This is a genomic window from Dysgonomonadaceae bacterium zrk40 (assembly GCA_016916535.1).
GTDB lineage: Bacteria > Bacteroidota > Bacteroidia > Bacteroidales > Dysgonomonadaceae > Proteiniphilum.
This window is the reverse complement of the sequence record CP070278.1, coordinates 115,343-172,685: the sequence shown is the minus strand read 5'-3', so window position 1 is coordinate 172,685 and position 57,343 is coordinate 115,343. Positions and strand designations below refer to the sequence as shown.

At 60.5% G+C, this 57,343-nt stretch carries 53 protein-coding genes and 2 pseudogenes (1 of these 55 only partly in view); 27 read left to right on the top strand and 28 right to left on the bottom strand.

The annotated features are described in order from the left end of the window. Nucleotides 1-256: 256 nt before the first annotated feature. From JS578_14380 to JS578_14345, 8 genes and pseudogenes are all read right to left on the bottom strand, one after another. Nucleotides 257-1,603: a c-type cytochrome gene (locus tag JS578_14380; protein ID QRX65224.1), complete on the bottom strand. Its 1,347-nt coding sequence runs from the start codon at nucleotides 1,601-1,603 to the stop codon at nucleotides 257-259. A gap of 28 nt (nucleotides 1,604-1,631) precedes the next feature. Further along, nucleotides 1,632-2,009 (bottom strand): hypothetical protein, encoded by a 378-nt coding sequence (locus JS578_14375; GenBank protein ID QRX65223.1) that lies wholly within the window; start codon nucleotides 2,007-2,009, stop codon nucleotides 1,632-1,634. A gap of 9 nt (nucleotides 2,010-2,018) precedes the next feature. Continuing rightward, nucleotides 2,019-4,565 (bottom strand): cytochrome c oxidase subunit I, encoded by a 2,547-nt coding sequence (gene ctaD / locus JS578_14370; GenBank protein QRX65222.1) that lies wholly within the window; start codon nucleotides 4,563-4,565, stop codon nucleotides 2,019-2,021. Continuing rightward, entirely contained in the window at nucleotides 4,562-5,557 is a 996-nt protein-coding gene (gene coxB, locus JS578_14365; GenBank protein QRX65221.1) for a cytochrome c oxidase subunit II, read from the bottom strand. The genes ctaD and coxB overlap by 4 nt, the downstream gene beginning before the upstream one ends. After that, nucleotides 5,554-6,447, bottom strand: coding sequence for a cytochrome c oxidase assembly protein (locus JS578_14360; GenBank protein ID QRX65220.1), 894 nt, complete (start codon nucleotides 6,445-6,447; stop codon nucleotides 5,554-5,556). The genes coxB and JS578_14360 overlap by 4 nt, the downstream gene beginning before the upstream one ends. A 155-nt stretch (nucleotides 6,448-6,602) precedes the next feature. Beyond that, nucleotides 6,603-6,965 (bottom strand): STAS/SEC14 domain-containing protein, encoded by a 363-nt coding sequence (locus tag JS578_14355; GenBank protein QRX65219.1) that lies wholly within the window; start codon nucleotides 6,963-6,965, stop codon nucleotides 6,603-6,605. Then, the gene (locus tag JS578_14350; GenBank protein QRX65394.1) at nucleotides 6,937-7,902 is read right to left on the bottom strand and encodes a cation transporter; all 966 of its coding nucleotides are present in this window, start codon (nucleotides 7,900-7,902) and stop codon (nucleotides 6,937-6,939) included. The genes JS578_14355 and JS578_14350 overlap by 29 nt, the downstream gene beginning before the upstream one ends. Nucleotides 7,903-7,960: 58 nt before the next feature. Further along, a pseudogene (locus JS578_14345) lies at nucleotides 7,961-8,704 on the bottom strand (hypothetical protein). A 475-nt stretch (nucleotides 8,705-9,179) separates the two neighbouring features. Between JS578_14345 and JS578_14340 the strand changes: the two are divergent. The 4 genes from JS578_14340 (at nucleotide 9,180) to JS578_14325 (ending at nucleotide 11,953) form a co-directional block, all read left to right on the top strand. Then, complete coding sequence (locus tag JS578_14340; protein ID QRX65218.1) at nucleotides 9,180-9,491, top strand: hypothetical protein; 312 nt, start codon at nucleotides 9,180-9,182, stop codon at nucleotides 9,489-9,491. Nucleotides 9,492-9,547: 56 nt separating this feature from the next. Further along, on the top strand, nucleotides 9,548-10,108 hold the full coding sequence (locus JS578_14335) for a L,D-transpeptidase (GenBank protein QRX65217.1): 561 nt from the start codon (nucleotides 9,548-9,550) through the stop codon (nucleotides 10,106-10,108). Nucleotides 10,109-10,351: 243 nt separating this feature from the next. Beyond that, nucleotides 10,352-10,885, top strand: coding sequence for a L,D-transpeptidase (locus tag JS578_14330; GenBank protein QRX65393.1), 534 nt, complete (start codon nucleotides 10,352-10,354; stop codon nucleotides 10,883-10,885). Between the two features lie 45 nt (nucleotides 10,886-10,930). Then, nucleotides 10,931-11,953: a murein L,D-transpeptidase gene (locus JS578_14325; protein QRX65392.1), complete on the top strand. Its 1,023-nt coding sequence runs from the start codon at nucleotides 10,931-10,933 to the stop codon at nucleotides 11,951-11,953. Here the strand turns inward: JS578_14325 and JS578_14320 are convergent. Together JS578_14320 and JS578_14315 are read right to left on the bottom strand one after the other, a co-directional pair. Beyond that, nucleotides 11,950-12,663, bottom strand: coding sequence for a DUF1624 domain-containing protein (locus tag JS578_14320; protein QRX65216.1), 714 nt, complete (start codon nucleotides 12,661-12,663; stop codon nucleotides 11,950-11,952). The two genes, JS578_14325 and JS578_14320, sit on opposite strands and share 4 nt — an antisense overlap. A 255-nt stretch (nucleotides 12,664-12,918) precedes the next feature. Further along, nucleotides 12,919-13,359 carry a helix-turn-helix domain-containing protein gene (locus JS578_14315; protein QRX65215.1) on the bottom strand — a complete coding sequence of 147 codons (441 nt, stop codon included), beginning with the start codon at nucleotides 13,357-13,359 and terminating at the stop codon, nucleotides 12,919-12,921. Between the two features lie 148 nt (nucleotides 13,360-13,507). Between JS578_14315 and cadA the strand changes: the two genes are divergently transcribed. The 5 genes from cadA to JS578_14290 are packed head-to-tail and all read left to right on the top strand — an operon-like array spanning nucleotide 13,508 to nucleotide 17,881. Then, nucleotides 13,508-15,697: a cadmium-translocating P-type ATPase gene (cadA, locus tag JS578_14310; protein ID QRX65391.1), complete on the top strand. Its 2,190-nt coding sequence runs from the start codon at nucleotides 13,508-13,510 to the stop codon at nucleotides 15,695-15,697. Between the two features lie 4 nt (nucleotides 15,698-15,701). Next, nucleotides 15,702-16,325, top strand: coding sequence for an isoprenylcysteine carboxylmethyltransferase family protein (locus JS578_14305; GenBank protein ID QRX65214.1), 624 nt, complete (start codon nucleotides 15,702-15,704; stop codon nucleotides 16,323-16,325). Next, complete coding sequence (gene lspA / locus JS578_14300) at nucleotides 16,322-16,807, top strand: signal peptidase II (protein ID QRX65213.1); 486 nt, start codon at nucleotides 16,322-16,324, stop codon at nucleotides 16,805-16,807. Before JS578_14305 ends, lspA begins: the two co-directional genes overlap by 4 nt. A gap of 25 nt (nucleotides 16,808-16,832) precedes the next feature. Next, complete coding sequence (locus JS578_14295; GenBank protein ID QRX65390.1) at nucleotides 16,833-17,231, top strand: disulfide bond formation protein B; 399 nt, start codon at nucleotides 16,833-16,835, stop codon at nucleotides 17,229-17,231. Beyond that, on the top strand, nucleotides 17,228-17,881 hold the full coding sequence (locus JS578_14290; GenBank protein ID QRX65389.1) for a thioredoxin domain-containing protein: 654 nt from the start codon (nucleotides 17,228-17,230) through the stop codon (nucleotides 17,879-17,881). Before JS578_14295 ends, JS578_14290 begins: the two co-directional genes overlap by 4 nt. A 7-nt stretch (nucleotides 17,882-17,888) precedes the next feature. On the opposite strand, the gene mntR is transcribed toward JS578_14290, so the two are convergent. Then, on the bottom strand, nucleotides 17,889-18,347 hold the full coding sequence (gene mntR, locus JS578_14285) for a manganese-binding transcriptional regulator MntR (GenBank protein QRX65212.1): 459 nt from the start codon (nucleotides 18,345-18,347) through the stop codon (nucleotides 17,889-17,891). Nucleotides 18,348-18,427: 80 nt separating this feature from the next. On the opposite strand from mntR, the gene JS578_14280 reads away from it, so the two are divergent. The 9 genes from JS578_14280 (at nucleotide 18,428) to JS578_14240 (ending at nucleotide 27,513) form a co-directional block, all read left to right on the top strand. Further along, nucleotides 18,428-20,320, top strand: coding sequence for a hypothetical protein (locus JS578_14280; protein ID QRX65211.1), 1,893 nt, complete (start codon nucleotides 18,428-18,430; stop codon nucleotides 20,318-20,320). Further along, nucleotides 20,320-21,195: a phosphate/phosphite/phosphonate ABC transporter substrate-binding protein gene (locus JS578_14275; GenBank protein QRX65210.1), complete on the top strand. Its 876-nt coding sequence runs from the start codon at nucleotides 20,320-20,322 to the stop codon at nucleotides 21,193-21,195. The genes JS578_14280 and JS578_14275 overlap by 1 nt, the downstream gene beginning before the upstream one ends. Further along, nucleotides 21,192-21,974 (top strand): ATP-binding cassette domain-containing protein, encoded by a 783-nt coding sequence (locus JS578_14270; GenBank protein ID QRX65209.1) that lies wholly within the window; start codon nucleotides 21,192-21,194, stop codon nucleotides 21,972-21,974. Before JS578_14275 ends, JS578_14270 begins: the two co-directional genes overlap by 4 nt. Then, entirely contained in the window at nucleotides 21,974-22,732 is a 759-nt protein-coding gene (phnE, locus tag JS578_14265; GenBank protein QRX65208.1) for a phosphonate ABC transporter, permease protein PhnE, read from the top strand. The genes JS578_14270 and phnE overlap by 1 nt, the downstream gene beginning before the upstream one ends. A 144-nt stretch (nucleotides 22,733-22,876) precedes the next feature. Continuing rightward, nucleotides 22,877-23,470 carry an SCO family protein gene (locus JS578_14260; protein QRX65207.1) on the top strand — a complete coding sequence of 198 codons (594 nt, stop codon included), beginning with the start codon at nucleotides 22,877-22,879 and terminating at the stop codon, nucleotides 23,468-23,470. Nucleotides 23,471-23,475: 5 nt separating this feature from the next. Further along, a complete protein-coding gene (locus JS578_14255) occupies nucleotides 23,476-23,949 on the top strand; it encodes a copper chaperone PCu(A)C (protein ID QRX65206.1) in 474 nt (157 codons plus the stop codon). Next, nucleotides 23,946-24,554 carry an SCO family protein gene (locus JS578_14250; protein ID QRX65205.1) on the top strand — a complete coding sequence of 203 codons (609 nt, stop codon included), beginning with the start codon at nucleotides 23,946-23,948 and terminating at the stop codon, nucleotides 24,552-24,554. Before JS578_14255 ends, JS578_14250 begins: the two co-directional genes overlap by 4 nt. 449 nt (nucleotides 24,555-25,003) lie before the next feature. Beyond that, complete coding sequence (locus JS578_14245; GenBank protein ID QRX65388.1) at nucleotides 25,004-25,969, top strand: arsenic resistance protein; 966 nt, start codon at nucleotides 25,004-25,006, stop codon at nucleotides 25,967-25,969. 479 nt (nucleotides 25,970-26,448) lie between these two features. Continuing rightward, on the top strand, nucleotides 26,449-27,513 hold the full coding sequence (locus JS578_14240; protein ID QRX65204.1) for a transglutaminase-like cysteine peptidase: 1,065 nt from the start codon (nucleotides 26,449-26,451) through the stop codon (nucleotides 27,511-27,513). A 1,304-nt stretch (nucleotides 27,514-28,817) separates the two neighbouring features. Here the strand turns inward: JS578_14240 and JS578_14235 are convergent. From JS578_14235 to JS578_14220, 4 genes are all read right to left on the bottom strand, one after another. Further along, on the bottom strand, nucleotides 28,818-29,408 hold the full coding sequence (locus JS578_14235) for a transglutaminase-like cysteine peptidase (protein QRX65203.1): 591 nt from the start codon (nucleotides 29,406-29,408) through the stop codon (nucleotides 28,818-28,820). A gap of 242 nt (nucleotides 29,409-29,650) precedes the next feature. Next, entirely contained in the window at nucleotides 29,651-30,532 is an 882-nt protein-coding gene (locus JS578_14230) for a TniB family NTP-binding protein (GenBank protein QRX65202.1), read from the bottom strand. After that, a complete protein-coding gene (locus JS578_14225; GenBank protein ID QRX65201.1) occupies nucleotides 30,529-32,145 on the bottom strand; it encodes a DDE-type integrase/transposase/recombinase in 1,617 nt (538 codons plus the stop codon). Before JS578_14225 ends, JS578_14230 begins: the two co-directional genes overlap by 4 nt. A gap of 89 nt (nucleotides 32,146-32,234) precedes the next feature. Further along, complete coding sequence (locus JS578_14220) at nucleotides 32,235-32,807, bottom strand: hypothetical protein (protein ID QRX65200.1); 573 nt, start codon at nucleotides 32,805-32,807, stop codon at nucleotides 32,235-32,237. Between the two features lie 45 nt (nucleotides 32,808-32,852). On the opposite strand from JS578_14220, the gene JS578_14215 reads away from it, so the two are divergent. Beyond that, complete coding sequence (locus JS578_14215; protein QRX65199.1) at nucleotides 32,853-33,647, top strand: IclR family transcriptional regulator; 795 nt, start codon at nucleotides 32,853-32,855, stop codon at nucleotides 33,645-33,647. Here JS578_14215 and JS578_14210 read toward each other — a convergent pair. The 7 genes from JS578_14210 to JS578_14180 form a co-directional block, all read right to left on the bottom strand. Beyond that, a complete protein-coding gene (locus JS578_14210; GenBank protein ID QRX65387.1) occupies nucleotides 33,617-34,126 on the bottom strand; it encodes a RidA family protein in 510 nt (169 codons plus the stop codon). The genes JS578_14215 and JS578_14210 overlap by 31 nt on opposite strands. A gap of 4 nt (nucleotides 34,127-34,130) precedes the next feature. Next, a complete protein-coding gene (locus JS578_14205) occupies nucleotides 34,131-35,093 on the bottom strand; it encodes an ABC transporter ATP-binding protein (GenBank protein QRX65198.1) in 963 nt (320 codons plus the stop codon). After that, nucleotides 35,090-36,085 carry an ABC transporter ATP-binding protein gene (locus JS578_14200; protein QRX65197.1) on the bottom strand — a complete coding sequence of 332 codons (996 nt, stop codon included), beginning with the start codon at nucleotides 36,083-36,085 and terminating at the stop codon, nucleotides 35,090-35,092. Before JS578_14200 ends, JS578_14205 begins: the two co-directional genes overlap by 4 nt. After that, nucleotides 36,082-37,197: an amidohydrolase/deacetylase family metallohydrolase gene (locus JS578_14195; GenBank protein QRX65196.1), complete on the bottom strand. Its 1,116-nt coding sequence runs from the start codon at nucleotides 37,195-37,197 to the stop codon at nucleotides 36,082-36,084. The genes JS578_14200 and JS578_14195 overlap by 4 nt, the downstream gene beginning before the upstream one ends. Continuing rightward, nucleotides 37,198-38,091, bottom strand: a complete 894-nt coding sequence (locus JS578_14190) for an ABC transporter permease (protein ID QRX65195.1) — start codon at nucleotides 38,089-38,091, stop codon at nucleotides 37,198-37,200. It lies immediately after the preceding gene. 2 nt (nucleotides 38,092-38,093) lie between these two features. Continuing rightward, complete coding sequence (locus tag JS578_14185) at nucleotides 38,094-39,035, bottom strand: ABC transporter permease (protein QRX65194.1); 942 nt, start codon at nucleotides 39,033-39,035, stop codon at nucleotides 38,094-38,096. A 135-nt stretch (nucleotides 39,036-39,170) separates the two neighbouring features. Beyond that, nucleotides 39,171-40,682, bottom strand: a complete 1,512-nt coding sequence (locus JS578_14180) for an ABC transporter substrate-binding protein (GenBank protein QRX65193.1) — start codon at nucleotides 40,680-40,682, stop codon at nucleotides 39,171-39,173. Nucleotides 40,683-40,864: 182 nt separating this feature from the next. On the opposite strand from JS578_14180, the pseudogene JS578_14175 reads away from it, so the two are divergent. After that, nucleotides 40,865-41,072 (top strand): annotated as a pseudogene (locus tag JS578_14175) (IS1595 family transposase). Nucleotides 41,073-41,608: 536 nt separating this feature from the next. Here JS578_14175 and JS578_14170 read toward each other — a convergent pair. Further along, entirely contained in the window at nucleotides 41,609-42,613 is a 1,005-nt protein-coding gene (locus tag JS578_14170; protein ID QRX65192.1) for a LacI family DNA-binding transcriptional regulator, read from the bottom strand. Between the two features lie 305 nt (nucleotides 42,614-42,918). Between JS578_14170 and JS578_14165 the strand changes: the two genes are divergently transcribed. The 7 genes from JS578_14165 (at nucleotide 42,919) to JS578_14135 (ending at nucleotide 50,243) form a co-directional block, all read left to right on the top strand. Further along, nucleotides 42,919-44,208 (top strand): sugar ABC transporter substrate-binding protein, encoded by a 1,290-nt coding sequence (locus JS578_14165; protein ID QRX65191.1) that lies wholly within the window; start codon nucleotides 42,919-42,921, stop codon nucleotides 44,206-44,208. A 169-nt stretch (nucleotides 44,209-44,377) separates the two neighbouring features. After that, nucleotides 44,378-45,259, top strand: coding sequence for a sugar ABC transporter permease (locus JS578_14160; protein QRX65386.1), 882 nt, complete (start codon nucleotides 44,378-44,380; stop codon nucleotides 45,257-45,259). Between the two features lie 10 nt (nucleotides 45,260-45,269). Further along, a complete protein-coding gene (locus tag JS578_14155; protein ID QRX65190.1) occupies nucleotides 45,270-46,109 on the top strand; it encodes a carbohydrate ABC transporter permease in 840 nt (279 codons plus the stop codon). Between the two features lie 21 nt (nucleotides 46,110-46,130). Then, a complete protein-coding gene (ugpC, locus tag JS578_14150) occupies nucleotides 46,131-47,225 on the top strand; it encodes a sn-glycerol-3-phosphate ABC transporter ATP-binding protein UgpC (GenBank protein ID QRX65189.1) in 1,095 nt (364 codons plus the stop codon). After that, nucleotides 47,182-49,239 (top strand): heparinase II/III family protein, encoded by a 2,058-nt coding sequence (locus tag JS578_14145; protein QRX65188.1) that lies wholly within the window; start codon nucleotides 47,182-47,184, stop codon nucleotides 49,237-49,239. Before ugpC ends, JS578_14145 begins: the two co-directional genes overlap by 44 nt. 36 nt (nucleotides 49,240-49,275) lie before the next feature. Next, nucleotides 49,276-49,605, top strand: a complete 330-nt coding sequence (locus tag JS578_14140; protein QRX65374.1) for a cupin domain-containing protein — start codon at nucleotides 49,276-49,278, stop codon at nucleotides 49,603-49,605. An 86-nt stretch (nucleotides 49,606-49,691) separates the two neighbouring features. Continuing rightward, nucleotides 49,692-50,243, top strand: a complete 552-nt coding sequence (locus tag JS578_14135; protein ID QRX65373.1) for a TRAP transporter large permease subunit — start codon at nucleotides 49,692-49,694, stop codon at nucleotides 50,241-50,243. 180 nt (nucleotides 50,244-50,423) lie between these two features. On the opposite strand, the gene JS578_14130 is transcribed toward JS578_14135, so the two are convergent. From JS578_14130 to JS578_14110, 5 genes are all read right to left on the bottom strand, one after another. Beyond that, the gene (locus tag JS578_14130) at nucleotides 50,424-52,418 is read right to left on the bottom strand and encodes a CocE/NonD family hydrolase (GenBank protein QRX65372.1); all 1,995 of its coding nucleotides are present in this window, start codon (nucleotides 52,416-52,418) and stop codon (nucleotides 50,424-50,426) included. A gap of 74 nt (nucleotides 52,419-52,492) precedes the next feature. Continuing rightward, nucleotides 52,493-54,079: an ABC transporter ATP-binding protein gene (locus tag JS578_14125; GenBank protein ID QRX65385.1), complete on the bottom strand. Its 1,587-nt coding sequence runs from the start codon at nucleotides 54,077-54,079 to the stop codon at nucleotides 52,493-52,495. 58 nt (nucleotides 54,080-54,137) lie between these two features. Then, nucleotides 54,138-54,962, bottom strand: coding sequence for an ABC transporter permease (locus JS578_14120; GenBank protein ID QRX65371.1), 825 nt, complete (start codon nucleotides 54,960-54,962; stop codon nucleotides 54,138-54,140). Continuing rightward, a complete protein-coding gene (locus tag JS578_14115; protein QRX65370.1) occupies nucleotides 54,959-55,990 on the bottom strand; it encodes an ABC transporter permease in 1,032 nt (343 codons plus the stop codon). The genes JS578_14120 and JS578_14115 overlap by 4 nt, the downstream gene beginning before the upstream one ends. Nucleotides 55,991-56,040: 50 nt before the next feature. Then, nucleotides 56,041-57,343: the 3' portion of an ABC transporter substrate-binding protein gene (locus tag JS578_14110; GenBank protein ID QRX65369.1), read on the bottom strand. It continues 278 nt past the right edge of the window; only the last 1,303 of its 1,581 coding nucleotides appear in the window; the start codon falls outside the window, past its right edge; its stop codon occupies nucleotides 56,041-56,043.

The window sequence follows — 57,343 nt, the reverse complement described above, 5'->3', positions numbered from 1 at the left end:
CGTGGTTGAGGGCTCGCTGCTCCCGCCGGTTCGACTGCTTGAGAATAGGCCAATCGATCCAGTTGCGCCGGCTTTGAGCCCTGTTCAAACGAACTCGATGCCCTCGCACTTGAAGGCGCCCAACTTCTCCTCATCAGCCAGCAGATTGCCGCTGATGTCGGCGGCGTGATTTTGATGGTGCGGCACTGGCCTCGGTGGGCGAACAGAAAACGTCCGGATTGTCGAGCGGATCCTCCATCGTGGCGCCGTTGCGGTTTTATCGGCCTTCGGAGGCTTGCGTCGCGTACCAAGCGGAGACGGCCTGTATCTGTTCTTGCGTCATGTTCTCGGCGATCTCTGCCATGACGTGCGTGTATTGCGTGCCGCCGCGCGTTCCTTCTTTCCAGAGATGAAGGTGCTCCGAGAGGTACCATTCGGGCAGACCGGAGAGATAGGGATAATAGGGGTTTCGCGAACGGCCGGCGGCGCCGTGACAGCTCTGACAGGCGGGAAGCTTGCGAGAAGCGATGCCCTCCAGTGCGATGCCCCGCCCGAGCTCCAGAAGTTCATCCCGGCTGGCCGGAGGCCCCGCAGCCGCTGCCATCGGCACCGCGCTTCCCCCGGCATCGCCTTCGCCCTCGAGCACCCCCGCCTCGTCCTGTTGTGTTTCGGCGGCCGGAACCAGCGCTTCGACCGCATCCGTCGCGACCGCCGGCGGGGCGGATGCGGGCGCGTCGTCGCTCGTGTCGGAACCAGCCGGTCCGCGAGCAGCCACGGCTTCGTCGTCGGAACCAGGGGGCGCCGGCTGCGCCGCAAAGTAGTGCGCGAGTTCGGCGAGCACCTCCGTCTCGTAGCGGGTCGCGGGCGGTTCCATGAAACCGCTCTGACGGTCGCCACGCGCAAAGGCGAGCAGGGTGGCATAGAGATAGGGCGCGGGTTGGCCGGCAATTACCGGGAAGGCGTGGCGGGCCTCGTCCTCTCCGCGGCCCAGCCCGTCGCGACCGTGGCAGCGGGCGCAATCGGAGAGCGCGTTGTCGATGATGCCGGCGAGTGCGGGCATGGTTTCACCACCCGCTTCGAGATCGTCGTCAGCCAATCCGCCGCCCAGCGCGAGGTTCGCATATTCGGCCCGGGACATCTCGGGAAGCGCCCGAAGAAACGCCACCTGCGCCCAAACCTCGTCCTTGCGGTCCTGCGCCGGCCAGGCCGGCATCCCCGAGTACTTGATGCCGTTCCTGACGATCCAGAACAGCTCCTCGTCGCTCCATTCCGCGACCTTCTCCTCGAGGCGCGGCGGCGAGGGCACCATCTCCTCGACCACCGGTGATTGCGGCACGCCGGGGGCGCCGTGGCAGGATGCGCAGCCGGTCGCGTAATGCCCGGCCGCGCGACGCACCAGCATCGGGTCGCCGAGGTCGATCTCCTCGGGCTTCGAGATCAGCATCGACTGTGTTCTGACAGCATTCTCCATCGTCCAGCCGAGGAACCATTGTGTCACCGACCAATGCCCGGCCGAGGCAGCGATCGAAACCAGGCCTATCCAGCCGACCAGCAGCGCGCCTGTCAAGCCAAGCACGGCGAGGCCGGAGATCCTCTTCCAGGTGATGACGACGTTCAGGTGCATGGATCCCTCCCGGGCGATCGCGGGCGCATTACCGGCAGTCCCAGAAGACGAAGACCGGTAGCGTCTCGAAGACCACCGCGGCGAAGGAGAGCGCGGCGAGAAGCAGCGTCGAGAATTCCAGGAAGCGCTCACGCGCCTCGGGCGTGTCCTGATTGTTGCTATAGCCGCCGCCATCGGCGCGCCATTCGCGCCAGGCGCGGCGAGCAATCAGCAGGATCAGCAGCAGGCAGACGGCTGTGACTCCGGCAATCGCCATTCGCGTGCCGCCGATGTTCCTGAAGACATCATCATTCGGCGCGCATCGGTAAGCCGCCAAAAAATAGCTGAACAGGAAATGGAAGCCCCAGATGGTCGGCGCGGCCACCAGGGTCCAGAGGTTGTCTTGCGTCTTGCCGAATACCTGCATGTATCGCCCTCACATCAGGACGGGGAGATAGGCGAGCGTCCCTACTGTGACGATCACCGTGAGCCCGACGAAGTGCCAGTAGAGCGCGACATTGAAGATATCGATGTCGTGCGCTGGCGTCATCCGCCCCGCCAGCGAGCGGGCGAGGCAGTATCCAAGCATGAGACTTCCCGCGACGCCGTGCGCGGCGGTCCAGATGATGATAACCCAGACCGTCGCCGGATAGACGTGCGCCGTGGGGCGGAGCCCCGTGACATATGGTCCCCAGAGCAGCGCCGCACTTGCGGCGAGGGCAACGAGTGCGCCCGCCGCCATGAGTGCCCGGGCGCGCCCGACGCGGCCGGCCTGATTCGATAGGCGTGCGCCGAGCGCCGCCGCCCAGGCGACCGCGAAAAGGCCGAAAGCGACGCTGGGCCAGAGCACGCCGGGACCGACCGTCGCCGGCGGCGGGAAATCCGCATGGATGGTGAAGAAGTAGTAGTAGCCGAAGACCAGGCCGAGGAACGCGGTTGCGTCGCCCATCATCATGATGAACATGGCCCACCAGCCGACCGAATGCGGCCCGGACTTGTAGAGCGGCAGCTTCAGGCCGAGGCCAACGTCCTTCTCCGGTTTCTCCGGGATCACGGCGGTGCCGCGCCAGAGCCAGACCATGATCGAGATCGTCGACAGCCCCATCCCGACGATCGTCGCTGCCCACCAATGGAAGGTCGCGAAGATGAACACGGCTCCGGTGAAGACCGCGGCTATCATCGGCATGAAGCTCGGACCCGGTACGCGCAGGCATTGCAGCGGCTTGCCATCGAGGACCGACGTGATGATTGTCTCGCGCTTCATCTCCGCAGCGTCGGGGAGGTAGAACCTTCCCTTGTCGACGTCATCGATGAAATTCGGCTGCTCCCAGATCGGATAGCGCGAGGTGACGGCCGGAATGGAGCGGACGCCCCAGCTCTCGCCCGGCATCTCGACCAGCCATTCCAGCGTGCCAGCGTTCCAGGGATTGCGTTTCGCGTAGGGCTCGTTGCCGCGCGGGCGCAGCACGTCCCAGACGATGATCAGGATCCCGGTGGCAAAGACGAAGGCGCCGACGCTCGAGATCATGTTGGCGGTGCCTACGCCAAGACTTTCCGGATAGGTCCAGACGCGCCGGGGCATGCCGGCAAGGCCGGAGTAGTGCATCGGCAGGAAAGCGAGGTTGAAGCCAGCGAACATCATCCAGAACGCGATCCGGCCGAGCCTGTCGGAAAGCTTCCGGCCGCTGACCAGTGGCCAGTAGTAATAGACGCCTGCGGCGACCGGAAACAGCATGCCGCCGATCAGGACGTAGTGCAGGTGCGCCACGACGAAATAGGTGTCGTGCGCCTGCCAGTCGAACGGCGCCAGCGCCACCATGACGCCGGTAAGCCCGCCGATCACGAAATTGGCGAGCGCCCCGGACACGAACAGCATCGGCACCGAGTGGATTACCCGACCGGTCAGAAGCGTCGCGATGAACACGAAGATCTGCACGCCGGTCGGGATCGCCACCGCTTCGGACGCAGCCGAGAAGAAGCCGAGCGAGATCGAGGGCAGTCCCGTGGTGTACATGTGATGCACCCACAGGCCGAACGAGATGACGCCGGTGCCGACCGCGGCGAGCACGATCCAGGAATAGCCGAGGATCGGCCTTTGCGCGAAGGTCGGCACGATCATGGCGACAAGCGCGATCGCCGGCAGGAACACGATGTAGACCTCCGGATGGCCAAAGATCCAGAACAGGTGCTGCCACAGGACCGGATCGCCGCCGCGACTGGGGTCGAAGAACGGCCAGTCGAACAACCGTTCGAGTTCGAAGAGGATGTCGCCGGCGATCAGGGGCGGAAAGGCGAACAGGATCATGCCGGCGACGACCAGAACATACCAGGTGTAAAGCGGCATCAGGTTGAGCCGCATTCCCGGCGGCCGGCATTTCAGAGTTCCGACGATCAGTTCGACCGCCGCGGCGAGGGAGGCGATTTCGATGAACGACAGGCCGAGCAGCCAGATGTCGGGTCCGTAGCCAGGCGTGAATTCCTCCTCCGTTGTCAGCGGCGGATACATGAACCAGCCCGAGCTCGGTGCCTGGCCGAAGAAGATCGAGCCCATGACGAAAACGCCGCCGATGAGGAAGCACCAGAACCCGAACGCCGAAAGCCGCGGGAACGGCAGGTCGCGTGCGCCGAGCAACTGCGGCAGCAGGATGATCGCAACCGCCTCGAAGATCGGCACTGCGAAGAGAAACATCATCGCCGTGCCATGCAGCGTGAACGCCTGGTTGTAGAAGTCGGGCGTGACGAGGTTGTTCTCCGGCACCGCCAGTTGCGCCCGCATGATCAGCGCCAGCACGCCGGCAATCAGCATGAAGATGAAGGATAGCGCCGTGTACCAGATGCCGACTTCGGTATTGTTGACGGCCGACCAGTAGCGCCAGCCTTTCGGTGCCGCCCAGACCTCGCGCAGCCGGTCCTCCTGCGCGCGACGGACCGCATCGTCTTCCTGATCGGGCACAGTGGATGATTTGTCCGTCGTGTCGGTCATTCGAGCGTCCCCAGCCACTGCGCGATTGCGGTGATCTCCTCCTCGGGGAGCATACCGAAGGCCGGCATCTCCACGCCCGGCTTGATGTGCTCGGTCGAGCGGATGAACGCCACCAGATTTTCCACGGTTGTTGGAAGCAGGCCCGCGGCAATTGTGCGCCGGCTCGCTACATGGGTCAGGTCGGGTCCGACGGCACCGTCCGCGGCGGTGCCGCGCACGGTGTGGCAGGCGGCGCAGCCGTTCTGCAGGAACAATCCGGCACCGGGACCGTCAACCACTGCGGCGGGGAGCGCCTGCGACGTGACGTAGGCTTCGAACTCTGCCTCGGGCACAACGACGACGCGGAATCCCATATAGGTGTGAGCCGTACCGCAGTACTCGGCGCAGGCGCCATTGAAGACGCCGGGACTGGTGGGCTCCAGCACCAGACGGTTCACCCGGCCGGGTATGGCGTCCATCTTCCCCGCGAGGGGCGGCACCCAGAAGGAATGGATGACATCAGGGCTGCTCAACAGGATCTCGGTGCGCTTGCCGAGCGGAATCCAGATCTCGTTCGCGCTCGGGACGCCGCCACGCGGCAGCTTGCGGATAACGCCGGGCTCGCCCTCGACGGCATAGGCCACCCGCCACCAGAACCGTTCTGCGGAGACGGCGATGGTGGGTCCGTCAGCTGCGCGCCGCAGTTCCGGCATCATCGTCAGACCCCACCAGAGCAGCCCCGCCAGGACCACGGCCGGAAAGACGCAGCCGCCCCAGACGATCAGCCGAATGCCGGATTTGTCCGAATAGGGCCCGGACTTGCCCCTGGCGGCATAGTAGCTGACGCCGATCACGACGATCCAGATGGCGGTGCCGCCGGCCAGCATGATCCAGAACAGGTTGAGCACGCGCTCCGCCTCGACACCCGCCGGATCGAAGGCGGATTGCGCGCCCTGGCAGCCGGCGAGGGGGGCGATCATCAGCGCCGCCGCGAGGAATCCGGGTCTCGTCATCGGGAGAGGCCTTCGGTCTGCGGCGTCAACCTGGTTGCAACGCGGCTGTCGGGCGAGCGGAGCAGAAGAGCTACCCGGATGACCAGGGCCAGCAGATACATCATTGACTGGACAACCATCATCAGGACGCCCGCGAATTGCTGATCTTCCAAAAGAGTGACGCCCCAGGGGAGGCCGCGATCCAGGTAGCTTTCGTAAAAGGCACGTGAGGAGAAGGCAAGCAGCGCACCCAGGACAAGCGAGAACTTGAAGTTCACAAACAGAGCCAGGATCGCCGATCCGAACTCGTCGCTTCGCATGCGCAGAATGGCCGTCCAGAACAGAAGTCCTGCGGCGAGCATCGAGCCGTGCATCAGCCAGTGCACGAAATCATTTTCGAGCGACAGCGCGATCGCCGCCGGAATGTGCCACAAGGTGAATACGAGCAGTTGCAGAATGGTTGCGACATCAATGCGGATGAGGAATTTCCAGCACCTGCGCCACGGCTGCCAGCGGACCGCCAGCGCCAGCCCGCGTTGCCATTCTCTCGGCAGGGACCGGATCATCGTCGGCATCGGAAGACCCAGCACGAGGAGCGGGGCGGCCACACCCATCAGCACGATGTGCTGCGCCATGTGGGCGGAAAAGAGGCTCTCGCCGATGGCGTCGAGCGGCCAGACGAGGCCTGCCCAGAGTGCGGTCAGCCCGAGCGCAAACAGCCCAGCCTGCCAAACGGCTGTACCTCTGCCGATGCCGGCGCGGCTCCAGGCGAGGTGCAGGCCGCGCCCGTAAAGCAGCAGCGCCACCGCGATCGGCGCCACGACAGTGAGTTGCAGCGACCATGCGGTCCAGAAGTCGTGTGGCGATATCGGCGCGCCCTCGGTATGGGCGCGAGCGCTGGAGGCGACCATGGCCGCAACGCAGAAGCCGACAGTGAGCCACGCTCCCGGCACATGCCCGCGCGAGGAGAGCCGAAAGGCTGCGACTGCCCCGGACAGGAGAGGGGTTGGAAGCCGGCCTGCGCGGCCACGGAAGCCGTGGGCACGGCAGGAGGGTGGCGGTCGCGTCACACCCCGCCCGCCCATTCCGCGGCCACGTCCAGTGCGCTTGCGTCGAACCAGCGCATCTCGGCACGGGTCAAGGCCTTCGCGAGGGTGGTTCCCCAGTGCTGCCACGCCGCCTCGCCGACAACGGCGATGCGGGAGAAATCGTTTCGATGGGCGGTGTCCATCTTGAAGTCTTCTCGCATTGCAGCGAGGCCCGTGTACCCTTGGAAATTCGTCAGATCGACGACGAGGCCGGGCTTCTCTACAGATGTGAGCCGTTCGTGCAGCAACGCGTGCATCCGCTCAAGATCGCTTTCGCTGAGCTCGCCTTCGCAGGCGATTGCGATGACGTCGTCACGATTTGTCCGCGTCTCGGTGAACATGGTCTTCCTCCTGTTCCTCGGGATTGCCGTGACCATAGAGGTCAGCATTTTCGTGCGCTCGGTTCTCATGCTCGAATTCAAGGGTGGAATGCGCGATGCCGAACCGATCGTTCAGCCTGTCCCTGATCTCGTTCTTGATGGCCTCGAGCCGCGACCAATCGTCGGCAGTCACGACGACATGGCAGTCGAGTGCCGCCTCATGCTCCTGCATCTGCCAGAGATGCACATGGTGGACATCTCCGACGCCCTCGACGCCGCGCAGGGTTCTGACGACATCGCCGCCGTCGATCTCCGGCGGGCTGCCGAGCATCAGCGTCCGGATCGGAGTGCCGATCTCTGTTATGGCAAGATAGAGGATATAAAGTGCGATGCCGATGGTGATCGCTGGGTCGACCCAGCGCATGTCATAGAGGATGATGAGGGCGCCGCCGATGATGACCGCGACGGAAGCCAGCGCATCCGAGAGATTGTGCAGGAAAAGCGCGCGAATGTTCACGCTGCCTTTCTGCATCGAATAGGTGAGCATCGCTGTCAGCGTGTCGACCGCGAGTGCGACAGCGCCCAGTATGACGACAGTCCAGCCCTGGACCTGGGGTGGGTCGATCATCCGCATTCCTCCCTCATAGATCAGGTAGAAGCCGACAAGAACAAGCGTGGTGTAGTTGATCAGCGCCGCGACGATCTCGATGCGGCCATAGCCAAACGTCATGCGCTCGTCCGGGGGCCGTCGAGAAATCTTGCGTGCGGCAAAGGCAATGAGCAGCGACGCCATGTCGGAGAAGTTGTGCAGTGCGTCTGCGATCAGGGCAAGACTGCCGGACAGAATTCCGCCGACAATCTGTGCGGCGGTCAGGACGCCGTTGGCCCAGATCGCGATGGAGACCCGCCGGTCGCCCGATTGCGGGTCGATATGGCCATGGCTATGGTCATGAGGCATTTGCATATGTCCTGCTTTGCTCGATCCCTGAACTGCTCTGGCCGGTCGATCCGCCACCGCGGGCCATGACTGTCTCCAGACCGGCGGAAACCAGGGTAAAGAGAACGAAGCCGCCGACGAAGGCCAGTGCCGAGAGGCGGTTGTCGGTCGCGGCCTCGTGTGCTTCCTCGAGCATGTCCTCGACTGCTGCGACCGACAGGAGCCCGGCGACGAAGCTCAGCGCGGCGTATTTCGCTGCATCCGGCGCGCTTCGCAGCAGCAACCATGCAAGTACAGCCGTTCCGAGGCAATAGAGAGGGAATGACAACGAGACCGCGATCCGCCGCTTGCGCGACACGCCGTTTTCTTTGAGGTTTGCCACGACCGAGTATCCCTCCGGAAAGTCGGCCAGTACCTGCCCCGCTGCCAACACAACGGCGAGCGAGGCACCAACCGCAGTGCCGGAGCCTATCATCAAGCCATCACCGGAGAGGTCGACAGCTACGGCAACATAAATCATCCACATACCGGTGCTGCCGCCGCTCTTCTCCGACGGCTTCATCTTCCCGATCAGCGTCCCGGCGCTGATATAGGCCGCTCCCCCTGCTGCAAACGCCAGGGCAATCCACCAGCCGGCGAGATTTTCAAGTGCCTCGGGCATCAGCTCGATGGCCACCACGCCGATGACGATGCCCGACGCCGCATGCAGCGCCAAGTTAAGAAGTCGTGGCGATGTCCGGACGAATTCGGCAACCATTGCGCCGGCGAAATTTCCGAGCCCAGGCAGAAGCGCGAGGCCAATGACCAGCCACAGGTTATTCACCACCGCTCCTTCACAATGCTGCCGTTCGCATTTGCTCCGTCCCACACACCCGCTTCGCGCGCATCACACACTGAAGCGTCCTTGGGAGGCAAACTTAGCGGGACATGATTTGTTCCACCGTGTTGGTAAAAGGAACATGCCCGACTGCCGGCGCAGGTGCTGCAGTGACCACATATCGAATCCCGGAACCCTTGAGTTTCGCCGAGCCACCGGAGTGCAAGACGGGTTCCGCGGTCACTGTACCGTCCGCTGAGATAACCCTGCTCCCGGCACCGGACAGTTTTGAATCAAACATCGACGTAGGATCGACATCAACCAAAAAAAGATGATGCCGCATAGCAACGTCCGTAACACGGGGAGAGTGTAGAATGCCCGTATTCATCACAAAAAATTAATCAGCGGTCATATAGACAAACCGCGCCAATGAAGTGACAAAGGCCTGATGACTCGCGTGTTGACCTTTGTTGCAGCATTGTTGTTGGCGCTTCCAGCGCTGGCGCACCCGGCCAATGCTGTGGATGTGTTGCCTATCTGCCAAATCGCCGGTGACACGGTCGGGTGCAATTCAACCGACAGTGAAGGTGCGCTTGGTTCAGGCGAGATCCCACTGGGTGAGAAAAGCGGAAACAAAGTTTCCGCGCACTGTCAGATGCACTTTGCGATATTTGCGGTCTCAAATGTTTCGCCAATCATGCATGAGGCGCAGGAGTATGACGCCAGCTTCAAAGCCTTGCTTCTCTTCGACATAGGATACGTGGTCCCGCGACCGCCAGACGCTCACGCTTGAATGTCCAAATGCGCATTCTGCGCTAATCGGAAAATTCAACGACGTGAGTGTGAAACATGATTTCGAGAAGAGGACTGCTGTTTGGCATTGGCGCTGGCCTTGCCACCTCCTGTGGGCTTCCCGCCTACGCCCATGACGACAAGTTCAAACTGGACGAGAAATTCGAGCCACAAAGTACCAGCTTTAGCGGTTACGAGCCCGGTACGATAATTATCGACCCGAAAAACCACTTCCTATATTTGCAACTCGAGACAGACATGGCGCGCCGTTACGGGGTGGGCGTTGGGCGGTCCGGCCTGGCTTTCCGCGGACAAGCGGAGGTGGGACGAAAAGCCAAGTGGCCATCGTGGACTCCTACAGCAAACATGATCAGACGCAATCCGAAGAAGTACGGACGTTTCGCCAAGGGTGTGCCCGGTGGCCCGAAGAACCCGCTGGGCTCGCGAGCCCTTTACTTATATCGGGATGGGCGCGATACGCTTTACCGGATCCACGGCACGACAGAGCCATCGTCGATCGGGCGTTCAGTTTCGAATGGCTGCATCCGCATGATCAACGAACATGTCGAAGATCTCTTTGAGCGGGTGCCGGTCGGCGCCCGGGTTGTGGTGCTGTAGCATCAAAACCGTTCTTCACATTCAAGAACTTGCGAGCCGCAGATCAGGCCCGGATTTGCGGCTCGTTTTCCCCGATGTTTTTTGAACGAGTCCACGATGAAAGAAACTATGAACCGCCGTCAATTCATTTGTGCAGCAGCGGGCTCTTCAGTGCTGGCTTTGTCCGGATGCACAACCGCAACCAAGACCGGACAGCTGGATGAGAAGCCTTCGCCGGATCCAAGGTTGAGCAATGTCCGGGTAATGTATGGACCGATGCCAGACGAACGGTTCCCCCTCCCCGCTATCAACATAGACAAGGTGCCATCAAAATTCTGGAGGCGTCAGGTGAATTTCACCAGCCCGTATCCGGTTGGCACAGTGATCGTCAACACAAAGACATATTTCCTTCATCTGATCCAGGAAAATGGAAAAGCCATGCGTTATGGCGTTGGCCTTGGCCGGCAGGGTTTCGAGTGGTCGGGTGAAGGCGTGATCCAATGGAAGCAGGCATGGCCGAAATGGACCCCGCCCGAAGAAATGATCGCGCGACAACCTGAGTTGGCAAAATGGAGCGCGAGCAATGGCGGCATGCCGCCCGGGCTAAACAATCCTCTCGGCGCGCGAGCCCTCTACATCTTCCAGAATGGCGTGGACACGCTCTATCGCATCCATGGATCGCCGGAATACTGGACAATAGGTAAATCGGTGTCGAGCGGGTGTGTGCGCATGATCAATCAGGATGTTGTCGATCTCTATGGCCGAGTCACCAACGGAGCCCGGCTGATAGTGATCTGACGCCAAAGGCAAGAAACGGATATGAAGCTGCAGATGATCGGTTCCATGCAACACATCAAAAAAGGGTTTCGACCCAGTTTGATCAGCGTCCTTTTGGCGGGCGTGATCGCGTCCGGATGTGTGACGAAGACGTTGGAGCTTGATGACCGAGGCAACATTCCGATCCCCCAAAAGACAATGGCGCAAATGCGGGAGATGGGCATGGAGCCCGCTGATCCGGTGCTGGTTCGCATCTTCAAACAGGAGAGCGAACTGGAGGTTTGGAAGCGAGATTCATCAGGCAAGTATGCACTGATGAAAACTTATCCGATGTGCCGGTGGTCGGGCGTTTTGGGTCCGAAAAAAGTCGAGGGCGACCGCCAGGCGCCTGAAGGTTTCTACACAGTCGGTTCCGGCGGGCTGAACCCGAGGTCCCAATACTACCTTTCCTTCGATCTCGGCTACCCGAATCGGCTGGAGCGCGCAAAGGGCTATACCGGATCGGCCCTAATGGTTCATGGAGCATGTTCTTCCTCGGGTTGTTTTGCTATTTCCGACGAGCATGTCGCGGAAGTCTACGCCCTTGTCCGGGATGCCTTGCGTGGCGGGCAACAGGCTGTCCAGGTCCAGTCTTATCCGTTTCGGATGACGCCAGAAAACCTTGCCGCGCACCGCGAAAATCCCAATTTTGACTTCTGGATGGACCTAAAGACAGGTTATGATCGCTTTGAAGTGTTGCGCCAGCCTCCCCGCTTTCAATTCTGCGAGGGACGCTACAGGTTTGGCGAACCCGTCAACGGCAATATGCCCGCCGATCCGCTTGGACAATGTCCGGCCTTTGAACCGGAGATCCAGCAAGTGGTCGAGAGGTCGGTGGGGGATCTTGAGAAAATGAAAGACCTGCTCAGCGATGGCCAGAATGTCGGCCTTGCTTATTCGGATGGGGGAATGAATCCGATCTTCCGAAAAATACTGGCCAAGAAGGGCCCGCAATATTTGTCGGAAATCACTTCATCGACTTCTGTACCCGTTAGTCGGCCGACAGCAGCGCTTGCCGATCCCTTCGGCGCCGGATCGAAGGCCCGCTAAAATAGGCGCGACAGAGGAACGATGATCGCCAGCATCACGGGTTGGTGAAGCAGATAGATTGGCAGGCTGTGGCGGCCCAGCCAGCCGAGCCGTGCGAAGAAAGCGTTTTCCGCACCAGCACTGGCCATCTGGCTCTTATTGATGTCCACGACCTTGGCGAAGCTCATGCCAAGAAGTGTAATGCCTGCCCAGGGAAACACCGGAACGAAATCATTGCTGAGAGGTGGGTTGGCTGAAAGGCCGATCCAGGCTAGCCAGCGGGGATCGAAAGCAGACAGCGATAGGTACCAGGGAAGCACCATTATCGCCAGGCCGGCAAACAGGCTGGCCAAAGCCGGGAGCCTGAGAAACATCACCCCGAGGAGACTTGCGACCGCGATCGAATGCAGGATTCCAAAGTAAACAAATGCGTTGGGGAATGTGAACCATGTCACAACGCTTATCGCCAAGGCCGCGACAACAATGATGGCCAACCGGCGGAAAAACGTCCGAGCTCTCAACTCTGTGCCATGCGCCAGAACCAGACTCACTCCTGCAAGGAACATGAAGCTCCCGGCCAGCAAACGCCCGAATGCGAGCCACAGCGGATGGAAAGCCACGCCCGATACAAATCCCGTGAATTCCAGATCCCAGACGAAATGGAAAAGAACCACGCCGGCAATTGCCGTCCCTCGTGCTGCGTCAACGGCTAGCAATCTGTTTTTTCTCATGCTTTTCAACCTCACCTTGTTCGCCGACCGTCAAGCGACGGATATTTCTGAACTCTCTCGCTTCCGCAGTGCATACATGCCAGCCCCAAGAACATTGTTTTCAGCGCCTTTCAGAACGGAGTGTCCAGCCGTTGTCCTGCGGCTGCCAGCGGCCACAGGACCCTCTCCCCCCAGCGCCATCGAAGCCCAGCAGGCAATAAGCCACCCATTTCAACCAGCGGTGCCGCCGCATGGATGATAAACAATCCAAACGGATTAATGATCCTTTTCGTCCTGCAAGTGACGGTGATCGGTCGCACAAAGCGAATGATCGCTCAACACCTCAATAACTCGGCAATCTGCAATCTTGCCACCTGCGCACTGCACAACCATGCGATTGAGTTCAACTTTCAGCGAGGCGAGACGTGCGAGGCGTTTCTCTATTTCCGCCAATTGAGCTTTGGCTATCGCATCGGCTGCTGCGCACGGCTGATCAGGATGGTCAGAGAGGCTGAGCAGATCGCGGATTGCGTCAAGCGTAAAACCAAGTTCACGCGCATGTCGGACGAAGGTTAGACGGTCAAGCGCCTTACGGCTGTAGAGCCTCTGGTTGCCAGCGCTGCGCTCAGCCGCCGGCAACAAGCCGATTTGCTCATAGTAGCGGATCGTTGGCACCTTGACCCCCGCCGCCTGCCCAAGTTTTCCAATGGTCAGCATAATTTTTCTCTTGAAGCTACAGTAGCTAGAGACATTAAAAGGGGTGGCTGACGATATCAAGCCCGAGAAACCCCTGTTGAGCGAAGGAAAAAATGTGTCGGAAACGGAAGCAAAAAAGGGAATCAGTTGCGACTGGACTGTATCTGGCATGGACTGCGGGTCTTGTGCGACGAAGGTCAAGGACGCCGTGGCAAGGCTGCCAGGAGTCACCGGCGTCGAGGTCGGCATTATGTCCGAACGCCTGCGCCTGACGCTGGACGAAGGTGAAACCGGCCGCGACAAGGTTGAAAGAACTGTTCGTGCGCTCGGTTACGGTATCGAACCGCGCGTCGCGACGGCGGTGCAGGACGAAGCTGTCGATCAGAGTGCAAGCTGTACCGGCCACTCCCAGGCCGGCGGCAAGGCAAAAGATCATTCCGGTCATGGCAGTCCCGGACACGTACATGACGATCCCGCAGATCGAGGCAAGCGGTGGTACCAGACGGCCAAGGGCAGACTGGTGATTTTTACCGCCTTGCTTCTCATGATAGCCTGGGGAGTGGAACTGATTGTGCCAGAGGTGGGAAACTGGGCCTTTGTCGCCGCGTGTCTGATCGGAGTTACCCCCATTGCCCGCCGCGCGTTTGTCGCTTTGCGCGTGGGGCAGCCTTTCACCATCGAAAGCCTCATGACGGTTGCCGCTATCGGCGCACTGTTCATCAATGCGGCGGAAGAGGCGGCACTGGTTGTTTTCCTCTTTGCAGTGGGCGAAGTCCTGGAAGGCGTGGCGGCAGGCAAGGCGCGCGACGGGATACGGGCGCTTGCCAATCTCGTCCCGAAAACGGCGCTTCTGGAAATGGACGGCGTCACACGCGAAGTGCCGGCAGCAAGTCTTGCTATAGGACAGATCGTGCTCGTCCGTCCCGGCGATCGTATTCCGGCAGACGGCGAGATCACAGAAGGCACCTCCGGGGTGGACGACAGTCCGGTAACTGGTGAAAGTGTGCCGGTGAACAAAGGTCCGGGCGATCCTGTATTTGCAGGATCGATCAATACCGAAGCCGCCCTGCGGATTACCGTAACCAAAGCCGCCGAAGACAACACCATCTCACGCATCATTCGCCTCGTGGAAGAGGCCGAGGAGGCTCGCGCGCCGACCGAGCGGTTTATCGACCGCTTCAGCCGCTGGTACATGCCTGCAATCGTCACTGTCGCGGCGCTGGTCGTGCTCGTGCCGCCACTGGCTTTTGGCCAGCCTTGGGATACCTGGGTTTACCGCGGGCTGGCGCTCTTGTTGATAGGTTGCCCCTGTGCCCTCGTGATCTCGGTTCCCGCCTCCATCGCTTCGGCACTTTCCACCGGTGCGCGGCGGGGCCTTCTCTTGAAAGGCGGCGCCGTGATTGAAGCGACTGCCAAGGTGAGCCGCGTGGCCTTCGACAAGACCGGGACGTTGACCCATGGGCGACCGGTGGTGACAGACGTCGTGACTTTGGGAAAAACAACCGAGGCCGAGCTTCTCTCTGTCGCGGCGGGCGTAGAAGGCGGCTCTAGCCATCCCTTGGCTGTCGCCATTTTGCGCAAGGCCGAGGAAGAAGGCATAGTGATCCCACCGGCACGCGATGCAAAGGCGCTGATGGGCAAGGGTGTGACCGCCACTGTGGGAGGCGCTTCCGCTTGGGTGGCTTCGCCCGGATATGCCAGGGAGAACGCCGGCATTGACGAGTCTGACCTCGCCCAGACCACAACGTTTGAGGAAGAGGGCAAGACCGCTGTGGTGGTCTTCCGCGAGAAGACCCCGCTCGGCATTATCGCTGTGCGTGACGAACCGCGCTCCGATGCGCCCGAAGCGGTTCGCCAGCTGAGAGCCATCGGTATTACACCCATCATCCTGACCGGAGACAATCCGCGTACGGCAGCGGCAATAGCGCAAAACCTGGGCATGGAATATCAGGCCGACATGATGCCCGAAGACAAGCTTAAAGCCATTCGCGACATGAGCGAACATGGCGGCGTGATGATGATCGGTGACGGCATTAATGACGCCCCAGCCCTCAAGCAGGCAAGCGTTGGCGTAGCCATGGGATCGGGGACCGATGTCGCGCTCGAAACGGCCGATGCGGCCATCCTGCGTGACCGGGTGACCGACATTCCGGCGACCATCCGGCTTACCCGTGCGGCAATGGCCAACATTCGCCAGAACGTTACCATTGCGCTCGGTCTGAAAGCGGTCTTCCTCGTGACATCCGTTTTGGGGCTGACCGGTCTCTGGATCGCGATTATGGCCGATACCGGAGCGACGGTGCTCGTCACGCTGAACGCGTTGCGGCTGCTGCGGTTCAATCCAGAGCAGGAGGCCTGATATCATGATTTCCAGCTTTGGTTGGTCCGTGCTGGTCCTTCTTTTTGGCTACCTTTCCCTCTTCTTCTGGGGCAGCGCGATCGCAGCACGGGCAGCGGGAAAGCCGGTATGGCTGTTTGGCCGTGCCAGGGGACGTGACCGATGGGCCGCAATGGGGTTCCGTGCGGCCTTTGTTCTGGCTTCTGTTGCGCCGCTACTTTGGTTGGTGATGCCTGTCTTGCGCGAGATGGATCCGTTCTGGAGCCGAGGCTCTACAGCAGCGCTTGGTCTGATCGGCGTGTTCGTAGCAGGGGTCGGCGCGATGCTTGCCTTCGCGGCGCAAATGTCGATGGGGAGCTCGTGGCGCGTTGGTGTAACCGAGGGAGCGACCGGCAACCTCGTCTCGGACGGACTCTATCGGTTCAGCCGCAATCCCACCTTTGTCGGTCAATTCATGCTTCTGGCCGGTATCAGTCTAGCGGTTCCAGCAATCCCGACGATTCTTGCCCCGCTGATCTTTTTCTGGTCAGCCTCGATACAGGTTCGTTCCGAGGAGGCTATACTTAGCCAAGCGTTGGGGCGGGATTATGAGCAGTATGCCGCAACTGTGCCGCGTTGGGTTAGCATGCGTCGCGGTATAAGGCCATGAACGCTCGGTGGGTGTGGGCATTGATCGGAGCCACAACAACCACTGATCAACTGACCAAGGCGGCGGCCTTGTCGCTGCTCTTGCAGGGTAATTCAGTGGCAGTTTTGCCCGGATTGGATCTGACGCTCGGCTTTAATGTAGGGGTGAGCTTTGGTCTGTTCTCTGACCTCATGGCTGGTAAACCGCTGGTCATGGCCGCGCTGACCGGCACCTTGACCGTGGTCCTCGCCATCATGGCATTTCGGGCGCGTCACCCGGTCGAACAGATCGGATTTTCTCTGATAGTGGGTGGCGCGCTTGGCAATGTGGTTGATCGGTTGCGACAGGGCGCGGTCACTGATTTCATAGATCTCTCTTTTCAGGGCTGGCGCTGGCCAACTTTTAACACAGCCGATATTGCGATTACGTTTGGCGCTCTGTTTATCGTGTTCGCCACATTCGCTTCACACCGATCTAAGGACACCGTCGTTGACCAATCCTGACCCTCAATCATTGTCCGGCGAGGATATGCCCTTGCTGGCGGCGTTCGTTATCGCTCTGGCCGCAACACTTGGCGCTCTCTTCATTGGGGAAGTGCTCGGACAGATGCCCTGTACTCTTTGCTGGTACCAACGCATTGCCATGTTTCCCCTGGTGCCCATCGTCGGCCTTTCGATCTGGCGCGCCGACGGCATGGCCCGACCCTACGGCCTGCCGTTGGCAGCGGCCGGCCTGATGTTGGCGGGTTGGCATTCCGGCCTTTACTCCGGCTGGATCCAAGAGGCTGTCACGCCTTGTGCAAAAACCGGGCCGTCCTGCACCGATCAGGCACAGACCATCCTTGGCCTGCCCATTCCCTATCTATCCCTGATCGCCTTTGGAGCGATCCTCAGTTGCCTTGTTCTATCGAAAGGAAGACGCGCATGAACAGACGCACTCTCTTGATTGGAGCTTCGGCTCTCGGGCTAGCCGCTTTCGGTAGCGGCGCCTTCTTCCTGACCCGGCGCCAACAATTGACCGAGGCCGAGGCAGTAACCCCGGCAGTTGATGAGGCGCAGTTGATTCGAGATTATTCGCCAAGCTTCGGCCCCGATGAGGCTCCGGTCACCCTTGTTGAATTTTTTGATCCCTCCTGCGAGGCCTGCAGGGCCTTTCATCCGGCAGTTCAGGCAATACGCGAGGAGTTCCCGGAGCAGGTGCGCGTCGTCATGCGCTACACTGTGTTTCATGAAGGATCGGACGAGGCGGTGCGTATCCTGGAGACCGCACGAATGCAGGACAAGTTTGAACCTGTGCTCAATGCCATCCTGAAGCAGCAACCAGCATGGGCTGTGCACGGTGCACCGCGTATGGACTTGGCCTGGCAGATCGCGGCGGCTGCCGGTCTTGATCTGGAACGGGCCAAGAGCGACAGGTTGTTTCCCGGAATTACAGCAATTCTGAACCAGGATAAGGCAGATGTCGAAGCGGTGGGTATCCGTCAGACTCCCACCTTTTTTCTAAACGGGCGCGAACTATCGGAACCCAGTTTGGACGGCCTCATCGCTGAAGTCCGCAGCGCGGTCGAGAGTACGTGAGGTTCCGCTAGGGCCGATTGGCATAGGATTCGAACAGGGCGAGTGTCTGCTCGCTGACATGATGTTCAATCCCCTCGGCATCACGCTCCGCCGTTTCGGGGTCAAGTCCGAGACGGATCAGGAACCGCAGTACGATTTCGTGGCGACGGCGGCATTCCTGTGCCAGCGTCCGACCTGCTTCCGTCAGGAACACTGAACGGTACTTCTCGCGGGTGATCAGTCCTTCGCGCGCCAAGCGGTTCAGCGTTTTGGTCACGGTCGGCGCGCGAACGCCAAACCGCTCGGCGATATCGACCGGACGTGCCTCGCCATACTGGTGGATCAGGTCGGCGATCAGTTCGACATAATCTTCGGCCAACTCGTTACGCCGCGCCTCGCGTACGGTCGCGAACCCGTTGGCTTGTGCTTCGGGGGCGCGGCTGTCCGGCGCGAGATCGTCGCTAGACTGTGAAGTTTGGTCAATCATCAGAGGACAATGCCGGATCGCTGCCCGATTGACAATATGTTGGTCAAGGATGTATAAGTTAGCCTTAGCTAAGAATCGGGATGGAGGCGCGTGTGCGTATCAAATTACTAGCTCTCGTCTTCGGCTTTGGGCTGGGGATCGGTCTGCTCGCCGGGCCGGCCATGGCGACCCCGGCCAGAGATACCCCTTGGCTACCCGAGGCTGCCGCCTACCGGCTGACCCTGTTTCTGGGCAATCTTACTCCCGTGCCTTGGGATGAATTGGGGCGCGCCTGGGAGGAGCCCTATCGCGGATCGGAATACACGCAAGGTGCGCTCGATTGGCTCGCGGGCCAAAGCTCCCTACCGACCGAGCCGCTGACAGCTGCCATCGCGCGCGAAGATCGGGCAGCGGTTTTCGAGGCCGCGACGCGTATTATCTCCGCCCGCATCGACGAAGAGCTTGACGCGGCGTTGGCGGCCGAGAGCCCCGCTGCAGCCCAGCAGGCGGTACGCACGGCCCGAGAGCTTTATCGCGCAATCGAGGATCATCTCGCCGCCGCCGACCCTGAAGCGGCCCGCGCGCTCGGACGGGCCTGGCTGGAGCTGTCCAGTGCCACCGGCTCCACCGGGGTGCTGGGTGCTGGAGCGACCGAACCCGATCTCAACGCAATGGCGACAGCGCGGGTGGTTGTTTCCGACTATCTCGCCGCGAACTACCGCGTCGCCGATTTTGCACCGCGCACAACCCTCACCGCCGTGCCGGAAACCATCGCCCTCAGCGGCCGTGCGGTAACGCTTCCCGCGACGCTGCCTCCGGGCTCTGACATCTTCGATCAGGATCCGTTGCCCCTGCTTGTACTGGGTTTCGAGGAGCAAGGCATAGATGAGACCGACCTGCCGCTCATCGCCTATGGCGACATGCTGTTCGACTGCCCCGAAATATTCAGCGGCCCGGCGCGTGAAATTGGCATCGCCTGCTCGACCTGCCACAACCGTTCGGATATCAACCAGCGTTTCTTCATTCCCGGCGCCAGCCATCAACCCGGAGCAGTGGATGTGGACGGTGCCTTCTTCAATCCGATGTTCAACGACCGCCGCGCCGACCCGATCGACATTCCCAGCCTGCGCGGCCTGCGGTTTACGGGTCCTTATGGCCGTGACGGCCGGTTTGCCAGCATTCGCGATTTCACCCGCAACGTGATCGTCAACGAATTCGCTGGGGCCGAGCCGACGCCCTTCATGCTGGACGCCCTCGTCGCGTACATGACCGAGTTCGACTTTCTGCCGAACGCGATGCTAACCGGCGACGGCCGCCTGACCGAGGCCGCGCCTGAGGCGGCACAGCGCGGCGCGGCGATCTTCAACCAGCCTTTTGACGGGCTGAACGGCAAATCATGCGCCAGTTGTCATGTGCCAGATGGCAATTTCCTGGACCGGCAGGCACATGACATAGGATCGGTCATCCCGGCCTATGAAGGGTCGCGCGGCGGGGCGCTGGACACGCCGACCCTGCTCGGGACCGTCTATACCGCGCCCTATTTCCACGACGGCTCGATGCCGACGCTGGCCGCCGTTGTCAACTGGTTCGACACGACCAAGAGCCTTGGCCTCAGCGAGTCCGAGCGCGCCGATCTCACCGCTTACCTTGAGACCGTTGGCGCGGCGGATGAACCTTATGAGGACTTCGACACCGAGAATACGCCATTCCGGTTGGCTTTTGCGGAGCTGACAACCTTTGCCTCCACCCTCGATACCCTTCTGCCGCGCCGGGACACTCAGCACATCCTGCTCCTGACTGATACCGTCGCCGCCGATCTTGCAGCGGATGCTGGCACCATGGCGAACCTTGTCGCACGCCCGGAGATCTACTCCCTCGCAGAACACCTGGCTGCAGTTGGCGCAGAAGTCCGCGCCGACAATTGGGCCGCCGCAGAGGCAAGCTGGGCCGCATTTCAGTCCGAGGCGCAAGCCATCGAAGAAAGGGCGTTCTGATGAACTCCATGCTCTCCCGCCGTCATATGCTGGCGCTGTGCTGTGCAAGTCTCGCGGCCCTCGCGGCACCGGTTCGCGCGCAGTCTGCCCCGTTGCGGTTGGCCTTTATTCCGCAGGAGAACCCTGAAAAGCTACTGGGCGACATCAAGGCCATCACCGGTTGGCTGTCACGAGAGATCGGCGTGCCGGTCGAAGGTTTCGTGACCATCGATCACGCCGCCGCCGTCGAGGCGCTGCGCAACGGCGATGCGGACATCTCCTTCATGGGAGCGCTGCCCTTTGTTCTGGCCGAGGCGCAAATCGGTGCGGTGCCGCTCTTATCCGAGATCTATCGCGACGCCCCCACCTACACCGGACGGGTCTTCGTGCGACGCGACAGCGGCATCACCACGCTGGCCGATTTGCGCGGACGCGATATCGCCTTTGCCGATCCAATTTCGGAGTCAGGCTATCTCTACCCGCTGGTTGAATTCGAGCGCGCGGGACTGATCGCGGGACCCGCAGAGTCGGAAGCGTTCTTCGGCAGAGTGTTCTTCGCGGGCGGATATCAGCAGGCGATGCAGGCAATGGCAGAGGGACTGGTCGATGCCGCGGGCGCCAGCCAGTATGCCGATCTCCTGCTCGCGCCAGGCCAACAGTCCCAAGTCACTTGGATCGCCGAGAGCGAGCCGATCCCTAGCCACTTGGTGATTGCCCGCCCGGGACTGGACGCCGAGGTGCAGGAAAATTTCGTGAACGCTATGCTGCGGCTGAACGAGCTCGAACATCGCGCCATGTTGCGGCATCTCTACGGCCCGGACGGCTATGTCCCGGCCGATGCGGTCGCTTTCGACGGTGTTCGGGCACTCGCCCGCCGCTACGGGCTTCTGCAATGACCGAGGCCCTCCGCATCGAGGAGCTATGTTTCTCCCATGTCACCTCGGGCCTGCCGACGCTGGATCAGGTGACGCTGTCTATCCCGCCGGGTGAAGCGCTCGCGCTGATCGGGCCTTCGGGGGCGGGCAAGACGACGCTCCTGACGCTGCTCGATGGTCGCCTGAGGGCTTGGCGCGGCCGCGTCTCGGTGCTGGGCGACGCGCTCGATGCGGACCGTGCGCCGCCGCGCGCGTGCCGGGCCGATACGGGGTTCATCTTTCAGGACTTCGCTCTTGTCGAACGCGCCAGCGTGCTGCGCAACGTGCTGAACGGCAGGCTGGGCCGCATGAGGCCGCTGCGTGCCCTGCTCGGGCGGCCGTCGAAAGACGATCTTGCGGTTGCGCGCGCGGCGCTGGCCGATTGCGGCATTGTCGACCTGGCTGAGCGACGGGTGGACAGTCTGAGCGGCGGACAACGGCAGCGAGTCGCAATCGCACGCTGCCTCTCGCAGGAGCCGCGCCTGATCCTTGCCGACGAACCGGTGAGCAACCTCGACCCCGCACGCGCAGCCGAGATCCTTTCGCTTCTAACCGAAGCCGCGCGTCGACGAGGCGCGACCACAGTCTTCTCCTCTCACCAGCCCGACCTTGCGCGGCGCTTCGCGCGGAGAATCGTGGGCATGCGCAACGGTCGGATCGTTTTCGACACTCCGACGGCAGAGCTCACCGAGGGCGCGACAGCCCGGCTCTATGATGATGCGAATGCTGCCGTACAGCCCCGCCTGAAGGCGGTGCCGTGATGGAAAGCCGGGGTTGGGGCGGCTTCGCGACGGGCGGGCTCGTCGCCGGGGCCGTGCTCTGGTCGCTCGCGACGACCGACGTCGAACTTTCCCGCCTCTTCTCCGCCGGGCCGCGCATCGGTGATTTCCTTGCGCGGATGTTTCCACCGGATCCGTCAGTGATGACCGAGATCATCAACGGCAGCGCCGAGACGCTGCGCATCGCCATCCTTGGAACACTCGGTGCTGTGCTCCTGTCGGGGCCGCTCGGCGTCTTTGCATCGGAAACCATGGCCCCGCCCGTCGTTCACCGTCCGGTGCGGACAGCTCTCGCGCTGATTCGCGCCATTCCGCTGATTCTCGTCGCCATGTTGATGGTTGGCGCAGTGGGCCTCGGCCCGCTTCCGGGCATCATCGCGGTTGCCATCCATGCAACGGGCATGCTGGCGAAGTTCTATGCTGAAGCAATTGATGGGGTTGCCCGCGGACCGATCGCCGCACTGGAAAGTGCGGGCGCCGGGCCGCTTGCACGCCTACGCTATGCAATCTGGCCGCAAATGGCTCCGGTGATCGCCCGTGATACAATCTTTCGTTTCGAGCTGAACCTACGAGAATCGCTTATCCTCGGCATCGTCGGAGCCGGTGGCATCGGCTTCTACATTCAGACCTATGTTCGCTCATTTCAATACGAAAAGGCTGCCAGTGTCACGCTGGCGGTCATCGCCATGGTTCTTGCTATCGAGGCGTTCAATGTTGCATTGCGTCGCCGCTTTTCATGATTATTTGCGTCCGGCCCGCTGCGACCCTCCCAGAAGTGATTAACCAGCGGAGCGCCTCCCGACCGAGCATGTTCAGATATTCCGCTTGAAGCTCATGTCACTAGAGGCTTTATACGACTAGCCGGAACGCGAGGAACGGCAAGGATGCGATTGAAGGTTCTGCAGAAGATGCTCTGGGCGGCGGTGGCCCTTGCTATTCCGGCTTACGGCGCGTTGCATCTTCTTGATGAGCGCGCGGAAACACCGGTGGCCGAAGTGTCTTTCCGGCCGACCTTTTCCCTGCTTGATGCTGAGGGAAGAGTGCGCATGCCCTCGGACTTTGCGGGGAAGCATCTTCTGGTCTTTTTCGGCTTCACCAATTGCCCGGACGTCTGCCCGACGACGCTTGCCGAAGTGGCGCAAGTGATGGAGGGTCTGGGAGATGACGCAGGAAAGGTACAGCCCCTCTTCATCTCTATCGACCCGACACGAGACCGCAGCCTGGAACTCGCGGAATATACTGCGGCCTTTCACCCTTCAATCCTCGGTCTGGCTGGCGACGAGGCGCAGACCCGCGCCGCAGCCCGCAGTTTCCGGATTTTCTATGAGCGCGAGGACAGTTCCGGCGCGCCGGATGGTTACACAATGGCACACAGCGCAGCACTATACCTGATCGGACCTGACGGAAACTGGCTGCGCCAATTCAGCTATGGCACGCCAGCAAGTGAAATCCTTAACGACCTCAGGCAAAGATTGTGAATACGATGAAATATCTTCTGACCGCTCTCCTTCTCAGCCTATCCGCCACCCCGGTACTGGCGTGTGAAACTGTTCAACTTAGCTCACTCGAAATCTCGGAAGCCTGGTCGCGGGCTTCGATCGGAATGGCCCGGCCCAGCGCCTTCTATGTCACCATCCGCAACACTGGCGTGAAAGACGATGTGCTTGCCGGCATCGCGACGCCGGTGTCCGGAAAGCCCATGCTGCACGAAACAGTGGTGAAGGATGGCGTGGCTTCGATGCCGCACGCTACGGCGATTCCCGTGCCAGCAGATTCCACCGTGCAATTGGAGCCAGGCGGCTATCACGGCATGCTGATGGGTCTTACACAGGTGCTGAAGGAAGGCGAGACGTTCCCGCTTACACTGACGTTCCGCGAGGCAGGCGACGTGACCGTTCCCGTGGCGATCCGGGGAATGGGTGCGAAAGATGCAGGCTGCGTGGACAAAAAAGATTGAGACGCCGTACGCTGCTCGTTGCCGGGGCGTCGGGCGTCGGCGCGCTGGCCTTTACGCTCGGTCTGGGGTGGTGGCAGAGCCGGGACAGCCTGCAAACGGGCTCCGCGCTGATACCATTGCGTATCGGCAAGATGTCCTTCACCCTGACGAACCATCATGGCGTGACGGTGAGTCCATCAGAGTGGATTGGCCGCCCGACAATAGTCTTTTTCGGCTTTACCTGGTGCCCCGATGTTTGCCCGACAACGCTGAGCGATATTTCGCTCTGGCTGCAAGATCTCGGCCCTGACGCCGACCGGATGAATATCTTTCTGGTCAGTGTCGACCCGGAGCGCGACACTCCACAGGTTCTTGCCGACTACCTGTCGAACTTCGATCCAAGAATCACCGGTCTGACGGGGTCACCTGCCGAGATCAAGCGCGCCGCGGACGAATTCCGCGCAACATTCGAGAAGGTGCCGAGGGAGGATGACTATACCATGGACCACACCGCCGGCGTGTTCCTGTTTCGGGCCGACGGGCGATTTGGCGGGATCATCGATTATCACGAGGATCGGCATGTGGCTCTGCTGAAGATCCAGAGGTTGTTGAAAGCGGCTAGCTGACCGGCTCTGTTGGCTTGGTGTTGTGGTCGCAAAACAAGCCGCCTTCACGACGAACTTCATGCGGTGCTCTTGAAGAGTTCCGACGTTGACCCGGCTTGCGGCGACAGGTTGCCTTTCGATCCTGTTGGACCCCACAAGCTCTGATGTTCAGCCTGCCGTTGGGAAATCGGATACTTCCTCACTCGTCGCTAAACTGTTGTGGGTGGAAGCACTTTCGCGACATCTGCAACCAATCAATGCGGCTGCGTTGCATGCCCCACCCCTGAGGAGACCTAAGCCCCCAATCACCTGTACGCTGGATGCGCTGACTTCAAGGCGCGCATGGCATAGATTGCGTCACTCACATCCCGTTCTTGGGTCTGACAAAAAGATGGCGCCACCGGGATAGCCATTCCCGTAATTCCATATAGACCTTCCCCGAAGCCAAAATGACAAACGAAAGAGTTCGATTGACCCTCCTGCGTGAAACCCTCGAAAACCGTCAGGTCCCCATCTATTTTGGCGCTGTCGTCCTCGGCATGATTGTGGCGGTAACTCTCAACGGAATGACGGCGCTGGAAATCGGCATCAACCCCGCGCTGGCATTCATGTTATTCGTGACGTTCCTCCAGGTCCCCCTAGCCGAGTTGCGAGTGGCCTTCTCGCGCTTTCGCTTTCTTGGCGTCCTGCTGCTGACCAATTTCGTTGTGGTTCCTGTTCTGGTGGGAGCCCTTGTTCAGTTTCTGCCGCCCGATCCGATGATAAGGCTAGGCGTGCTGTTGGTGCTTCTCGCGCCATGCATCGACTATGTCGTAACCTTCTCGCATCTCGGTCGTGCCGATGCCCGTCTCCTGCTAGCTGCGACGCCCGCGCTTCTGGTCATCCAGATGATGATGCTTCCCGTCTACCTGGGTTTTTTCCTTGGCCCTGAGGCTGGGTCTCTTGTGACAGCGGGGCCATTTGTTCACGCATTCGCCTGGTTGATTGCGGTCCCGCTTGTCTTCTCCGCTCTCGTCCAGTTTTGGGCCATCAAAAGTGCCGCGGGGGCACGTGTAGCCTCGGTTCTTGGGCTGCTCCCAGTTCCCGCGACAGCGTTTGTATTATTCGTTGTCGTGGCCGCTGTGGTGCCGCAACTCGGCCCCGCACTTGATGACACGTTACGGGTCGTCCCGATTTACGTGGCATATGCGGTTATTGCACCCTTGGCGGGATGGGGCATGAGCAGGCTGTTTTGCCTTGATGCGCCAGCCGGGCGGGCCCTCGCGTTCAGTGCCGCAACGCGTAATTCTCTCGTCGTCCTTCCGCTGGCATTCGCTGTTCCCGGCGCGGTCCCACTCCTTCCTGCGATCATTGTCACGCAGACATTGATCGAACTTATAAGCGAGTTGGCGTATGTCCGTCTGGCGCCAAAGCTCGGTTCCAAAATGGCTGCATGACGGATCCAGCGGCGGAGACCGCGATACGAAACAACGGCAACAATTCCGGCATGGCGCTGATGCAGCTGACTTGAGACGGAAGGGAGCATTTTGATCTCTGCGCATGTTACTCTACCCGAGGACTGCGCGTTTACCGCTCAGCCGTGCCTTCATGAACCTATCTTCGACGAGATTGAGGAAATATCTTCGGGACAAAGCATGCGAACGCAGGATGCGATACCTGCAAGCTGATCCTGACGACATGACAGCATGAAAAGTCGCAGATTGAGAGATTAAAATCAGCCGCAACCGCGCGGCGATCCAGCGATCAATCAAGATGCTCCGCAGAAGCGGAAATGCCCAACCACGAACGATGGAGTCTCGCAATGAAATTGGATAAATTTTTAGAGAAATAAGTATAAAATCGTTAAGCATGCCCATTTGCGGGATATTATACTCTGCATTGTAGTCTTCTCCTCAACGAAGGGGAGAATAATCAGATGCAAGATAAATATAAAGCGAAATCATATTCCAAAGTATCTGCATTCGCACTCGTGTTGCTCTGCGCTTCATTCGCACAGGCTTGTGCTTACGAAACACTCGAAACAAATCCTGAAGTTCTTATAAGCTCCAGTGCCGCCGCTCCCCTCTTGCAGAACCGGAATGTCGCCCGGGGTTCAGCTTGGCTGACCACGGAATACCTCACCACGACCCTTGCCCTGACCCAAGCTGGCCTCGCTCCCCTTGATCTTGATGTCGATCCTGACTTTGACCTTGCTTCCACCAACGACCTCGCACTACCATCGGCGCTCACAAAACTTGCCGATAAGGGCCTGGCGGAAAATCCGGCTCTCAATGAAAAGATGATCGACCAGGCCCAGGTCATCACCGCCTCGATTCCTGCGATGGCGGCCCCCGCTGGGGTGTCGATCAGCCAGACCATTCGTCAGGAAGCGCCTTTGTTCGGTGCCTACAGGATCCGCTTCGGCAAGATCAAGAGTGGTGCCCGCATATCCGGCCTGATCAAGAAGGCTGTCGCTTCCGGCGCACCCGACGACATTTGCACCGAAAAGTGCGCAGACCTTGCCGATCAACTTGCGTTGAGCGGATCAACTGTCAGCGAGCAACTCCGCCACGTCTCAGCATCAGTCAACAGAATTGTCGCCTACAAGGCAGACGACCAGAACCATGAACGGGTGGACTACTGGTCGACGCCCGGTGAAATTCTGGATCGCAGCAGTGGCGATTGCGAAGACTACGCCATCCTGAAAATGGCTTTGCTGGCCCGCCTCGATGTTCCTATGAGCGCCATGGAAATAGTCGTGCTCAAGGATACCAGCCGTAATCTATTTCACGCCGTTCTGTCTGTTGCATTTGAGAATCGTAGCCTGATCCTCGACAACGTGACCGATGCTGTTGAAGCTGACACGGCGAAGGAAAGCTATGAGCCTCTGTTTTCGATTTCTGGCACCGCAAACTACGTATTCGGCTACAAGGGTGGCAAGTCCAACCTTACGGCCTCACTCAAGGAGCTCGGAGCAATTGCGCCAGGTGCAGGCTTCTGAGCGCATAAGCCTGGCACAATTCTCCAATCGAACTTGCATTTCCGGATGAAGCGGAATTTCGGTCCGCTCAAGCCGCGCCACGTTCTTCGCTTCGAGAATGATTTTTGATGTGTTCTTGACGCGCCGGACGTGGCCCGAGGACAAGATGCGTATGGTGTGCTCGAAACCTATCGACTACAGCGCCGCACATCCAATCGGATGCGCGGCGCTGTAACTCTTTGAATCAATGCATGTCGCGTTCAAATGAATCCATTTGAACGCGACATGCATTAGATATATAATTCCTGGCAAATTCACCAGCCACTCCTCTTTGGCACCATGAAGGGCTCGTTTTCCTGGCGCGTATAAGCCGGCTCACCAAAATTGGGCTCGGGGCTGGTTTAGCACCAAGAAGGGGCCATGCGATTTTGGGGGCCGGTGGGTCGGTCCTGGCTATTGAAACTGATGAGGTGCAAAACTACGTACCAGCAAGGATTTTCGAGCTCGCTATGCTGACGAAGGAGGTCTCGCTCGAATGCGAAAACGGTCCTTACCTTTGCCAAACGCGATTGGGACGTGGTGAATTGCCGCCCGTATTAGAGACGGGCATTTCCGTGCTCCGCTCCCGCTTGGGACTTTGCGCTCGGCCTAGAACATTGGCCAGGCCGTCGTGCGATCAGCCAAGACTGGAGACATATGCCAATCCAAGGCCCCGGCTCGCTCAGGACGTCTTTCTCCGCACCGAGTTCCATCCACCCGAGCTGGGAACCAGCTTCTCTTGGAAGCGCGCCGCAGTCTTTTGGGTCAGCGTGCCTTCCAGTGACGAGCAGCTTCGTGTATCCGATCTCGACAAATCGTCAAGATCAGGTAATGGACAAAAATGACCGACACTTCTCTGCGACTTTCGATCGAAGAATCGCACACGTTGGCGCGACAGCGCAAGCGCCGGAACATTTATCTGCTATTGGCGTTGTGCTGCTTCGCAGTAACCGTGTTTGGCGTGAGCATCACTCACCTGCAGTTGGAAACCCAGATGGATCCGTTGCCTTCACAGCCAATCACCGACAAGTGATTGGCTGTGTGCCGATGGTGCATCCATAATTTGGGGATGGATCACATCGGACTTTCTCACCTGCTGGCACGTATCGGCCTTTTCAGCGCGACGACCCTGGCGGCCTATTCGGGCTTTGCAGTCCTGTTTGGCCTTTTTTGTCTTGTCGGAGGCCATAACATGATGGAAGCATTGTACGGAGGGTTCGCGAGCTTTTTGCTAGCTCTTGTTGTAGGCGCTGGAGGTGTTTGGATATCGACCTCCAGCCCACGATTCAACCAGAGACGAGACTGACCCATGTGTTGGGGTCATGTTGCGATTGGCGCTTGAGGAAATAGAGTTCTGTTTCTTTCCAGAGCAGAACCCGAGGTTCAACGTTGTCCAGAACGAAATCCCCCCGATCGGTGATAACGGTCAGGACCGCATGTCCGCCTCCATTTGCATCCCGTCCAACCGTCATTGATAGTGCACCCAAGGGTATGCCCCGTTGATTTAGGCGTTTGCGCTTTTCAAGTGCGTAATCTTCGCAATCGCCAACATTTTTGGGATATTCCCACCGCTCTTCAACCCCGAATATTTCGTTGTCGGTCAGAGGTGCAACGGACGTATTCACATCATCATTGGTTTGAATGATGTCGCTCCAAAGTTCGCGTGTCAATTCGACGATCTGGCCATCTGCGGGGCGGTCACAGCGATCGGCGTAGCGCTGGCAATAGTCATAATAGCCGATAGGTATTGTCGTTCTGCCGAACGTCACCATATTCGCAACGCTAGTTGGCTGCGTCTGGTTGAGATGGAGTGCATTGGCGCCGGCGGCGCCGCATGACAAGGCGAGCGCAAGCGCCGCAATAACTGACTTTCCCATGTTGAACCTTTCCCCAAAGTTGATGGAAAGACACTACGAGGAACAGATAAAAACTGGGAAAAATCAAAGACTTGGATTTATCTCAAATGCGATTCAAATGCTGCTTTAGCAACACACGATTTAGAAACAATTGGTATCGATTTGCACTCCAAACTGAGACTCGGTCAGTTTATACCAAAACGTTACACTTCAATTGAGACTCAAGCCCGAAAAGTCTCAATTGAAGTGTAACGTTTTGTCGGCTAGGCGAATGCCGCTTCTTTTTCCAAGGAAGGCTTCCAGGATTCAATGTTTTCATCGGTGATCCGCTCTGTGCCATCCTGAATGGCTTCAATTGCGAGTTCGTTGAGTATCCCAAACACACGTGCCGTTATGCCGTCGCCGAGACGGGAGAGGTGTCGCAGACTTTGGCTCGATAAGGCGGACGGAAGTTGGAGCGGTAGACTGCGCAGAATTGCGGTGACCAGTTCCTGAAACTCCTCATTTGCATTCCATCTAGGCAGCACAAACTGATCCAGGCGCCGTGCCAGTTGAGTGTCGCCGGCAATCGCGTCGCGGGCTTCGGACACACCAAGGCAGACGAGCGAGGCTTTGGTCTCGTTACTGAGATATCGCAACAGTTGGAGGATCACACGCTGTTCTCTCGGGGTTCCCGCAAGCAGGTTGTGAACCTCATCGAATACCAGAACGCGAACGTTATTGCTTTTCAGGAGGAGAACGGTCCTTATCTCAAGTTCCATGAGCGTCAGGCGTTCGTTGATGCTCGCTCCCATGGCCATCAGCAATTGCCCATATATTCGGCGTTCCGTAGGTCGTGACGTCAGTGTGATTGCCAGCACTGGCATACTCTCAACACCGGTGCTGTGATTAATAACTGGTGGGTGATCACGTTTGAACTTTTCCACCAGCATAGTTTTGCCCATGCCGCTATGGCCATAAATTGCAAGCCCCGGCGGACGCGTTGATGGTGGATGGTCGCAAAGTCCATCAAGATGCCGCAACACACGACGGGCGCGATCAAAACCGACCCAACGATCAGATCGAATGGCACGAATCCGTGTTTCGTTTGGTGCGTTGGCAAGTGCTGCGGCGCCGGGCGCTAAATGCGTGAATTCAATCATCAATCCCAAAATTCCGTGTCGTCGCCTGAAGCAGTTGGTTTGGTCATATCTATGGTCGTGACATGGCCGCTTTCCTTTTGGTCCTGTTTAACAGGTCTTCGCGCGGTACTCCGGCGCGCTTTAGCGCTTGAGGATGCGGCAATGTCCTCAATCTGTCGCTGTTTTGCGATCGCTGCAAAAATAACGTCTTCCTGTAACTCACGCCGTCCCTGGTCTCGCAGCCTTTTCTTGGCGTGTTTCCATTCCCACCATGAGACCGGCGGATAGGCGAGATTTCGATACCGCGCCTCTACAAACCGGCCGTCCGACTGGCGAACGAATATCCGGGAAAGGTCTCGTGGATCATATTTGATCTCAAGCTCTGCACCCCGGCCGACATCCCGTGATAGGGCGTCCGACCAGTAGCGAATCTTCTCCAGGTGAATGCCGTCCTTCAGCAGGCGCCTCCGGTCGCCTGGCAGGAAGCTGGTCCAGAACGCCATTCGGTCCGGCGGCAAGTCGAAATCGACTTCACCTTGCCGTTCGCGCCATAGGGCCAGGGGAGGGCGCAACAGTGAGGCGTGAATACGTTGATGGTATTTCCCAACGATTTCCAGTGCGATCCACTTTTCCAGTTCGCGTAATGTAAAGGTCGCACGGTCCTCGGAATCGTAATCACCCCTGATTTTCACATTGCTGAACGTTGTCCCTGGCAGCAGATGAACAGCTCCCATCATCGTTCCGATCAGCCGCTCGATGTGTCCACCGAAGCGCGGTGTCGCTGGCGGTCTAAACTGCAGTTTGATGCCATATTCCTTGCAAGCGTCGGCGAGCGCGCGCGATCTGAATTCGGCGCCATTGTCGCAATGGAGAACCGTGGGTAGTCCGGCGACGGGCCAGGGAATATCAATGCCCCTCTCGTCCAGCCATGCCGTTTTGTCGTAAACCGCGTGCAGGAGGCAAAGGCCAACAGACGTTCTGGACGGGGCTTCCAATGACAAATGGAAACCGGCGACCATTCTGGTGCAAACATCAATAGCAATTGTCAGCACTGGCCGTCCGATGGGCTGACGATACTGTTCATCGACAACGATGACATCGACGATTGTGTGGTCGATCTGCCAAAGAGCGTTCGGCTTGGCAACAGATAACTGGCCAGGACTTGGCGTTGATGCAGCTTCGATCTCTCGTTCCCCGCGCTTGCGGGCCGCGGAAATCGGGATCAGTTCCGAAACTCTCCGTTGCACTGTTCTACGGGCCGGAGCAGACAGGCCCTCTGCAAGGCAGACTTCCCGGATTCGTCGTAATAGTGCAGCAAAGCTCGGCCTTTCCTTCTTGAGCCATAAGTCATCCACTTGTTCGGCAATAACCCGCTCCGTTCTCGGGTCCAGACGGGTCACGCCTTCCTGCGTCCCGCGTTTTTTGGGTTTGAGGCTTGAGGTGCGCTGCGTTTTTCTAAACCGCGCAACGAGCCGAAATAACGTCGAGCGCGGAATACCATATTCTTCACGTGCCTCTGCGACCACCTCAGCATTTACCGTTCCACCGCTACGGCGCAAAAGATCTCGCAGGAATTCTTGTGGACCGTCGTCCCCAGTGTCCTGGCCGATTTTGGGGTCTTCGAGGGGTGAAATCATACACCGACATTACGGTCGATCGACCGGTCGATCAATCCCAATTTGAGTGTAACAAAAGCCCCCTGGAGTCTCGTTTGAAGTGAAAGGCGTTACACTTCAGTCTCACGCAAATCCTTGAAAACGCTCAAGGCGCGAGTCCCGGTTTCAAAGGCAAATCGACAGTTCTCGTCGAGGACCGCGGAAAGCTGGAAGTCCTTGCACAGCGTCGCCGTGCCGGCGACGCGGACATTCGCGCCGGCAAGCGCGACCCCGGTCGCGATCGATGACCCGTATTCGCACAGATGCCCCATCTGCACCGCGACCCCCGACTTCGGGCCGGGGTTGAGAGGCAGCGCCTCCACCCGCGCCGGGTCGAGGCCGGTGATGCAGGCCGCCACCGCAAGCGATATGCCGGCCCCTGCCGAAGCCGTCAGACAGCCCGCCTCGGCGCCGGTCAGTTCCGTAATCGTCCTGCTGGCGAGCGCCTGCAATTCATGCATGTCGACGAAACGCTCGGTGGCGGCGGCCGTCTCGCCCGAAACTTCCGGGGCGGGCGCTACCGAGGCGCCGAGCCCCGTCATCGTGCCGGCGACGTTGACGATGCGCCGGAAGCCGTTTTCGTCGTGCCAGCGCCAGTCCGGCGCTGTGGAGGGTTGGTCATTGCCCATTGAAAAATACTCCATAATTATGAAATAAGATGAGGTCAATCAAGGAAGGTCGGAACTGGAATGCAAGACACCAGCAAAGCGCCGCGCTCGCGCACCAGCGGTATCGACAGGACGCTGCAGATCATGGATATCCTGCTCGACTACAGGCGTCCCATGACCGCCTACGAACTCGCCAAGAGCGCCGCCGCGCCGGTTTCCACGATCTACCGACTGATCGATGAACTGGTCGAACGCGGCATGTTGAGCCGGACGTCCGAGAGCCTTGTCTGGTTCGGACCGCGGCTGATGCATTACGGTCTTGCCTACCGCTCGCGCATGAACATGTATGTCGAGGCCGAGAAGGAAATGCTCGCGCTCAGCCGGCGAACCGGCGAGATGGTTCAGGTCTGCGCACGCGACGGCGGCATGATGGTCGTCATCGGCATGGCCGAGGGCGAGGGCCACTTTCGCGTGACCTCCGATGTCGGCACCCGCGTTCCGCTCAACTGGACCGCTTCGGGCCTGCTTCTGCTCGGCCACCTCGATCCGGCCGAACGCACCGCCGCCTTCGCGGAAAGCGCTCGTCCCTCCAACACCGGGCTTGCCGAAACCGATCCGGAAGCTCTTTCCGAGCGCAGTCGCAAGGACTTTCTCGAAGGGCTTTCGGTGCAGTCGGGCAGTTCCGAGGAGGGCGTGGTCTGCATCGCCGCCCCCATCCGCGACGCTGACGGCGCCTGCCAGCTCACCATGTCCGTGGTCATGCCGCGCCACCGGCTCGAGGAGAAGTTCGACAGCATTTCCGTGCAGGTGCGCGAGGCTGCAAGTCTTGTCGAGCGCGCCGTGGGTCATAGAACATCCGCCGTTGTTCCGGCTTGAATGCCTTCCGCATCGATTTCGAAGATTGCCTCGATCTCGACCGTGATCTGGTTGGGCAGCGAGCCCACGCCAAACGCGGAGCGCGAGTGAATGCCGGCCTGTCCGAAGATGGGGGCGAGCAGATCCGAGGCGCCGTCGATGACATAGGGGTGGCGCGAAAACTCCGGCGTCGCGTTGACGAGGCCAAGCAGCTTCACCACGCCTCTCACCCGGTCGAGCGAGCCGTCGCAAAACGCGCGCAGGGCGGTCAGGATGTTGACCGCGACGAGTTCGGCATGTTCGCGCGCTTCTTCAGCCGAAACGGTGTCGCCGACCTTCCCGGTCATGAGTGTGCCGTCGGCGAGCACGGGTCCCTGGCCGGATACGAACAGCAGATTGCCGGACCGGCGTACGTTGCAGAACGAGCCGACCGGCCGGGGCGGATCCGCCGGGAGCGCGAGGCCGGACCGGACGAGTCTCGCCTCCGGCGATTCCCGCAAATTATCAATTTTCACCAATTGCCTCTATTCTCTTGCAGTGACTGTAATGACCCGCGGAAACCTCCACGGGCGAGGGAATGCCGGAGGCGCAGATCTCGCGCGCATGCGCGCATCGGGTCCGAAAGACGCATCCGGATGGCGGCGACATCGGACTGGGGATATCGCCCTTTAGAACCTCCCGGTCGCGCGCAGCGCCAGGCCGCGGCATCGGAATTGCCGAGTTCAGCGCCAGCGTGTAGGGGTGGCGCGGACGTTCGTGGATATCGGCGGCTGGACCGATTTCCATCAGCCGGCCCAGATACATCACCGCGACCTGATCGCAGAGATAGTCGACAACCGACAGGTCGTGGGCGATGAACAGCATGGTCAGGTTGCGCCGTTCGCGCAGATCGAGCAGCAGATTGAGCACCTGCGCCTGGATCGACACATCGAGGGCGGAGACGCTCTCGTCGGCGACGATGAATTCCGGCTCCAGCGCGAGCGCGCGGGCAATGCCGATGCGCTGACGCTGGCCGCCCGAGAATTCGTGCGGATAGCGCCGCATGTGGTCGGCGCTGAGACCAACCTCTTCCAGAAGCGAAGCCACTTTATCGCGGCGGGTGCGCCGCGAACCGATGCCATGCGCGACGAGACCTTCGGCAATGATCGCCTCGACCGAAAGCCGGGGGTTAAGGGAGGAAACCGGGTCCTGAAACACCATCTGCATGCGCCGACGCATGGCCCTCAGGTCACCGGCCTTCAGGCTGTTGAGGTCGCAGCCGTCGAAAACCGTGCTGCCCGATGTCGGCTCGATCAGCCTGAGCAGGCTGCGCCCGAGCGTGGATTTTCCCGAACCGCTTTCTCCGACCAGCCCCGTTATCGACCCCTTCGGGATATCGAAGCTGACGTCGTTGACGGCATAGACCGGGTCACTCGCAGGGCCGAACGTCTTGGTCATGTTGCGAATGCTGATAAACGGTTCCGTCATGGCGCCTCAACACCTTCAAGGATGCAGGCGGCCAGATGGTCGGGCGCCTTGCGCGTCAGCGCCACCGGCTCGCGACAGCGCGGTTCGGCATAGCCGCAGCGCGGCGCGAAAGCGCATCCCGGCGGCAGGCTGGCAAGCGGCGGAACGGAACCCGGAATCGGCACCAGCCGTTCGCCGCGCGGGCGCCACGGCCCCGGGATAGAGGAGAGAAGTCCCTTCGTGTAGGGATGCCGGGTGTCGTTGAAGAGCGCGTCGACGCCGGCCTGCTCGACCACCCCGCCAGCATACATGACCGCGACATCGTCCGCCATCTCGGCCACAACGCCCATGTCATGGGTGATGAACAGGATCGACATGCCGAAATCCTTCTGCAACTGCCGCATCAGGTCGAGGATCTGCGCCTGGATCGTGACATCGAGCGCGGTCGTCGGCTCGTCGGCGATCAGAAGCGAAGGCTTGCAGATCATTGCCATGGCAATCATCACGCGCTGGCGCATGCCGCCCGAGAGTTCGTGGGGGTAGCTGTCCATCCGCCGCGCGGCTTCCGGTATCTCGACCAGTTCCAGCATTTCGATCGTGCGCCTGCGCCGCGTCGCCGCGTCCATCGTCTCGTGCAGGAACAGCATCTCGCCGATCTGGTCACCGATCGTGAACAGCGGGTTGAGCGACGACATCGGCTCCTGGAAAATCATCGACATCTGGTCGCCGCGCAGCCGCCGCCGCTCCGCTTCGCCAAGCTCCGTCAGTTCGAGCATGCGGCCGTCGCGGTGGCGATAGGCGAGCGTGCCCGCCGCGATCCTGCCGTTCGGCGGCAGCAGGCCCATCAGCGCCAGCGAGGTCACCGATTTACCGGAACCGCTCTCGCCCACCAGCGCAAGCGTGCGACCGCGGCCGATGCTGAAGCTGACGTCGCGCAGCGCCGCCACCTCGCGCCCCTGGCCGCGAAAGCGGACGTTCAGTCCCCGGACATCCAGAATGGCGTCCTCGTTCATGAGGCCCTCCGCGCGGCCGGTTGAACATCGTTGCCGATCACCGTCATGCGCGGCTCGAACAGCCGTTCCAGCGTCATGGTGTTGCCCTGACTGTCGAGGACCGGCAGCGAAGCCTCGGCGAAATCGAAAACCGTGAAATCGGCGCGTGTTCCGGCGGCAAGACCGCCGCGCCCGCTGAGGCCGAGCACGCCGCGCGGTCCGGCGCAGACCGCTTCAATACAATCGTCGAAGGGCAAACCGAGGCCGTAGAGCTTGGACATGGTGGTCGCGAGGTCGCGCACCGGGTCCTCGATGCTGTGGAGATGGAGGTCCGTCGAAATCGAGAACGGCTTCAGGCCATCGGCCATCGAGGCGCGCGCGGTCTCGAAATTGAACGAGGCCCCGCCATGTCCGATATCCATCAATATGCCCCGCGCCGCCATGTCCTGCGCCATTTTGAACAGCGCATCGGTGTCGCGGATCGAGCCGGCGGCCTTGCCGTTGAAGCAATGGGTCACGATATCGCCCGGCGTCAGAAGTTCGAAGACCTCGTCAATCAGCGGCGGCGGTTCGCCCACATGCACCATCAGCGGCAGCCTGGTCATTTCGGCGACGCGCTTGGCGATCTTGGCGGGTGTGATCCCCCAGGAGCCGACGATCACGCCCGAGGCGCGAACCTTGATGCCGCAGATGACGTCGCGATTGGCCTCGACCACGGCCAGTGTCTTGTCGATATCGATGGAGCGCCAGTCGATCAGTTCGGGCACCCGGTTGCAGGCAACCAGCCCGATGGAGCCGATGTTGAGAAACGCGCGCACGGTTTCGGACTGGCGTTCGATGACGTATTCGCGCAGGCCGTGAAAACTCGCCTCGCCGGCCGAGCCGGCATCGGCCATGGCGGTGACGCCGGTCGGCCGGCCGGCCTGCGAGGCCCGCACCGAAATGTCCGTGCCACCATGCCAGACATGGACATGCAGGTCGCACCAGCCTGGCGACAGAAAGGCGCCGTTGCAATCGATGAGCCGGGCGTCCGGCGCGGCGTTCTTCGCAAGCAGGCCGTCATCGCCGATGTGGATTTGATCGGGTGCGTCATCGAACCCGATAATGTGGAAATTGACGAGGGTGAGAGACATTCAGGCTTCCTTGGCAAGATGCGGGTCGAGAGCGTCGCGCAGCGCGTCGCCGACGATCTGGAGAGTCAGTACGGACAGCGATATGGCAACGCCCGGAAACAGGATGAGATAGATGGCCGTGTCGAGGTATTGGCGGCCTTCATTGACCATGATGCCCCAGGTCGGGGTCTCGGGGTCGACGCCGATGCCGAGGAAGGAGAGGCCGGCCTCGGCCAGCATCGCATAGGCGAAGATGAACGTTGCCTGCACCAGGATCGGCGAGACGATGTTGCGCAGCGCATGGGTGATCATGATGCGCCAGGTCCGCGTTCCCAGAGCCCGTGCGGCCTCGACATAAGGCATTTCGCGGATGACCATCGTCGAGGCTCTGACGATGCGGGCGACGCGCGGCGCATAAACGATCGAGAGCGCGACCACGACATTGGTGAGGGTGCCGCCGAAAATCGCGACGAGCGACAGCGCCATGAGGATGTCCGGAAACGCCATCATCGCGTCGATCAACCGCGAAAACGGCCAGTCGAGCCGGCTGAAGAAGCCTGCCGTCAGGCCAATCACCACGCCAATCAACGACGACAGGATCGCCACCGAAAGTCCGATGCTGAGCGAAGAGCGCCCGGCGTAAAGAAGGCGCGACAGTACATCGCGTCCGAACGCATCCGTGCCGAACCAGTGGGCAGCACTCGGTCCCTGCAGGCGCTCGCGCACCGACATCGCATCGGGATTGGCGGGCGCCACCAGCGACGCGAACAGACAGAGAATTGCGATTGCCAGGAACACGGCCAGTGAGACCTGCACCGAACGCCGCGCAAGCAGGACACGGAAGAAACCGGGTTCGCCCGTGCCTTCCGGTTCGGCCGTTTCCGGCGTGCCGGAGGAAAGTGTCGTATCGGCCATGGTCAGTACCGCACCCGCTTGTCGATGACCAGATAGAGAAGGTCGGTCAGAAGATTGATGAAGACGTAGAGGATCGCCACCACGATGAGCGTGCCCTGGATCACGGGATAATCCCGTCGCAGCACCGCATTCACCACAAGGCTGCCAAGTCCCGGCAGATTGAACACCCGTTCCGTGACCACGGCGCCGGCCACCAGCAGCGCGAAGGTGAGCCCGACGACGGTGATGATCGGAATGCCGGCGTTCTTGAGCGCGTGACGCAGCACCACGCGGCGCTCGCTCATGCCTTTGGCGCGGGCGGTGCGCACATAGTCTTCGCCGAGAATGTCCAGCATCGAAGCGCGGGTGAAACGCAGGATCAGCGCGGAGTTCACGATGCCGAGCGTGATCGAGGGCAGCACAAGATGCCACATTCGATCGAGGAAACCGGCATCGGGCCCGCCATAGCCGGAGGCGGGAAACCAGCCGAGTTCGGTGGCGAGATAGCGCTGAAAGATGAGGCCGGTCAGGAAGCTTGGAACCGATGCGGCGAGCATGGCGGTCGTCACCGCCGACTGATCCAGCACCGAGCCGCGCCGATAAGCCGCGTAGATTCCGATCGGCGTGGCGATGACGAGGGCGAAGATCAGCGAGAACAGCGACAGGAACACGGTCGGTTCGGCCCGCGCCGCGAGTACCGACGTCACGGAATTGTCAAAGAAAAGCGAGCGGCCGAGATCACCCTGTGCGGCATTGGCAACGAAGGTGAGGTATTGCACGAAGATCGGCCGATCGAGGCCGAGGCTGGCGCGCAGATCCATGACGTCCTGAGGCGTCGCGTCCGGCCCCAGCATCAGGGCCGCCGGATCTCCCGGCGCAAGCCGCACAAGCACGAAGGCGATCGTCAGCACGAGGAAGGTTACGACCAGCATGCCCACAAAACGCCTGATCAGATAATTTGTCATTCAGTTCGATCCCCTGGCATATCGACGAAGCATATCCGAGCCCCGGACGATAACCGCATTCGACGTCTCGCGACCATGAAGGACTTATCAGGAGCGGCCGGCGCAGCGATCATGGCACCGCGCCGGCATGCCTCGTTATTCGGACGTCGAGGCATTCCAGAACTGCGGCCACGGCGAAGCGCTGACGCCTTCGAGCGTCTTCGACTTGCCTTGAAGCGCATTGAAGTTGCCGATCTTGATGAAGCCGACATTCTCGTAAAGTTCGGTCTGGAGTTCCTTGAACACGGCCTTGCGGATTTCCGGATCCGTCTCGGTGGTGAAACGGGCATAGATCTCGTTCTTGACCGGATCATTCCAGCCTTCACGCGCTTCGGCCGAGAAGCTGGAGATCAGCGCCGGCTCGGGCAGGAACGGGGAGTGGGTGATGTAGATGTCCCACAGATCGGGGTTGTTGCGCCGCTCGGCGAGCGTGGCCCAGTCCACGACATCCATCTGCACCTTGAAGCCGGCGGCTTCGAGTGCGGCCTTCGCGACCAGGGCCATCTGGTAGTGGAACTCGTACTGGCGCGAGGTCAGGATGCGCAGCGGCGTGCCGTCATAGCCCGCCTTCTCCAGGTGCGCGGCGGCGGCTTTGATATCGTTCTGATTATAGAGTTCGACGCCGCCGTCATTGTTCCAGACCCAGCCTTCCGGGTACATCGCGCCTTCGACCTGATAGAATTTCTCGTCGCCAAAGGCGGCATACAGCATGTCGTCGAAGGGCAGGGCGGCCTGGACGGCTTTGCGGATTTCGATATCGGTCATCATGCCCTTCTTGTGGTTCATCGCGAACAGCGGCCAGCCGAAGGGCTCCAGCAGCAATGGCTCGGCGACGTCGCTCGACTCCAGCCTGCCATAAGATTCCGTCGACAGACTGTCGGCAAAATCGAACTGGCCGGAAAGCAAGCCCTCAACCCGCGTATTCGGGTCGGCAACGGGCACGAAGCGGATTTCATCGGGAATCTGCTTGCGTTCGGCCGCGCCTGTCGGCTGGGTATAGCCATCGAAGCGGACAAGCTGGATGTACTGGTCCGGCACATAATCGGCTATCTCGTAAGGACCGGTTCCGACCACATTGTCGATCTGGTCGGCGAGGATCTCCTCGGGATAGACCACCGCCGCCGAGTTTGAGAATGCGAGCAGGGAAAGAAGCGGCGCGTAAGGCTGGTTGAGCTTGATGGTCACCTCATAATCGCCGGTCGCCTCGACGCTGTCGACATAGGCGGCGACGCTCTTGCCGCGGGAGGCCACTTTGAGCCAACGCTCCAGCGAGCCGACAACATCAGCCGAATCCATGGTGGAACCGTCGTGGAAGGTGACGCCTTCGCGGATCGGAATGACATAGGTCAGCCCGTCATCGCTGACATCCGGCGTGGCCGCGGCAAGCAGCGGAACCGTCGCCCAATTGTCGTCGAAGGTGAACAGGGTCTCGACGAAGTGCTGGGTCACGATGCTGACCACGTCCTTGGTGGAGACCATGGGGTCGAACGTATCGGGTTCGCCGATCATGGCTACATCGACTTCGGTTTGCGCCTGGGCGTGACCGGACACGGCCATCGCGAGCGCCAGCGCCGAAGCGCATGACAATTGAGAGAGAAGACGGTTCATGATTGCTGCTCCATTATTATGTAATATAGTCCCATTTAAGAGAATATAAATAGCTCTATATGCTGTCAACGGATTTGTTTCGGGGGCCTTGACTGGTCAGTCCTCGTCCCGCCATTCGTCATCGCAACATGCTTCGAGCCGGCGACACAGGGCGGTAACAAGAGCAGTTCAAAATCCTGCGCGGTCTTAATCAATGCTCAAGCGGCGATTGCCGGTTCCAGTTCACGGTGACGACCCACACCCCGATGCATTCGACAAAACAGCCTTTGAGCGCATGGCTCAAGGCGATGTAGTGGCTGTTGCAATCCGACAAGGGTATGTCATCGATCCGTCTTGCGGAAACACTTGGGGGCCATTCAGCCTACCGCGAGGCGGATCGGACATGCTATGGGACGCCGGCGCAGGGGCCCGGCGCGGCGCGCGATCTTGGGTTGAACGAGGCGACTGACGACGCCGCGCGGCAAGGCGATGGCGCGTTGTTCTGGACATCCTCGGAAGCGATGCCCGACATGTTCTACTTCTTCGACTTCACCAACGGCTTTTTCGACATGCGCAGCCAGGGTTTTTACCTGTCCGTCCTGCTCGTGAAAGACAGTTTGCAATGAAGCGCCTCTCCATGCCCGCGTCGCCGAAGTGCTGAGATCGCACGCCGCACAAAGGCCAACGAGGGAAAAAGACACGGCCATGCGGATGGAGTCGACGGGCGTGTCCCGCGCTGTTTCGTCTATCCGTCCGCTTGCCTATCGCCCGAAAGCCCGGAGGAACCAATCTGAGGGGGCTGACTACCATCCCGATATTATCGGACCCTGCGTCGCGAGCTACTGCCGTCCGAGACGAGCGATCGGGGCTTTTGCCATCGTGGCTTCCGCTGGCGCCATAATGCCGAATCGAGGAGCCGGGAACCACTCATCTCACCTGTTCAGTTTTTACCGGGTCACATCACTCCGTTGCGTTGACCCGCGAATGATGAGGGCGGGTTCCAGTGTCAGGCCTTCCGGCTGCGGCTTGTCCTCGATCATCGCCATGATACGCTTCATGACGACCTCACCCGTTGCCTGGCTGCAGACGTCAACGGTGGTCAGCGGCGGCGTTATGTATCGGCTTGTCGGAATATTATCTATGCCGGCAAAGGCCACGTCATCGGGCACCTTGAAGCCAAGCGCGCGCGCCTCACTCATCAGGCCGATTGCGACGAGGTCGTTGCAGCCGATGATGACATCAGGACGATCCGGGTTCAGCAGCGCGCGGGCGGCCGCCCGCTCGCCGGCCTCGCTGGTTGGTTCCTCAACGTCAAAGACTTGCAGGTCCAGTCCTGCGGGTTCCAGAACGTCGCGCAATCCGCGAAGACGTTCGATATTCCATGATGCCCGCGAATAGCCGACATAGCCGAACTTTCTGAAGCCCTGGCGCACCAGATATTGCGCCAGGAGCGAGGCGACCTGAACGCTATCCGTGCCGACCGTGAGAACATCGTCGCATTCGGGCTGGCCAAGAAAGGCCACCGGCTTGTCGAGGTCTGCCAACCATTCAACGACATCCTGCGGAACGCGGGCGCTGACAATCAGCCCGTCGGTGCGCGGCGAGAGCGCCTCGAGCAGCGGCCGGGCCGCTGAAATGCTCTCTTCCATGTCGACGACGAGGAGATTGTAGCCGTTTTCCAGTGCCACGCGGTTAGCGCCTTTGACCACATTGGCATAATGCGGGTTGGCGATATCCATGACGGCAAGTCCGATCGCCGTCGTCCGTCCGGTTACCATAGAGCGTGCAAGCGGGTTCTGGCTATAGCTCAGATCCTTGATGGCGCTGCGCAGCTTGTCTTCGACCGGTTGAGAGAAGGATTGCTGCCCGTTTACATATTTGGAAACGGTTGCAATGGAAACACCAGCTCGTTCTGCCACATCGCGTATCGTCGGTCTTCGTTGGCGGCTCATGCGAGGTAAACGCTTTCCTATAATATCAGCTCATTCCAGGGATGAGATTGTCTCGATGCGGCTTTTGACGGGCAGGCGCGCCTTCTGGCGCCGTAAATTCTCACCTGTCAGGCCGATATGGCCTTCTATATATCACTAAGTGCCGCTCATAACACGAGAAAATTTTAGTTAAACGTTTTCTTGATTTGTCGAAAAATCTGTGCGTATAGTCCGTCCATGCTCAGGAGAGCATGCCCTGCCGTGGGTGAGCTTCAGGCGTTATCCGGGAGGTGTGCAGGGAAAAGTCAACTTTGAGGAGGTTTCCCATGAGGAAAGCAGGAGCTTTCGCAGCCGTGGTGCTGGCAGGCACGACGCTTGCAACAACAGCCTATTCCGCCGAAACGCTTGAAGTCTGGATGCGCTATGGCGACGCCGAACGCCCGACGATTGAACGCATCATCGACGGCTTTACTGCCGAAACCGGCATCAATGTCGATCTGTTTCTGGCCAATATCGATTTTGAAACGCGTCTTGCGCGGGCGGCGGCGGGCGGCAGCCTTCCGGACCTGATCATCAACGATGCCACGTCGATGGGCCAGTTGCAGGAGATGGGCATCGTCAAGCAGATCGATCGCGAGTCGATTTCAGGCGGCGACCAGCTCTACGATGTCGCATGGAACAGCGTGCACGCGCCTGACGGCAACTACTATGGCGTTCCCACCTCCGCACAGGCCTTTGCGGTGTTCGTCCGCAAGGACTGGCGCGAGAAGCTGGGCTATGACGTGCCGGAAACCTGGGACGATCTCTACAATCTGGCCAAGGCCTTTACCGAGGAAGACCCGGATGGCAACGGCGCCGATGACACCTATGGCTATGTGATGCCGCTTTCGAGCACGCGCGGATACGCATCCTGGTTCATGTCGGATCTGATCTGGCAGGCGGGCGGGCAGTTCCTGCAGCCTGAGGGCGACGGCTATGTTTCATCCATGGCAACGCCCGAGGTCGTCGAAGCTGTCGGCTTTGCCCGCAAAATGATCTGCGAAGGCTATGCGCAGCCCGCGGCGATCACGTCGACCACCGGCGATGCGACGCCTGTCTTTTCGTCGGGTCAGGCCGGCATCTATCGCTCCGGTCCCTATCACATCGCGGCTTTCGTGCGCGAGCCGGGCCGCGACAAGTTCGAAGTCATTGCGCCGCCCGCCGGTCCGGCCGGCCAGGCCGAGCTCGCCGAAGGCGAAGCCGCCTTCGTGATGGTCACCACCGAGCAAGAGGACGCGGCCAAGCAGTTCATCGAATATCTGATCTCCGAAAAGGGACAGGAAACCGGCATGGCCGCCGGTACCGGCGACAACGCGATTGTGCGCCTTTCGGTCAACAAGAATGTGGATACCAAGGCGGTCCAGCCCGATCCGGCATGGGCAACCTATGCCGATCTCTATGCCACGTCGGCCCGTTACTTCCCGAGCGTGCCCAACTGGAAACCGATCCGGCAGGCCGCAGCCGAGGGTCTCAATCAGGTGCTTTCAAGCTGCGATTCCGATATCATGGCTGGCCTTGAGAACACAGACGAGGTCATCAACGCCGAACTCGACCAGCAGGGCGTCCTCGCCAGGTAGGGTCTGCCCAACAAGTCTGGCGCCGCGCATTTGCCTCTCCCGTGGCGCGGCGCCAGGCAGCCAGTGAAACATGTCCGGCTGCACGTCATTACCCTCAATTTTCGCAACTTTCGGTGCCGGGGCGTTTCCGGCGCCTGCCAGAGCCTTCTGGCGTTCCGCGGAGGAGCATATGCGGTTTCGTTCCAAAAATCTGAGCTGGATCATTCCCTGGCTTTTTCTGGCTCCGGCGCTGATCGTTTTCACCTGGTTCAAGTTCGTGCCCATCGTCAAGGGGCTGTTCATGAGCTTTTACAAGGTGAAGTTCATCGGCGCCGATCAGTGGGTTGGACTTGCCAATTTTGAACGCGCCTTTTCCGACAGCGCGTTGCATGCGGCAACGCTCAATACGCTTATCTATGTCGTCGTGACCACGCTTGCCGGCGGCATGCTCGCCTTTGCCGTCGCCATGGCTCTGGAGGGGCAGGCCCGCCATATCCGTCTGATCCGGACCGCGATTTTCTTCCCGGCGGTGACCTCGATCGCCGTTCTCGCCGAAATCTGGCGGATTCTCTTCTATCCGGGGACAACCGGGGTGGTGAACCAGATGCTGGGCGTCTTCGGCGTCGCGCCGCAAGGGTTCATGTCCGATCCCGATCAGGCGCTGTTCATCGTCATACTGCTGCAGATATGGAAAAATGTGCCCTACAACATGGTGATCTTCATCGCCGGTCTCGCGGGCATCAATCGGGAGCTTTACGACGCTGCCGATGTCGATGGCGCCAGCCCGCTGCGCAAGCTCTGGCATGTCACGATCCCCGGTCTGGTGCCTGCCTTTTCTGTGGTGATCATGCTTTCGCTCATCCGCGGCTTCCGCGTCTTCACCGAAATCTACACCACAACCGGCGGCGGGCCGGCCGGCGCCACCGAAGTGATCATGACCAGTATCTTCAAGACCGGTTTCGAGCGCTTCGATTACGGATATGCCTCGGCGGTATCCTTCCTGCTGTTCGCCTTCACGGTGACCCTGACCATCGTCCATGTCACCGTGAAGAACCGGATCGACCGGACGTGAGGATGATCTGATGAAAATGACGCTCTCTCAACGTATCGCCCGCGGGCTGGTCTATGCCCTGTTGCTCATTGTCTTTTGCGGCCCGTTCTGGGGTGTTGTCGCCACCGCCTTTACCAAGAACACGGTTCAGCCCGGACAGCTGGTGCTCTGGCCGAGCCAGCCGACGCTCGACCATTTCATCTACGCCTGGACGGAAGTGAAGGTCTGGATCTACCTCTTCAACTCCATGTTCGTCGTTGTCATCGCGACGGCACTGCAGACGCTGGTCAGTGCTCTCGCCGCCTATGCGCTCGCCCGCAAGAAGTTTCGGGGTGCCGTCATCGTCAGCCTTGCGATCCTGTCGACGATGATGCTGCCGGATGAAGTGATCGCGATCCCGCTCTACCTGATCCTGCATGCAAAACTGCCGATCCTGCATACGTCCATCTACAACACCTATGCGGCGATGATCCTGCCGGTGGTTGGCTGGGCATTCTCGGTGTTCCTGTTGACGGAGTTCATGAAAGCGATTCCGCGCGATCTTGAAGATGCGGCACGGGTCGATGGCGCCAATGAGCTGCAGATTTTCTGGCGCGTGGTTTTGCCGCTCGTCAAGCCGGCGCTGGGCACGGCAACCATCTTCGGCTTCCTGATGATCTGGGACCAGTATCTTCTGCCGCTGATTGCTGTCGACGACCGCAATCTCTATACGCTGCCCGTTGTCCTGCGCTCGCTGCGCGTCGACGAGATCATGCAGCAGAACATCTTTATCGCCGTTACCGTCATCGCCACGGTGCCCTGCATCATTGTCTATCTCCTGCTTCAAAAACAGTTCAATCGCGGGCTGATGTCCGGCGCGGTCAAGGGCTAAGCGAAAGGTTCAGGTGAAAAAATGGGTTCAGTAAGCCTCAAAAATGTCAACAAGTCCTTCGGCGCGGTCGACGTGATCCATGACGTGTCGCTTGATATCGAAGATGGCGAGTTCTGTGTTCTGATCGGGCCCTCCGGTTCGGGAAAGTCGACGTTGCTGCGCATTATCGCTGGTCTCGAAGACGTCACAAGCGGCGCGATAAGGATCGACGAGCGCGACGTGACCGAGCTGCCGCCGAAACAGCGCGATATCGCCATGGTCTTTCAGACCTATGCCCTTTATCCGCAGATGACGGTGGCCGAGAATATGGGTTTTGCGCTGAAACTTGCCGGCATGCCGAAGGCGCAGATTGCCGAAAAGGTGCAGGAGACCGCGCGTATGCTCGAGCTTGAGCCACTGCTTGAGCGCTTGCCGAAGGCGCTTTCCGGCGGCCAGCGGCAGCGCGTTTCGATGGGCCGGGCCATCGTACGCGATCCGTCGGTGTTCCTGTTCGACGAACCACTCTCCAATCTCGATGCGAAGCTCAGGGTACAGGTGCGCGGCGAGATCGCCGATCTGCATCGACGCCTGGGCACGACCTCCGTTTACGTGACGCATGACCAGGTGGAGGCCATGACGCTCGGTCAGAAGATCGTCGTGCTGCGCGATGGCAGGATCGAGCAGGCGGGACCGCCGTTGACGCTGTACGAGGATCCGGTCAACACCTTCGTTGCCAGCTTTCTTGGTACGCCGTCGATCAACCTTGTCGAGGCGCGTGTGGAAGGCGGTCATGGCGAGGCGTCAGCCCGGCTTGTCGACGGAACCCTGCTTTCGCTCGGATCGGGTCATGATTGCCGCGAGGGGCAGGCTATTCTGTACGGCATTCGCCCGGAACATGTCGGCATTGTGGAAGGGCATCGGGAGGGCGGCATTTTCGCCACCATTCATGCCGTCGAGAACACCGGCTCGGACATGGTGATCGTATCGGATACGGGCGGCTACCGCCTTACTGCGGCCTTCAAGGAACAGCGTCCGCTGGAAGCGGGACAGGCGGTCACGATCATCCCCGACCTCTCCAAGGTCCGGGTCTTCGATGCCGAAAGCGGGAAACGGATCCGCCGCCGCGAAGACAGCTGAAGCGCAAGACATATCGAAAATGACCAGCCGGCCGCTCAGCGGTCATCGGCCTGTGCCCGAACGGGAAATTGAAATGTTCAAAGATGCGATGAAAATAGAGCGGCTCCTTGATGGACTGCAAAAACACAAAGACTGGAAACCGTTTCCCGGTATCGAGGCGCGTGACCGGTGGGCGGCCGTTGCCGAAGAACCGGCTTTGAAAATGCCGGTTGCGGCCATCATCGCCGTTGCCGACCAGCTTCTGGATGAAGAGATCGATCCGCTGACCGGCACGATGTACATGAATTTCATGACCAATGGCGACCGGACCTTTTACGAGGAAAGCTACTTTCGCCGGCGCTACGAACTGTCGCATCTCGTCATCGCGGAATGCCTGACGGCCAAGGGCACATATCTTGCGAAGATCATCGACTATCTCTGGGAAATTCTCGGCGAGGTGAGCTGGTGCGTGCCGGCGCATAATTTTGCCGGCCAGCACGACATGGTGATGTTCAAGCGGGCCAATCCCTGGAAAGAGGATGATCCCCTGCCGGTGCCCGGCGACGATTATCTCGATCTGTTCGCCTGTGAAACGGCCGCGACGCTGGCCGAGACATGCTATCTTCTCAAGCATACATTGCTGGAAACGGTACCGTCGCTCTACCACCGCATTCATGGCGAAATCGACCGGCGCGCACTGCAATTGCTAGAAGGACCCAAGCTTTATGGCTGGTATCTCGGGCGCAACAACTGGACGGCGTGGTGTTCGCATAATCTTCTGCTGGCCGCCTGCTATACGGTCGAGGACGAACAACGGCTCGTCAGTCTTGCGCTGAAACTCATGGTGCCGATGCAGCGCTTCTTCGACACGATCGAGCCATCGGGCGCCTGTATCGAGGGGCCCGGCTACTGGGTTGTGAGCGCAGGGCGACTTGCCGGGTTTGTCAGCCTCGTCGAAGAGCGTTTCGGCCTCTCCCTGAACGCAGCGGAAAATGAGAAATTCCGCAATTTCGGGGAGCATATCCTGCCCCTCAACATCGGCGAGAACCTCTTCGTCAACTTCGCCGATGGCGGCCTGAAGCTCGACCTCGACCAGGGGCTTTTGAGCCGCTATGCCGGTCTGATCGGTTCGGAGCAGCTTGCAAGCCTCGTCAGCGAGGATATCGACCGGCTGGCGGCGCGCAAGCTTGCCAATCCGGGCAGGGCGCGGGGACGCAATGACTATGCCCGGCAGTTTCTCGTGCATCTGACCCGGCTTTTGTTCTGGACGCCTGAAAACCGGAATGCCGTGCCCCGGACCTGCGAAAAAAGTGTTTGGCTTGCCGATATGCAGATGATGATCGCGCGCTCGGATGAGCGACCGGGAACGGGCCTGATGCTGAGCGCAATCGCCGGCAGCAATGATCCGGAGGTCAACCATCACTCCCATAACGACGTCGGGCATTTCAGCGTCTATCTCGATGGTGAACCGATGATCATCGACCTCGGGCAAGGCGCCTATTCGCGCGCGACCTTTACCGAAACGCGCTACGACATGTGGCACATCAGCTCGAAGGGTCATAATGTTCCGAGCGTCAATGAACAGCTGCAGTATGCAGGGGCGGGGGCTGCCGCGCGCGATGTTGATTACCGGCATGACGGCGTCTCAACTGTCCTCAGCCTCGACGCCGGGCCGGCCTATTTCAGCGAGCCGGGCTCTCGACGCATCCATCGCAAGATCACGTTCAGCCACGAGGCCGCCGAAATCCGGATCGATGACGAAGTAACGCTCGGCGTACCGCTGAGACGCTTCATGCTGCCGCTGCATGTCTCCGACCGAAAGATCACGGTGCAGGAGGACGGATCATGCCGGATAGCCGGTGAGAACAGAACACTCGTCATTACGCCGGAAAATCTGCGCGTCCGTAATGTGGAACCGATCGAGATCACCGATCCGCGCCATCTGGAAGTCTGGGGCGGGCGCATCTTCCGCATTTGCTTTGAGGCTGCAGATCTCGCCAGGGCCCGTTTCGGACTGACGATGCACGTTGAATGACGGACGGTTTTCGTCCTGTCGAAAGGAGGAAGAAAGATGTTTGTTTACAGCAATGACGTCCAGGTCGAGGATCTGGGTGACGGCGTGAGCCGGAAAATCCTTGCCTACAGCGAAAACGGCATGTCGGTCGAAGTATCCTTCGAGGAAGGCGCCATCGGGCCGCTTCATCACCACTACCATGAGCAGTTCACCTATGTTCTTTCCGGCACGTTCGAATTCACCATCGGCGATGAAACCAAGATCGTGAAGGCCGGCGACTTGCTCTACAAGGCTCCCGATGTTCCGCATGGCTGCCGCTGCCTGAAAGCCGGCAAGCTGCTCGACACTTTCGTGCCGATGCGTGAGGACTTTCTGAAATTATCCTGAGCGGTCTTGAGCCCCGCCACAACGCACTTCCGGTTTGGAACTCAAGGCTTGTAACGAGGTGCGAAATCACGATTGACGGCGTCCGCATGGAGAGCCTGACGCCCGCGCGCTGGCGCAGCATGGCACAGCCTTCGTACGCCACGCTGGAAGCGCTTTCGACGCTTTACGACACGGCCAAGACCACAGCGATGATGAATTTCATCCTGTTCGGCGCGCTGACATTCGCCAATTATGTCAATCTCTCCGGCATGACGAGCGACATGCAGACCATTCTGACGGGTTTCGGCGACAATCCGTGGGGCGTGATCCTGATGATCACCCTGATTTACCTCGTGCTCGGCTGCATGCTGGAAGGCCTGTCGATGATTACGCTGACCGTGCCGATTTTCTATCCGATCGTCGCCCAATACGGCTTTGATCTGATCTGGTTCGGCATTTATGTCGTGATCGTCACCGAGGTCAGCTACATCACGCCGCCCATGGGCCTCAACGCCTTCGTGTTGCGCTCGGTGGTCAAGGACGTCTCGCTTGCGACGATATTCAGGGGGCTTTCGAGCTTTCTGGTCGTCGATGTCGTCCGTCTCGTCCTGATCCTGATTTTCCCCACGATCGCGCTTCTGTTGCCCAACCTGATGTAGCGGTGTCGGCTGGCGGCGGAAGTACACAGAATGGCAGGCACCTTCCGCTTCCTCGCCGTCGCCATTGCGGCGTCGAGCGAAAAGCAGAATCCGGCTTTTGTCCATCCGACATCTCAATAGATGGAAAGCGGAGCATCGGGGGATGTCGATCCATCGCCCGATGCCCGGCGGCAGCGCCGACTACATGAAATCGCGGGGGATGCGCTGTTCGAAGGACTTCGCGAAGATTTCGCGGTCGCCTTCGAATGCCGTCACGCTTGCCGCGATGATCCAGTCCTTATTCGTGCAGCGCATTGTCGTGGTTGTCCTGGTCGAAACCGACCAGCCATCGCGCTCGATCCGGATATTCCAGTCGATATCGCCCTTCATCGACAGCGGGTCGTTGGGGTCGATCGACCAGTCCTCATTGCGGATTTCCTGCGTGCGCAATCCATTTTGCGGATGCACTTCCAGCCCGGTGTCTTCGTAGATGCGGTAGTGGGTCAGCCCTGTGACCAGATCCTTTTCGACCGAGCGGCGGGTCTCCTCCGGTGACCGCATTTCATATTGCGGCAGCGGATTTGGGTTTTCCGGCTCGGCGACGGTGATGCGCTCATGATCGCCGAGGAGCGGCAGGGCAAGGCGGATGCTCGCGGTATCGATCGTGAGCCCCGGCGCTTCGGGTGACGGCAGAATGATCGGCCAGTAGCTTGTGGAAAGCGCGAGCTTGATGCGATGGCCCGGCGCGAAGCGATAGCCCATGGCGTCAAGCTGCATGGTGATGCGCGTCTTCTCGCCGCGCGGCATCTTGGCCGGCGTTTCGTTACCGTCGCGATGGGCAAGGTTCAGGACGCCGTAGCAGGCGCGGGTCTCCGTGCCGTCGGGATGGACATCGATGATCCGCACGGCGAGGTTTTCCCAGTCGCCCTCGCAGGCAACATCGACGGTAAGTTCCGGCGCGCCTAGATAGACGGCCTCTTCCGCAAGCGGCGCTGTCTGGAAGGTCAGCGAACCGCCGTCATCGCTGCGCTGATCGCCGGCGATCTCCGCGTCAGGCTTCAGCGTGAACCATTCGCCGCCGCTGATGCCGGTGTCGAGCGGGGAGCGCAGATAGATGTCGCCTGTGCCCTCGCTGCCACCTGTCGCGTTGAGCGTGCCGTCGGCTCCAACCGTCAGAGTGTCCGTCTCTGGCGCTTCCCAGGACTGCTTGGCGACCCAGTAGCCGGGATCGCTGTCGCGCCTCAGCGCCGGGCGCGGTCCATCGAGGATATAGGCGCGCATCTGCGGGAGCTGTTCAGCACCATTACCGGCATCGTCCAGCCAGCGTTTCCACCAGGCGATGGCTTCGGCGTGGAAGTCCATGCGCGGTTTCGGCCAGGCGAAATGCGGATATTTGTGCACCCACGGGCCGACGATCGCCTTGCCCCTGTCGCCGAGGCCCTCGATCGCCTTCAGCGGCGTATTGCGATAGCCATCCGCCCAGCCGGCAATGACCAGCGCGGGAACCGGGAACCCGTCGAAATCCTCGCAGATCGACCCGTGTTTCCAGAAATCGTCGCGGCGCTGATGGGCAAGCCATTCCTCCATGAAGAAGGGCTGGCCTTCCAGCCGCTCCAGCCACATGTCCTTCCACCGGTCGCCGACGAGATCGATATCCGGCGTGCGCGACTGATAGGCGAGCATCGTGCCCGCCCATGAGAGCTGGGCGGAGAGATGCGTGCCGTTCTTGTAGTGAATATCGTCATTGTAACGGTCGACGGTGGAGGCGATCGAGATCACGGCCTTCAACTGCGGCGGCTTGAGGGCGGCCACCTGCAGGCAGTTGAACCCGCCCCAGGAAATGCCCATCATGCCGACATTGCCGTTCGACCAGGGCTGTGCGGCGATCCATTCGAGAATTTCACAGGCATCGGAGAGTTCGCGCGGGGTATATTCGCCATCGATGACGCCGTCGGATTCGCCCGACCCGCGGATATCGACCCGCACACCGGCAATGCCGGCGGCGGCGAAGACCGGATAGGTGGATTCGTCGCGCGGATCGGTTCCGCCGCGCTTGCGGTAGGGCAGATATTCCAGCACGGTTGGCACCGGCTTGTCGGCCGCGCCGTCCGGCATCCAGATTCGCGTTGCCAGGCGCGTGCCGTCCGCAAGCGTGATCCACTGGTCCTCGGACGTCGTAAAACCTTGTTTCGCCATGGTTTTGACCTTTTCGTATTCGGGGTCTGTCAGTAAGGGAGCGCGGGCCGGAGGGGTGGCCCGGCCGGAATGTGTCAGTTGCCGGCGCTGGAAGTCCTGCGGTTGGCAAGCACCTCTTCCAGCCAGCCGATCTTCATTTCGGGCACGGATTTCAGCAGCAGATCGGTATAGTCGTCGAAGGGCGGGGAAAGCGCCTCCGCCTTGGGGCCGAAACGGACCAATTTGCCCTGATGCATCACCGCCACGCTGTCGGCAATCGCCCGGACAATGGCGATGTCGTGGGTGATGAAGATGTAGGAAAGCTGCTTTTCCTTCTGAAGCTGCAGCAGCAGCTTCAAAATGCCGTCGGCCACCAGCGGGTCGAGCGCCGAGGTCGGTTCGTCGCAGATGATCAGCTCCGGCCGGGCGGCCAGCGCGCGGGCAATCGCCACGCGCTGTTTCTGGCCGCCGGAAAGCTCGGCGGGGTAACGGTCGTAGAAACCGCTGCCCATTTCGATCTGCTCGAGCAACTCGTTGACCCGGCTGTGGCGCGCCGAACCGCGCAGGCCCTCGTAGAAGGTCACAGCCCTGCCGATGATGCCGCCCACGGTCTGGCGCGGGTTCATGGCGGTGTCGGCCATCTGATAGATCAGCTGAAGCTGCCGCAGCTCCTCGCGGCTGCGGTTCTTCAGCGCCGGCGGCAGGTCTTTTCCATTGAACCGCACGCTACCGGCTGTCGGCGGCAGAAGCCCGGTGGCGACCCGCGCAAGTGTCGATTTGCCCGAACCGGATTCGCCGACAATCGCGAGCGTCTGCCCCTTGGGAACATGCAGCGACACATCAAACAGCACCGGCATGGTGCCGTAGGAGGCCGAGATGTTGTTCATCTCGAAGAAGCGGTCGGACTGGTCGGCGGCCTCCGCGTGGCGGATCGCGCGGACATTCACCAGTTCGCGGGTGTATTCGGCATCGGGGTTTTCGATGATCTTTTCAACGCTGCCATATTCCACGGTTTCGCCGTTGCGCAGCACCATGATGTCGTCGGCGACCTGGGCCACTACCGCGAGGTCATGGGTGATGTAGAGCGCGGCGGTTCCGGTCCTGGCGATCGCATTTTTGATCGCGGCCAGAACGTCGATCTGGGTGGTGACGTCCAGCGCCGTTGTCGGCTCGTCGAAGACGATCAGTTCCGGATGGCTGCAGAGCGCCATCGCCGTCATCGCCCGCTGCAACTGTCCGCCGGACACCTGGTGGGGATAGCGGTTGCCGAAACTCTCCGGATCCGGCAGGCCGAGGATATCGAACAGTTCGACAGCACGCTTCCGGGCCTTGCCACGGCTCATCAGCCCGTGGCGCACGGTCGCCTCGATCACCTGATCGCCGAGCTTGTGGGCCGGATTGAACGAGGCCGCCGCCGATTGCGAGACATAGCAGACCCGCGCGCCGCGCAGCGCCCGCGTGCCGGACTTGCCGAGCTTCAGGATATCGACGCCGTCCAACAGCACTTCGCCGCCGGTGATGGTGACGCCGCCGCGCCCATAGGCGAGCGGCGAGAGCCCGATGGTGGACTTGCCCGCGCCCGATTCGCCGATCAGCCCGAGCACCTTGCCGCGTTCCAGCGTGAAACTCACGTCCTTGACGATCTCGATCGGATGCGGGCGTTCGCCCGGCGGATAGGCCATCGCGCCGATCTGCAGGTTACGGACCTGAAGCAGAGGGGATTCGTCCGATGTTTGAAGCTCAGCCACCGCGGCCTCCTTTCAGGCTGGATGTGCGTTTCAGCAGCCAGTCGACGACGAGATTGATGGAGATGGTGAGCGCGGCAATCGCGGCCCCCGGCACCAGCGCCGCGGACACGCCGAAGATGATGCCGTCCTTGTTGTCCTTGACCATGCCGCCCCAGTCGGCGGTCGGCGGCTGGATGCCGAGCCCGAGGAAAGACAGGGTGGAGATGAACAGAACGGCGAAGGCGAGCCGCAGGCCGAATTCGGCAAGCAACGGCGTCATCGCGTTCGGCAGGATCTCGCGGAACACGATCCAGACCGTCTTTTCGCCGCGCAGCCTTGCCGCCTCGACGAAGTCCATCACGGCGATATCGCCCGCCAGTGCCCGTCCGAGACGGAACACGCGGGTGGAATCGAGCACCGCCATGACCACGATCAGCACGAACAGGTTCTGGGGCAGCGCCGCCAGCACGATCAGCGCGAAGATCAGCGTCGGGATCGACATCATCAGGTCGTTGAGGCGCGACAGGCCCATATCGACTATGCCGCGCATGACGGCCGCTACGAAGCTCAGGACAACGCCCAGCGAGAAGGCAAGCACGGTGGCGCAAAACGACACGAACAGCGTCATGCGCGCGCCGTAGATCATGCGCGACAGCAGGTCCCGGCCGAGATTGTCGGTCCCGAGCGGAAAGGCCGCGCTCGCCGCCTCCCAGGGGCTTCCGACAACCTGATTTTCGCCGTAGGGCGCGAGAAAGGGCGCAAAGACGGCGGCGATGACGGCGATGGCGATACCGGCCATGCCGATCCACGCCGTCAGCGGAACGGAACGGATATTCATCGCGGATGCCTCAGACGCGGATTGACGACAATGGACAGAATGTCGGCTGTCATGTTGAGCAGAATATAGATCGCGGCGAAGACCAGCCCGCAGCCCTGCACCACCGGCAAGTCGCGTATCGTCACCGCATCGACCATGTACTGGCCCATGCCGGGGTAGACGAAAACCACCTCGACCACGACGACGCCGACGATCAGATAGGCGAGGTTGAGGGCCACGACATTGATGATCGGCGCCAGCGCATTGGGGGCCGCGTGTTTCACGATCGCCCGCATCGCGCCGATGCCTTTCAGCTCGGCGGTCTCCATATAGGCGGAGGACATTACATTGATGATCGCCGCACGGGTCATCCGCATCATGTGGGCGAGCACCACCAGAACCAGCGTCGCCACCGGAAGGATGATGGTCTGAAGCTTCTGCCACAGGCTCATACTGTCATAGACCGTGGCCGGAAAGGCTGCGACCGGATGCTGGACCACGAACACCATGATCAGCAGATAGGCGACGAAGAATTCCGGCAGCGAGACGGCGGCAAGCGAGACGAGGTTGATCAGCCGGTCCGCCAGACGGTCGCGATAGAGCACGGCGAGAAGGCCAAGGCCGACGGCGAGCGGAACGGCGATCACGGCTGCGGCGCCCGCCAGAAGCAGCGAATTGCCCAGCCGGGCGGCAATCTGGCCGCTGACGGACTGGCCGCTTGCCCAGGACGTTCCGAAATCGCCATGCAATATGCCGACGAGCCAGTCGAAATAGCGGGTCACGAGCGGCTGGTCGAGGCCGAATTCGGCGCGCAGATTGGCGATCGCCTGCGGCGTTGCCGCCTGACCGAGATAGGTCTCGGCGAAGTCGCCGGGCAGGATTTCGATCCCGGCGAAGATCAGGATCGAACTGGCGAGAAGCAGGCCTATGCCGAGCACGATCCGCTCGCCGATACGGCTTGCCATGGGAAAGCGCGCGCGCAAAACGAAGATCAGGCCGGGAGAGGGCGCGCCGACAGGGGCGGTTGGTGTTGGTTGTGTTTCTGTCATGGGGGTGTGAAAGCCGCGGCTTGATCCCGCGGCTTCCTCTTTTCTTCGGATCAAGAAACGAGCCAGGCGCGGCTGGCGATCTGTCCGTTGGACAGGTCGTTGCCGACGTCGTCGATCCAGCCCTGCATCTTCACCGAGCGGGCATTGAGGTAATTGTTGAACACCGGCAGGATCAGGCCGCTATTGTCGCGCACCATGATCGCCATCTGGCGGTAGAGCGCGCGGCGCTTGTCCTGGTCGGTCTCGGCGCGGGCTTCGAGCAGCATCTTGTCGAATTCGGGGTCCTTGAAACGGGTGTCGTTCCAGGTCGAGGTTGAAAGCTGGGTTGTGGTGTAGCGGATATCCTGCGTCGCCCGGCCGCCCCAATAGGAGGCGCAGAACGGCTTCTTGTTCCACACATTCGACCAGTAACCGTCGGCCGGCTCGCGCTGCAGCTGGAGGTCGATGCCCGCTTCCTTGGCATTGGCCTGGAACAGGACGGAGGCGTCGACCGCGCCGGTAAAGGCGGCATCGGAGGTGCGCAGCAGGATCGGGCCTTCGTGGCCGGATTTCTTGAAGTAGTGCGCCGCTTCTTCCGGATCGTAGGCCCGCTGCGGGATATCGGTCGGCGCCAGCGCGTAGGCATCGTTGACCGGATAATCGTTGCCGAGCGTGCCATAGCCGCCGAGCACCGTGTTCAGCATCGCCTCGCGGTCGATGGCGAGCTTCAGCGCCATTCTGAGATCGTTATTATCGAAGGGCGCGGTGTCGCCATGCATCAGGAAGGAATAGAAGCCCTTGCCCTTGGTGCTGATCGTTTCGATATTCGGCGCCCGCGACAGCAAGGACATCGTCTTCGGGCTGAGCGTGTTGATGAAATGCACCTTGCCGGACGAAAGGGCCGCGATGCGGGCGGTGTTGTCGTTGATGACCAGAACCTCGACGCTGTCGACGAAGCCGCGATCCTCGTTCCAGTCATCCTCATTCTTCGAGAAGGTAATGCGAATGCCCGGCTCGAAGCTTTCCAGCTTGTAGGGGCCCGTGCCGATGGCGCTGTTGGGGTCATCCATGCCGCCGTTCTTCTGGACCTGCAGGTGATAGTCCGTCAGCATCAGCGGCAGGTCGGCATTGCCGTTCTTCAGCGTGATCACCAGATCCCCGCCGCTTTCCTCGATGGTCTCGATCTCTTCGAGAAGGCCGAGAGCCGCGGAGGTGGAATCCTTGTCGGAATGGCGGCGGAGCGTCTGGGCGGCGTCGTTGACGGTAAACGGCGTGCCGTCATGAAAACGCACATCCTTGCGCAGCTTGAAGGTCCAGGTCTTCGCGTCGTCGGAAGAGGTCCAGCTTTCGGCAAGGCTCGGCAGCGCCTCGCCG

Bases quoted from the DNA above. Each gene is read 5' to 3' on its own strand.
- JS578_14380 (QRX65224.1), bottom strand. From the start codon at position 1,603: ATGCACCTGAACGTCGTCATCACCTGGAAGAGGATCTCCGGCCTCGCC.
- JS578_14375 (QRX65223.1), bottom strand. From the start codon at position 2,009: ATGCAGGTATTCGGCAAGACGCAAGACAACCTCTGGACCCTGGTGGCC.
- ctaD (QRX65222.1), bottom strand. From the start codon at position 4,565: ATGACCGACACGACGGACAAATCATCCACTGTGCCCGATCAGGAAGAC.
- coxB (QRX65221.1), bottom strand. From the start codon at position 5,557: ATGACGAGACCCGGATTCCTCGCGGCGGCGCTGATGATCGCCCCCCTC.
- JS578_14360 (QRX65220.1), bottom strand. From the start codon at position 6,447: ATGGTCGCCTCCAGCGCTCGCGCCCATACCGAGGGCGCGCCGATATCG.
- JS578_14355 (QRX65219.1), bottom strand. From the start codon at position 6,965: ATGTTCACCGAGACGCGGACAAATCGTGACGACGTCATCGCAATCGCC.
- JS578_14350 (QRX65394.1), bottom strand. From the start codon at position 7,902: ATGCCTCATGACCATAGCCATGGCCATATCGACCCGCAATCGGGCGAC.
- JS578_14335 (QRX65217.1), top strand. From the start codon at position 9,548: ATGATTTCGAGAAGAGGACTGCTGTTTGGCATTGGCGCTGGCCTTGCC.
- JS578_14330 (QRX65393.1), top strand. From the start codon at position 10,352: ATGTATGGACCGATGCCAGACGAACGGTTCCCCCTCCCCGCTATCAAC.
- JS578_14325 (QRX65392.1), top strand. From the start codon at position 10,931: ATGCAACACATCAAAAAAGGGTTTCGACCCAGTTTGATCAGCGTCCTT.
- JS578_14320 (QRX65216.1), bottom strand. From the start codon at position 12,663: ATGAGAAAAAACAGATTGCTAGCCGTTGACGCAGCACGAGGGACGGCA.
- JS578_14315 (QRX65215.1), bottom strand. From the start codon at position 13,359: ATGCTGACCATTGGAAAACTTGGGCAGGCGGCGGGGGTCAAGGTGCCA.
- cadA (QRX65391.1), top strand. From the start codon at position 13,508: ATGGACTGCGGGTCTTGTGCGACGAAGGTCAAGGACGCCGTGGCAAGG.
- JS578_14305 (QRX65214.1), top strand. From the start codon at position 15,702: ATGATTTCCAGCTTTGGTTGGTCCGTGCTGGTCCTTCTTTTTGGCTAC.
- lspA (QRX65213.1), top strand. From the start codon at position 16,322: ATGAACGCTCGGTGGGTGTGGGCATTGATCGGAGCCACAACAACCACT.
- JS578_14295 (QRX65390.1), top strand. From the start codon at position 16,833: ATGCCCTTGCTGGCGGCGTTCGTTATCGCTCTGGCCGCAACACTTGGC.
- JS578_14290 (QRX65389.1), top strand. From the start codon at position 17,228: ATGAACAGACGCACTCTCTTGATTGGAGCTTCGGCTCTCGGGCTAGCC.
- mntR (QRX65212.1), bottom strand. From the start codon at position 18,347: ATGATTGACCAAACTTCACAGTCTAGCGACGATCTCGCGCCGGACAGC.
- JS578_14280 (QRX65211.1), top strand. From the start codon at position 18,428: ATGGAGGCGCGTGTGCGTATCAAATTACTAGCTCTCGTCTTCGGCTTT.
- JS578_14275 (QRX65210.1), top strand. From the start codon at position 20,320: ATGAACTCCATGCTCTCCCGCCGTCATATGCTGGCGCTGTGCTGTGCA.
- JS578_14270 (QRX65209.1), top strand. From the start codon at position 21,192: ATGACCGAGGCCCTCCGCATCGAGGAGCTATGTTTCTCCCATGTCACC.
- phnE (QRX65208.1), top strand. From the start codon at position 21,974: ATGGAAAGCCGGGGTTGGGGCGGCTTCGCGACGGGCGGGCTCGTCGCC.
- JS578_14260 (QRX65207.1), top strand. From the start codon at position 22,877: ATGCGATTGAAGGTTCTGCAGAAGATGCTCTGGGCGGCGGTGGCCCTT.
- JS578_14255 (QRX65206.1), top strand. From the start codon at position 23,476: ATGAAATATCTTCTGACCGCTCTCCTTCTCAGCCTATCCGCCACCCCG.
- JS578_14240 (QRX65204.1), top strand. From the start codon at position 26,449: ATGCAAGATAAATATAAAGCGAAATCATATTCCAAAGTATCTGCATTC.
- JS578_14235 (QRX65203.1), bottom strand. From the start codon at position 29,408: ATGGGAAAGTCAGTTATTGCGGCGCTTGCGCTCGCCTTGTCATGCGGC.
- JS578_14225 (QRX65201.1), bottom strand. From the start codon at position 32,145: ATGATTTCACCCCTCGAAGACCCCAAAATCGGCCAGGACACTGGGGAC.
- JS578_14220 (QRX65200.1), bottom strand. From the start codon at position 32,807: ATGGAGTATTTTTCAATGGGCAATGACCAACCCTCCACAGCGCCGGAC.
- JS578_14215 (QRX65199.1), top strand. From the start codon at position 32,853: ATGCAAGACACCAGCAAAGCGCCGCGCTCGCGCACCAGCGGTATCGAC.
- JS578_14205 (QRX65198.1), bottom strand. From the start codon at position 35,093: ATGACGGAACCGTTTATCAGCATTCGCAACATGACCAAGACGTTCGGC.
- JS578_14200 (QRX65197.1), bottom strand. From the start codon at position 36,085: ATGAACGAGGACGCCATTCTGGATGTCCGGGGACTGAACGTCCGCTTT.
- JS578_14195 (QRX65196.1), bottom strand. From the start codon at position 37,197: ATGTCTCTCACCCTCGTCAATTTCCACATTATCGGGTTCGATGACGCA.
- JS578_14190 (QRX65195.1), bottom strand. From the start codon at position 38,091: ATGGCCGATACGACACTTTCCTCCGGCACGCCGGAAACGGCCGAACCG.
- JS578_14185 (QRX65194.1), bottom strand. From the start codon at position 39,035: ATGACAAATTATCTGATCAGGCGTTTTGTGGGCATGCTGGTCGTAACC.
- JS578_14180 (QRX65193.1), bottom strand. From the start codon at position 40,682: ATGAACCGTCTTCTCTCTCAATTGTCATGCGCTTCGGCGCTGGCGCTC.
- JS578_14170 (QRX65192.1), bottom strand. From the start codon at position 42,613: ATGAGCCGCCAACGAAGACCGACGATACGCGATGTGGCAGAACGAGCT.
- JS578_14165 (QRX65191.1), top strand. From the start codon at position 42,919: ATGAGGAAAGCAGGAGCTTTCGCAGCCGTGGTGCTGGCAGGCACGACG.
- JS578_14160 (QRX65386.1), top strand. From the start codon at position 44,378: ATGCGGTTTCGTTCCAAAAATCTGAGCTGGATCATTCCCTGGCTTTTT.
- JS578_14155 (QRX65190.1), top strand. From the start codon at position 45,270: ATGAAAATGACGCTCTCTCAACGTATCGCCCGCGGGCTGGTCTATGCC.
- ugpC (QRX65189.1), top strand. From the start codon at position 46,131: ATGGGTTCAGTAAGCCTCAAAAATGTCAACAAGTCCTTCGGCGCGGTC.
- JS578_14145 (QRX65188.1), top strand. From the start codon at position 47,182: ATGCCGAAAGCGGGAAACGGATCCGCCGCCGCGAAGACAGCTGAAGCG.
- JS578_14140 (QRX65374.1), top strand. From the start codon at position 49,276: ATGTTTGTTTACAGCAATGACGTCCAGGTCGAGGATCTGGGTGACGGC.
- JS578_14135 (QRX65373.1), top strand. From the start codon at position 49,692: ATGGAGAGCCTGACGCCCGCGCGCTGGCGCAGCATGGCACAGCCTTCG.
- JS578_14130 (QRX65372.1), bottom strand. From the start codon at position 52,418: ATGGCGAAACAAGGTTTTACGACGTCCGAGGACCAGTGGATCACGCTT.
- JS578_14125 (QRX65385.1), bottom strand. From the start codon at position 54,079: ATGGCCTATCCGCCGGGCGAACGCCCGCATCCGATCGAGATCGTCAAG.
- JS578_14120 (QRX65371.1), bottom strand. From the start codon at position 54,962: ATGAATATCCGTTCCGTTCCGCTGACGGCGTGGATCGGCATGGCCGGT.
- JS578_14115 (QRX65370.1), bottom strand. From the start codon at position 55,990: ATGACAGAAACACAACCAACACCAACCGCCCCTGTCGGCGCGCCCTCT.